The 57,671-nt window shown below is 48.0% G+C and carries 49 protein-coding genes, 1 rRNA gene, 1 other RNA gene and 1 pseudogene; 23 read left to right on the top strand and 29 right to left on the bottom strand.

The window, feature by feature from the left end; genetic code table 11:
• A 16S ribosomal RNA gene (locus tag B5F83_RS00005) occupies nucleotides 1-569 on the bottom strand; the annotation flags it as partial.
• 649 nt (nucleotides 570-1,218) lie between these two features.
• On the opposite strand from B5F83_RS00005, the pseudogene B5F83_RS00015 reads away from it, so the two are divergent.
• A pseudogene (locus B5F83_RS00015) lies at nucleotides 1,219-2,448 on the top strand (malic enzyme-like NAD(P)-binding protein); the annotation flags it as partial.
• Nucleotides 2,449-2,562: 114 nt separating this feature from the next.
• Here the strand turns inward: B5F83_RS00015 and B5F83_RS00020 are convergent.
• Together B5F83_RS00020 and B5F83_RS00025 are read right to left on the bottom strand one after the other, a co-directional pair.
• A complete protein-coding gene (locus B5F83_RS00020) occupies nucleotides 2,563-4,572 on the bottom strand; it encodes a family 20 glycosylhydrolase (RefSeq protein ID WP_087275567.1) in 2,010 nt (669 codons plus the stop codon).
• Nucleotides 4,573-4,599: 27 nt separating this feature from the next.
• Nucleotides 4,600-7,065, bottom strand: coding sequence for a bifunctional UDP-N-acetylmuramoyl-tripeptide:D-alanyl-D-alanine ligase/alanine racemase (locus B5F83_RS00025; protein ID WP_087275570.1), 2,466 nt, complete (start codon nucleotides 7,063-7,065; stop codon nucleotides 4,600-4,602).
• Between the two features lie 99 nt (nucleotides 7,066-7,164).
• On the opposite strand from B5F83_RS00025, the gene B5F83_RS00030 reads away from it, so the two are divergent.
• Nucleotides 7,165-8,598, top strand: a complete 1,434-nt coding sequence (locus B5F83_RS00030; protein ID WP_087275573.1) for a hypothetical protein — start codon at nucleotides 7,165-7,167, stop codon at nucleotides 8,596-8,598.
• Between the two features lie 464 nt (nucleotides 8,599-9,062).
• On the opposite strand, the gene B5F83_RS00035 is transcribed toward B5F83_RS00030, so the two are convergent.
• Entirely contained in the window at nucleotides 9,063-10,298 is a 1,236-nt protein-coding gene (locus tag B5F83_RS00035; RefSeq protein ID WP_158094115.1) for an RNA 2'-phosphotransferase, read from the bottom strand.
• Nucleotides 10,299-10,916: 618 nt separating this feature from the next.
• Between B5F83_RS00035 and B5F83_RS00040 the strand changes: the two genes are divergently transcribed.
• The 7 genes from B5F83_RS00040 (at nucleotide 10,917) to B5F83_RS00070 (ending at nucleotide 19,315) form a co-directional block, all read left to right on the top strand.
• Nucleotides 10,917-11,279 (top strand): helix-turn-helix domain-containing protein, encoded by a 363-nt coding sequence (locus B5F83_RS00040; RefSeq protein ID WP_239383774.1) that lies wholly within the window; start codon nucleotides 10,917-10,919, stop codon nucleotides 11,277-11,279.
• Between the two features lie 242 nt (nucleotides 11,280-11,521).
• The gene (locus B5F83_RS10680) at nucleotides 11,522-11,965 is read left to right on the top strand and encodes a hypothetical protein (protein ID WP_239383775.1); all 444 of its coding nucleotides are present in this window, start codon (nucleotides 11,522-11,524) and stop codon (nucleotides 11,963-11,965) included.
• A 7-nt stretch (nucleotides 11,966-11,972) separates the two neighbouring features.
• Entirely contained in the window at nucleotides 11,973-13,181 is a 1,209-nt protein-coding gene (locus B5F83_RS00050) for a site-specific integrase (protein WP_087275582.1), read from the top strand.
• Nucleotides 13,182-13,580: 399 nt separating this feature from the next.
• On the top strand, nucleotides 13,581-14,699 hold the full coding sequence (locus tag B5F83_RS00055; protein WP_239383776.1) for a DUF3575 domain-containing protein: 1,119 nt from the start codon (nucleotides 13,581-13,583) through the stop codon (nucleotides 14,697-14,699).
• Nucleotides 14,696-15,757 (top strand): DUF6562 domain-containing protein, encoded by a 1,062-nt coding sequence (locus tag B5F83_RS00060; RefSeq protein WP_087275588.1) that lies wholly within the window; start codon nucleotides 14,696-14,698, stop codon nucleotides 15,755-15,757. The genes B5F83_RS00055 and B5F83_RS00060 overlap by 4 nt, the downstream gene beginning before the upstream one ends.
• Nucleotides 15,758-15,769: 12 nt before the next feature.
• A complete protein-coding gene (locus tag B5F83_RS00065; protein ID WP_087275591.1) occupies nucleotides 15,770-16,636 on the top strand; it encodes a DUF6562 domain-containing protein in 867 nt (288 codons plus the stop codon).
• A 249-nt stretch (nucleotides 16,637-16,885) separates the two neighbouring features.
• Entirely contained in the window at nucleotides 16,886-19,315 is a 2,430-nt protein-coding gene (locus B5F83_RS00070; RefSeq protein WP_087275594.1) for a right-handed parallel beta-helix repeat-containing protein, read from the top strand.
• A gap of 244 nt (nucleotides 19,316-19,559) precedes the next feature.
• Here the strand turns inward: B5F83_RS00070 and B5F83_RS00075 are convergent, their stop codons facing one another.
• From B5F83_RS00075 to B5F83_RS00100, 6 genes are all read right to left on the bottom strand, one after another.
• Nucleotides 19,560-19,835 (bottom strand): hypothetical protein, encoded by a 276-nt coding sequence (locus B5F83_RS00075; RefSeq protein WP_164484245.1) that lies wholly within the window; start codon nucleotides 19,833-19,835, stop codon nucleotides 19,560-19,562.
• A 2-nt stretch (nucleotides 19,836-19,837) separates the two neighbouring features.
• The gene (locus tag B5F83_RS00080; RefSeq protein WP_087276184.1) at nucleotides 19,838-20,983 is read right to left on the bottom strand and encodes a site-specific integrase; all 1,146 of its coding nucleotides are present in this window, start codon (nucleotides 20,981-20,983) and stop codon (nucleotides 19,838-19,840) included.
• A gap of 427 nt (nucleotides 20,984-21,410) precedes the next feature.
• Complete coding sequence (locus B5F83_RS00085; RefSeq protein WP_239383778.1) at nucleotides 21,411-22,313, bottom strand: arginase family protein; 903 nt, start codon at nucleotides 22,311-22,313, stop codon at nucleotides 21,411-21,413.
• 25 nt (nucleotides 22,314-22,338) lie between these two features.
• The gene (locus tag B5F83_RS00090; protein ID WP_087275597.1) at nucleotides 22,339-22,833 is read right to left on the bottom strand and encodes a NifB/NifX family molybdenum-iron cluster-binding protein; all 495 of its coding nucleotides are present in this window, start codon (nucleotides 22,831-22,833) and stop codon (nucleotides 22,339-22,341) included.
• A gap of 8 nt (nucleotides 22,834-22,841) precedes the next feature.
• Nucleotides 22,842-24,446, bottom strand: coding sequence for a Zn-dependent hydrolase (locus B5F83_RS00095; RefSeq protein WP_239383779.1), 1,605 nt, complete (start codon nucleotides 24,444-24,446; stop codon nucleotides 22,842-22,844).
• A 108-nt stretch (nucleotides 24,447-24,554) separates the two neighbouring features.
• The gene (locus B5F83_RS00100) at nucleotides 24,555-25,133 is read right to left on the bottom strand and encodes a hypothetical protein (RefSeq protein WP_143822421.1); all 579 of its coding nucleotides are present in this window, start codon (nucleotides 25,131-25,133) and stop codon (nucleotides 24,555-24,557) included.
• Between the two features lie 196 nt (nucleotides 25,134-25,329).
• Here B5F83_RS00100 and B5F83_RS00105 point away from each other — a divergent pair, with 196 nt between their 5' ends.
• From B5F83_RS00105 to bioD, 6 genes are read left to right on the top strand one after another with little or no spacing between them, the layout of a single operon-like run.
• Nucleotides 25,330-27,819 carry an ATP-dependent Clp protease ATP-binding subunit gene (locus B5F83_RS00105; RefSeq protein ID WP_087275606.1) on the top strand — a complete coding sequence of 830 codons (2,490 nt, stop codon included), beginning with the start codon at nucleotides 25,330-25,332 and terminating at the stop codon, nucleotides 27,817-27,819.
• Nucleotides 27,820-27,827: 8 nt separating this feature from the next.
• Nucleotides 27,828-30,053 (top strand): adenosylmethionine--8-amino-7-oxononanoate transaminase, encoded by a 2,226-nt coding sequence (bioA, locus tag B5F83_RS00110; protein ID WP_087275609.1) that lies wholly within the window; start codon nucleotides 27,828-27,830, stop codon nucleotides 30,051-30,053.
• Nucleotides 30,050-31,201, top strand: a complete 1,152-nt coding sequence (locus B5F83_RS00115) for an 8-amino-7-oxononanoate synthase (protein ID WP_087275612.1) — start codon at nucleotides 30,050-30,052, stop codon at nucleotides 31,199-31,201. The genes bioA and B5F83_RS00115 overlap by 4 nt, the downstream gene beginning before the upstream one ends.
• Nucleotides 31,202-31,203: 2 nt before the next feature.
• Nucleotides 31,204-31,920, top strand: coding sequence for a pimeloyl-ACP methyl esterase BioG family protein (locus tag B5F83_RS00120; RefSeq protein WP_087275615.1), 717 nt, complete (start codon nucleotides 31,204-31,206; stop codon nucleotides 31,918-31,920).
• Nucleotides 31,911-32,690 (top strand): malonyl-ACP O-methyltransferase BioC, encoded by a 780-nt coding sequence (bioC, locus tag B5F83_RS00125; RefSeq protein WP_087275618.1) that lies wholly within the window; start codon nucleotides 31,911-31,913, stop codon nucleotides 32,688-32,690. The genes B5F83_RS00120 and bioC overlap by 10 nt, the downstream gene beginning before the upstream one ends.
• Before the next feature lie 25 nt (nucleotides 32,691-32,715).
• Nucleotides 32,716-33,363, top strand: a complete 648-nt coding sequence (bioD, locus tag B5F83_RS00130) for a dethiobiotin synthase (protein WP_087276190.1) — start codon at nucleotides 32,716-32,718, stop codon at nucleotides 33,361-33,363.
• A 40-nt stretch (nucleotides 33,364-33,403) separates the two neighbouring features.
• Here bioD and B5F83_RS00135 read toward each other — a convergent pair whose 3' ends face one another.
• Complete coding sequence (locus B5F83_RS00135) at nucleotides 33,404-33,871, bottom strand: nucleoside deaminase (protein ID WP_087275621.1); 468 nt, start codon at nucleotides 33,869-33,871, stop codon at nucleotides 33,404-33,406.
• 140 nt (nucleotides 33,872-34,011) lie between these two features.
• Between B5F83_RS00135 and B5F83_RS00140 the strand changes: the two genes are divergently transcribed.
• Nucleotides 34,012-35,031, top strand: coding sequence for an NAD(P)H-dependent glycerol-3-phosphate dehydrogenase (locus tag B5F83_RS00140; protein WP_087275624.1), 1,020 nt, complete (start codon nucleotides 34,012-34,014; stop codon nucleotides 35,029-35,031).
• A 30-nt stretch (nucleotides 35,032-35,061) separates the two neighbouring features.
• Here the strand turns inward: B5F83_RS00140 and prfA are convergent, their stop codons facing one another.
• Genes prfA through mazG form a run of 4 tightly spaced genes read right to left on the bottom strand, consistent with a single transcriptional unit; the run spans nucleotide 35,062 to nucleotide 38,829 of the window.
• Entirely contained in the window at nucleotides 35,062-36,147 is a 1,086-nt protein-coding gene (prfA, locus tag B5F83_RS00145) for a peptide chain release factor 1 (protein ID WP_087275627.1), read from the bottom strand.
• A gap of 8 nt (nucleotides 36,148-36,155) precedes the next feature.
• Entirely contained in the window at nucleotides 36,156-37,283 is a 1,128-nt protein-coding gene (locus B5F83_RS00150) for a hypothetical protein (protein WP_087275630.1), read from the bottom strand.
• Between the two features lie 26 nt (nucleotides 37,284-37,309).
• Complete coding sequence (locus tag B5F83_RS00155; protein ID WP_087275633.1) at nucleotides 37,310-38,032, bottom strand: tRNA threonylcarbamoyladenosine dehydratase; 723 nt, start codon at nucleotides 38,030-38,032, stop codon at nucleotides 37,310-37,312.
• A 2-nt stretch (nucleotides 38,033-38,034) separates the two neighbouring features.
• Complete coding sequence (mazG, locus tag B5F83_RS00160) at nucleotides 38,035-38,829, bottom strand: nucleoside triphosphate pyrophosphohydrolase (protein WP_087275638.1); 795 nt, start codon at nucleotides 38,827-38,829, stop codon at nucleotides 38,035-38,037.
• 124 nt (nucleotides 38,830-38,953) lie between these two features.
• Here mazG and B5F83_RS00165 point away from each other — a divergent pair, with 124 nt between their 5' ends.
• Genes B5F83_RS00165 through B5F83_RS00175 form a run of 3 tightly spaced genes read left to right on the top strand, consistent with a single transcriptional unit; the run spans nucleotide 38,954 to nucleotide 42,272 of the window.
• Entirely contained in the window at nucleotides 38,954-40,258 is a 1,305-nt protein-coding gene (locus B5F83_RS00165) for an acetyl-CoA hydrolase/transferase C-terminal domain-containing protein (protein WP_087275639.1), read from the top strand.
• A gap of 29 nt (nucleotides 40,259-40,287) precedes the next feature.
• A complete protein-coding gene (gene coaD, locus B5F83_RS00170) occupies nucleotides 40,288-40,782 on the top strand; it encodes a pantetheine-phosphate adenylyltransferase (protein ID WP_204207289.1) in 495 nt (164 codons plus the stop codon).
• Nucleotides 40,779-42,272, top strand: a complete 1,494-nt coding sequence (locus B5F83_RS00175; RefSeq protein ID WP_087275645.1) for a redoxin domain-containing protein — start codon at nucleotides 40,779-40,781, stop codon at nucleotides 42,270-42,272. Before coaD ends, B5F83_RS00175 begins: the two co-directional genes overlap by 4 nt.
• Here the strand turns inward: B5F83_RS00175 and ung are convergent.
• Nucleotides 42,253-42,921 carry a uracil-DNA glycosylase gene (ung, locus tag B5F83_RS00180; RefSeq protein WP_087275648.1) on the bottom strand — a complete coding sequence of 223 codons (669 nt, stop codon included), beginning with the start codon at nucleotides 42,919-42,921 and terminating at the stop codon, nucleotides 42,253-42,255. The two genes, B5F83_RS00175 and ung, sit on opposite strands and share 20 nt — an antisense overlap.
• A gap of 11 nt (nucleotides 42,922-42,932) precedes the next feature.
• The gene (lon, locus tag B5F83_RS00185) at nucleotides 42,933-45,350 is read right to left on the bottom strand and encodes an endopeptidase La (protein ID WP_239383780.1); all 2,418 of its coding nucleotides are present in this window, start codon (nucleotides 45,348-45,350) and stop codon (nucleotides 42,933-42,935) included.
• 180 nt (nucleotides 45,351-45,530) lie between these two features.
• Between lon and B5F83_RS00190 the strand changes: the two genes are divergently transcribed.
• A complete protein-coding gene (locus tag B5F83_RS00190) occupies nucleotides 45,531-45,809 on the top strand; it encodes an HU family DNA-binding protein (RefSeq protein ID WP_087275651.1) in 279 nt (92 codons plus the stop codon).
• Between the two features lie 188 nt (nucleotides 45,810-45,997).
• Nucleotides 45,998-47,563, top strand: a complete 1,566-nt coding sequence (locus tag B5F83_RS00195; protein WP_087276196.1) for an Rne/Rng family ribonuclease — start codon at nucleotides 45,998-46,000, stop codon at nucleotides 47,561-47,563.
• Nucleotides 47,564-47,713: 150 nt separating this feature from the next.
• On the opposite strand, the gene B5F83_RS00200 is transcribed toward B5F83_RS00195, so the two are convergent.
• Entirely contained in the window at nucleotides 47,714-48,346 is a 633-nt protein-coding gene (locus B5F83_RS00200) for a LysE family transporter (RefSeq protein WP_087275654.1), read from the bottom strand.
• A 221-nt stretch (nucleotides 48,347-48,567) separates the two neighbouring features.
• Here B5F83_RS00200 and lnt point away from each other — a divergent pair, with 221 nt between their 5' ends.
• Nucleotides 48,568-50,172 (top strand): apolipoprotein N-acyltransferase, encoded by a 1,605-nt coding sequence (lnt, locus tag B5F83_RS00205; RefSeq protein WP_087275657.1) that lies wholly within the window; start codon nucleotides 48,568-48,570, stop codon nucleotides 50,170-50,172.
• Between the two features lie 137 nt (nucleotides 50,173-50,309).
• Nucleotides 50,310-50,708: a transfer-messenger RNA gene (gene ssrA, locus B5F83_RS00210) on the top strand.
• Nucleotides 50,709-50,778: 70 nt separating this feature from the next.
• Here ssrA and B5F83_RS00215 read toward each other — a convergent pair.
• From B5F83_RS00215 to B5F83_RS00265, 11 genes are all read right to left on the bottom strand, one after another.
• A complete protein-coding gene (locus B5F83_RS00215) occupies nucleotides 50,779-51,153 on the bottom strand; it encodes a RidA family protein (RefSeq protein WP_087275660.1) in 375 nt (124 codons plus the stop codon).
• A 341-nt stretch (nucleotides 51,154-51,494) separates the two neighbouring features.
• Nucleotides 51,495-52,130, bottom strand: coding sequence for a DUF6549 family protein (locus B5F83_RS00220; RefSeq protein ID WP_087207111.1), 636 nt, complete (start codon nucleotides 52,128-52,130; stop codon nucleotides 51,495-51,497).
• Nucleotides 52,123-52,719: an N-acetylmuramoyl-L-alanine amidase gene (locus B5F83_RS00225; protein ID WP_087325110.1), complete on the bottom strand. Its 597-nt coding sequence runs from the start codon at nucleotides 52,717-52,719 to the stop codon at nucleotides 52,123-52,125. Before B5F83_RS00225 ends, B5F83_RS00220 begins: the two co-directional genes overlap by 8 nt.
• Entirely contained in the window at nucleotides 52,703-52,999 is a 297-nt protein-coding gene (locus B5F83_RS10505; protein WP_021927118.1) for a hypothetical protein, read from the bottom strand. Before B5F83_RS10505 ends, B5F83_RS00225 begins: the two co-directional genes overlap by 17 nt.
• On the bottom strand, nucleotides 52,950-53,459 hold the full coding sequence (locus tag B5F83_RS00235) for a hypothetical protein (protein WP_021927119.1): 510 nt from the start codon (nucleotides 53,457-53,459) through the stop codon (nucleotides 52,950-52,952). Before B5F83_RS00235 ends, B5F83_RS10505 begins: the two co-directional genes overlap by 50 nt.
• A complete protein-coding gene (locus B5F83_RS00240; protein WP_021927120.1) occupies nucleotides 53,459-53,845 on the bottom strand; it encodes a hypothetical protein in 387 nt (128 codons plus the stop codon). The genes B5F83_RS00235 and B5F83_RS00240 overlap by 1 nt, the downstream gene beginning before the upstream one ends.
• A gap of 1 nt (nucleotide 53,846) precedes the next feature.
• Entirely contained in the window at nucleotides 53,847-54,278 is a 432-nt protein-coding gene (locus B5F83_RS00245; protein WP_087325114.1) for a hypothetical protein, read from the bottom strand.
• A complete protein-coding gene (locus B5F83_RS00250; RefSeq protein ID WP_087325116.1) occupies nucleotides 54,241-55,428 on the bottom strand; it encodes a reverse transcriptase/maturase family protein in 1,188 nt (395 codons plus the stop codon). Before B5F83_RS00250 ends, B5F83_RS00245 begins: the two co-directional genes overlap by 38 nt.
• 26 nt (nucleotides 55,429-55,454) lie before the next feature.
• The gene (locus B5F83_RS00255; protein ID WP_087325118.1) at nucleotides 55,455-55,715 is read right to left on the bottom strand and encodes a hypothetical protein; all 261 of its coding nucleotides are present in this window, start codon (nucleotides 55,713-55,715) and stop codon (nucleotides 55,455-55,457) included.
• Between the two features lie 50 nt (nucleotides 55,716-55,765).
• Nucleotides 55,766-57,127, bottom strand: coding sequence for a hypothetical protein (locus tag B5F83_RS00260; protein WP_087325120.1), 1,362 nt, complete (start codon nucleotides 57,125-57,127; stop codon nucleotides 55,766-55,768).
• 1 nt (nucleotide 57,128) lies between these two features.
• Nucleotides 57,129-57,428: a hypothetical protein gene (locus tag B5F83_RS00265; protein WP_239383781.1), complete on the bottom strand. Its 300-nt coding sequence runs from the start codon at nucleotides 57,426-57,428 to the stop codon at nucleotides 57,129-57,131.
• Nucleotides 57,429-57,671: the final 243 nt, after the last annotated feature.

Here is a 57,671-nt window from a genome sequence, read left to right on the forward strand (position 1 = left end):
AACCCAATGATTCCGGATAACGCTCGCATCCCCCGTATTACCGCGGCTGCTGGCACGGAGTTAGCCGATGCTTATTCGGCGGGTACTCTCAAAGCGCCACGCATGGCGCCTATTGCCCCCCGCCAAAAGCGGTTCAACGCCCGTAGGGCGCACGCCCGCACGCGGCATGGCTGGATCAGAATTCCTTCCATTGTCCAATATCCCTCACTGCTGCCTCCCGTAGGAGTCTGGGCCGTGTCTCAGTCCCAGTGTGGGGGGCCTCCCTCTCGGGACCCCTAGGCATCATCGCCACGGTGGGCCGTTACCCCGCCGTCCAGCTAATGCCACGCGAGCCAATCCCGCACCGCCGAAGCTTTGGCGGGAGGGGGATGCCCCCCTCCCGCTACATGGGGTATTAGTCTCCGTTTCCAGAGGTTGTCCCCCGGTGCGGGGCATGTCGCTCACGCGTTACGCACCCTTCCGCCGGTCGCCGGCACCGGTCATCGCTGACCGGCCCGCTGCCCCTCGACTTGCATGTGTTAGGCCTGCCGCTAGCGTTCATCCTGAGCCAGGATCAAACTCTTCATTGTATAATACGACTTTCGTCTTCTTTCCTTGCACCGGCCGGAGTTTCCCCCCGGCCGGAGGGGGCCGGCTCTGCCGGCCCCGCTCGGGCTTCCTTCTTCCGATTCAATGAACTTCCCCCGGCCGGAGGAGGCACCGAGGCCCCCCTTCCCGAACGGGACTGCAAAGGTAGCGCTCTTTGCCGGATTTCCAAACTTTTTAAGGACTTTTTTTCGACTTTTTTCGGTTTTTTTTCGATTTTCCCCCGCCTGCCATATGCTTTTCCCAGCTTTTTCCAGCCTGCCGCCGCCTTCCCTCCGCCTCCCCGGGGCACGGAACGCATCCGCACAGGGCAGACGACGGGCAAACACGGCATCGCCCCGCGACACATCCCCTGGGCACGCAACGGACACAAGCCGGGCAGGCAACGGTTCGTACACCTTTATTATATATAATGCAGCATTATTATGCCATGGCATGCACGGGTCCGGAAGCGGCTGCAAATATTTTTTTCGCGCATCATTTTTCCTACCGGAAATTTTCAAGATGAATTTTCAAGCGGTTTTTATCAGAAGCTGTCTAAATTTTTTAAGAAGAGGGCACATATTTCACCACATTTTTCTTATTTTCACAACAATTTTAGAAAACCGAATAAATTTTAGAAAACTGCATAAAATGGAACATACGAAAAAGACTGAAGACATTTATAAATTATCCCTTGAATACCACAGGGCATATCCGAAAGGAAAGCTGGCCACCATACCGACAAAACCGCATAACACACAACAGGATCTGTCTTTGGCCTATTCTCCGGGAGTAGCCGCCCCGTCGCTCGAAATAGCTGAAAATCCTGAAAATGTATACCAATACACGGGAAAAGGGAATCTTGTCGGGGTCATTACAAACGGGACGGCCGTCCTCGGGTTGGGAAATATCGGTGCGGAAGCATCCAAGCCGGTAATGGAAGGGAAAGCATTCCTGTTCAAGATACTTGCGGGAATCGATGCCTACGACATTGAAATAAATACCGAAGACATCGAAAAATTCATCGATACAGTAAAAATGATAGCTCCGACCTTCGGTGGAATCAATCTTGAAGATATAAAATCTCCGGAATGTTTCGAAATAGAAAGAAGACTAAGAAAAGAACTCGATATACCGGTAATGCACGACGACCAGCACGGAACGGCAATAATATCTTCGGCAGCGCTTCTCAATGCAATGGAAATAGCGGGCAAGAGAATGGAGGACGTACGCATCGTAATAAACGGGGCGGGAGCAGCCGCAATAGCATCGGCAGACATGTACCTTAAACTCGGAGTACGCAAGGAAAATATCATAATGTGCGACAGCAAGGGGGTGATAAACAAAACGAGGGACAAACTCACCGAAGAAAAACTCCGTTTTGTCAATGAAACCTCCGCCAGGACTCTCGATGAGGCGATAACCGGAGCGGACGCATTCATAGGTTTTTCAAAAGCCGGTGTCCTTAAACCGGAGATGGTGATGAGAATGGCCCCGAGCCCACTGATACTCGCCCTTGCCAACCCTGAACCGGAAATAAATTATGACGAAGCAAAAGCAGTGAGAAAAGACCTGATAATGGGGACAGGCAGGAGCGATTATCCTAATCAGGTAAACAATGTCCTCGGCTTTCCTTATATATTCAGAGGTGCGCTCGATGTCAGGGCCCGTGAAATAAACGACAAAATGAAACTCGCCGCGGCCAAAGCCATTGCAGGACTGGCAAAAGAAGAAGTGCCCGAAGAAATACTCCGGGCATATAACAAGAAAAGCATGTCTTTCGGACCGGATTATCTGATACCGGTGCCGCTTGACAAGAGGCTGCTCTACCGTGTAGCATCTGCCGTAGCAGAAGCCGCCGTGGATTCGGGAGTGGCGAGAATCGGATACGATGCCGTAAAATACAGGAAATACGTAGAACGCATCTGCCGTGAAAGATGTTATGTTTCAGATAAAATAAGATAATGTGATTGCATCACCGTGTAATCGGCTGCATCACCTTATGATTATTTCGTCCGTAAACAGGCAACCGTTGTCGATTCCGTTCGACAATGCAGTGTATCTTACGTAGCGCGCATCTGTGTCCCCAGACCATGAATAGGTACGGAAAATAAGTTCCGTGGCATCCTTTGGCACATCGGTAAACTGGCGGGAGAGTTCCGTAAATGACTCTCCGTCATCGGATACGGATATTATCACTTCCTCCGGTTGCCACAGCCAAGGGCCGGTAAGCTGCATGAATTCGGCCCCGATATACCTTATCCGGGTAGGTTCGCCGAGGTCGATGACAACATCTACGTCACGGTTTATGAAACCCTGCCAACGGCCGTCGGCATAAGTCCAGCCTCCCCTCACCCCGTCTACAAGGGCAGTATCCCCGCCGGCAGGATAATAACGCGAGAACGGCTGGATATATTCTATTTTCTTTCCGACTGCAAGATGTTTTTCAGGGCGGGCCGCTTCCGGTCTCTCACCTTTCTCCTTCCGTATGTCAAAAGGATGGTAGCCGCGTGAAAGAAGAAAATCAGTCTCGGAAATGACATTCTTCCTGAATGATTCCCAGTCCTTACGGGAAGGAAGGCTCCACGCGGTCTCCGCGATGGACAATACGCGCGGATAAAGCATATATTCCGTATACCAGTCAGGCTGGATATATTCGCACCAAAGATTTGACTGCACACCTATGTAATGAGATTGCAATTCCGGAGAAAGCGTATCGGGAACAGGCTCGAAAGAATAGGTTTTCGCCAATGTCAGATAACCTCCCTTGGCTACAGGCTGAGTGAATGGGGCATCCTGATAGGCATCGATATAACAGAATTCTCCCGGAGACATAATCACATCATTGCCTGCCTCGGCCGCCTCTACCCCATAATCGAGCCCACGCCATACCATTATCGCTGATGAGGCATTCACGCTGTCGCGGAGAATCTCATCCCAACCTATCAGTTTCCGTCCGTGGTCGTTAAGGAATTTTTCTATCCTGCGCACAAGGTATCCCTGCAAACCGGCTTCATCGCCCAGCCTCTCTTCCTTTATCCTCCGCTGGCAGTCCGGACAGTTTTTCCACCCTTCATGGGCCGCTTCGTCCCCTCCGATATGGATGTATTCCGATGGGAAAAGTTCCATTACTTCGGTCAGGACATTTTCCAGAAACACGAAAGTTCCCTCCTTACCTACACATAACTCCGAATTGACATACGGCTTCCCGGAACAGGAAAGCTCCGGATAGACTGCCAGGACTTCCTCCGAATGGCCGGGCATCTCTATTTCGGGAATCACGGTTATATGTTTTTTTGCGGCATATTCCACAATTTCCCTTATGTCTTCCTTAGTATAAAAACCGCCGTCCGCATCAGGATGGTCCGCCGTGCAATATTTGCGGCCGCCATTCCACCATGCTTCCCAGTCAGGATAAGGCCTCCACGCGGCTATTTCCGTCAGTTCCGGATAACGGTCAATCTCTATCCTCCAGCCTGCACCATCGGTAAGATGCCAGTGAAAACGGTTCAGTTTATAACGGGCCATAGCATCCAACTGCTTCATTACGAATTCCTTAGTCTTGAAATGGCGGGAAACGTCCAAATGCATTCCACGGTAAGGAAAACGCGGATAATCGGTTATTTCGACATAAGGCAGCCTGCCGTCATCGCATAAAAAAGAAAGGGTCTGCAAGGCATAGAAGACACCGGCATCGGAAAGGGCCTCTATGGAAACCCCTCCACCGTCCACGGACATACGGTAACTTTCGCAAGAAGCCACACCGGCTACCGTATCCTTTATTGCAATATATACATTATAAGGTGCAAGGGTATCCTTTATCATGTCCGCAGGAAGGACAGAAATGGTTTCAATGTCCTCCGCAGTAAGCGGAATCTCAAAATGCCCCCGGTGCATTTCGACGTGTTGGGGCTGTGGGATTACAGGCAGCAGGGCATCGGAGCCGCCGCATGCCGATAACAGGAACGGGAAAAACATAAAAAGGATGAATTTGGCTGGCTTCATGGTATTTTTATTTTAAAACATTAAATATCAATCATTAAGATATATTCTCTGCACTCTTTGCGATGGGGAAGTCAGTATTTCATACGGGATAGTGCCGATTGCCTCCGACAGCCTCGATACCGGAAGGTCGTCACCGAAAATCACTACGGTATCGCCCTCTTCGGCATTAATGCCGGTAACATCGATCATGCATGCATCCATGCATATATTCCCGACTATCTGGGCAAGGCGACCGTTGACGGAAACCCGGGCGGCTCTGTTTCCGAGATGCCGGTCGAGTCCGTCCGCGTACCCTATAGGTATCACGGCTATCCTCGAATCGCGGTCCACGAAAGTTTTCCTTCCATAACCTATGGAATCTCCGGCACGGACGTCCCTAATTTGGAGAATCGTTGTTTTCAAGGTACTTACGTTCCTCAATCCAGTATCCCCGCACATGCTGATTCCATACAGACCTATTCCCAAACGCACCATATCCATCTGGTATTCAGGGAAGCGTTCTATTCCGGCAGAGTTAAGGATATGCTTGAGGACCCTGCATCCGGCAGATCTTTCTATGGTTTCGGCGGCTTCCTTGAAGCGTGAAATCTGAAGCATTGTAAAATCATCGAGCGAAGGGGTATCGCTCCCCGCCAAATGGGAAAATACCGATTTTACTTTCACCGTTTCCTGGCCTTTGAGCAATGCGCACAGTGCAGGGACGTCTTCCGGAGCAAAACCAAGCCGGTGCATCCCCGTATCAATTTTTATATGAATAGGGAACGATACGGCTCCGCGGGATTTGCCTTCACGGATGAAAGCGTCCAGAAGTCTGAAACTGTATATTTCCGGCTCCAGAGCATGGTCATACAGAAGATTAAGGCAGTTCATCTCGGGATTCATAACCATTATCGGAATCGATATCCCTTCATTGCGGAGCTCGACACCTTCATCAGCGACTGCTACGGCGAGCGCATCGCATCTATGCTCCTGCAATGTTCTGGAAACTTCCACCGCACCGGCCCCGTAAGCGGAAGCCTTTACCATACATATCATCTTCGTATCGGGCCTGAGCCTGGATTTGTATCTATTGAAATTGTGGACAATGGCACCGAGACTGACCTCCATAACCGTCTCGTGAGCCTTCTGCTCCAGCCTTTCCGTAATCCTTTCGAAGTGGAAACTCCGTGAACCTTTTATAAGCACGAGCCTCCCCGAAAAATCTGAAGCCCTGAAGTCCGCCAACAGCTCTTCGGTAGAACGGTAGAAAGCCTTGCCGATACCGAAAAAATCCGAATGCGACGAAAGTTCAGGCCCGACTCCGATGATATTATCCACGGACTTGGCCTCCACGATTCCGGCCACCTGCCGGTACAGGATATCCGAAGGGCAGCCCGATTGCAGGATATCCGAAAGAATCAGGGTAGTCTTGCATCCGCTTCCGCCCTTTCTTCCGGACAGGAAATCCAGGGCAATGGCGAGTGAATTTATATCCGAATTGTACGTATCGTTTATAATCAGTGTCCCGTTCCGTCCCTGCTTGACTTCGAGCCTCATGGCTACGGGTTCAAGCGTGGAGAAAGGAAGCATGCCGTCCAAAAGCGACGGGTCAAGACAATATGCCGTGCAAATGCAATGGAGTACATCCGCAAGCGAGGCATCGTCCGTAAAAGGTATCTCGCACCGGCCTTCCCGACCGTCATACTTTATTATAAAAGATGTGGAAAATTCTTTTTTCGTTATCCCGCTCACGAATACGGTGGCATCATGATTTTCCATGCTCCATGTCACCTTGCGAGCCGTCAGAGCGACACTGCGCACAGCTTCATCCGCTACCTTGTCATCAGCACAATATACTATAAAAGACGAATCCCTGAACAACTTCAGTTTTTCAAGAGCCTTTTCTTTCATTGAAGGAAAATTTTCCTGATGGGCCGCACCTATGTTCGTCAGAACTCCGATATCGGGTCTGACAATCCTTTCGAGCCTTTCCATTTCACCCGGCATGGATATTCCGGCTTCGAAAACGGCCAGATTGTACGAAGCATCCATATTCCAGACGGACAGAGGCACCCCGATTTGCGAATTATAACTTTTCGGAGACCTTATTATATTGTATTTTCCGCAAAGAAGATGATACAGGAATTCCTTTACCACGCTTTTCCCATTACTGCCGGTTATCCCGACTACCGGAAACCGGAAGCGGTCCCTGTGATATGCCGCAAGCCGCTGCAAAGCCGAAAGCGTATCGGGCACCCGGAGAAAAACCGCATCCGATAGTCTTTCCATTCCGGGAATATCATGCGAAACCACGAAACACCGCACTCCCATCCGGTATGCATCATTGACATATTTGTGGCCGTCATTCGTACCGGTCTCGATTGCGAAAAACAATGTAGAGTCTGGGAAAGACAGCCTCCTGCTGTCCACGGACAGTTCCGAAAAAGCATAATCCCCTGCACCGACGGCATTTGCGCCTAAAATACGTGCCGCTGCGGATATAGTGTATTCCATATCAAACCTGTTTTCAATATTCAAAAATAGCAAATATCGTCATCTGATGAAATTTATTTGCATACATTTGGAAAATTTTTAAAAAATTGACATAAAAATATGCGTAAGATTATTTATTTGACATTGATTGCATCTGTTTGGGCCGGCATGGTACTGGCCGGTTGCAAGGAAACCACCCAGGAGGATCCGGAGATTCCGGATGGCGGAGGAAATGACAGTACGGAAGTAATCGTTCCGGAAATTACGGACGAAATGATAACGGATTATTTCGGGGGGACCCTGGAAGGGAGCGACAGCCTGTTCAACGGGACACTCGCAATCGGAACAGATGCCATAGATGAAAACAGGGAGCGTATCTGGAATTTGTGGGTACAGGCGAACAACCAATACAGTGAAGACCCGCTGCCTGCACCTGACGATTTGCTGAATTCGCACCAGGCAAGCCACTGGACCCTGCCGCAAGAGCTCGAACCCAATGCAATTATGCCGTTCTACTATGGTTTCAAGGGGAGCGCTCCGACTGAAGGGTACCCGCTTTTCGTTTACCTGCACGGTTCCGGCTCGAAATATGCCGAATGGTCTACAGGGCTGGCTCTCTGCCAGGAATTTGACGACAGCCCTTCACTTTATTTCATTCCTCAGATTCCCAACATAGGGGATTACTACCGCTGGTGGCAGAAAGCGAAACAATTCGCATGGGAAAAACTGTTGCGCCTTGCTTTCATCTCGGGCGACATAAATCCTGACAGGATATATTTCTTCGGCATATCCGAAGGAGGATACGGCAGCCAGAGGCTTGCATCGTTCTATGCCGACTACCTGGCAGGTGCAGGCCCTATGGCCGGAGGAGAACCGCTGAGGAACGCCCCGCCGGAGAACTGCGCGAACATCGCATTTTCATTAAGGACAGGCGGAGAGGACACCGGCTTCTACAGAAACACGCTGTCGATAGCGGCTAAAAATTATTTCAACGAACTGGAAGCGGCCCATCCGGGATACTATGTACATAACGTTGAAATCATTCCGGGATACGGACATTCGATAGATTACTACCCTACAACCCCATGGCTGAAAGAATATGAAAGGAATCCTTATCCAACCTACGTCGCATGGGAAAATTTCGAGATGGACGGAATATACAGGGACGGCTTTTATAACATCGCCGTAATAGAAAGGTCGAATGACGATTATTCCACAAGGACTTTCTATGAGATGACAATCGACGGCAACGACATCACGATGAATGTGAACGAAACCACGACTACGGCAACCGAAACCGACCCGCTGTACGGAATAGAACTGGAAATCGAGAAGAGTTACGCCCCTTCCCAGAAAGGACGGTTCCTTGTCTACCTTTGCCCGGAACTTGTGAATCTGGACGAGGAAATCAGCCTTACGGTAAACGGCACAGAGGTCTTCAGAGGGATAGTGGAACCTGATATCAGGCATTTGGTCAACAGTTGCGCCACATTCTTCGACCCTCAAAGGCTTTACCCTGCCGCCATCGAGGTGGATTTGGGAAAGCTGGAGTAATCCGATTGGGCCGGGCCGGGCTTGGATTGGTGGCTGGTTGGATGGCCGATTGGGCCGGTTGGATGGTTGAGTGGATGATTGCGGGCACACCCGAAAATGGCTATCAATCACATAATCCATTAAGCATCAACATATTACGAACAACTACACCAAATACTGATGTGGATTCCGAGGGGTACGAAACCTCTTGAAATCCACATCGGTTTTCTTTATACATCCTCATAAACACTTGATAAACAGCAAGTTACTCACAATTATCCAATTTTATAGCGTGCGCCTAAGATTGCAGTTCAAGACCCGGGGATAAGGTTCACGCACTGGAGATGCAATTCATGCGCTTGGGATTGCAGTCAAGTTCTTAGAACTGGATACTGTTTCAAACAGTGTGTCTGAGATATAGGATAATATCAAACTGTTACAGGAAGTTTATACCTATATCCTATGCCTTTCTGCATCATAACAATTTAATGCAAGAGAATAGATATATGAATATTCCTGTCGCCTGACATGTTGACTGAAGTACAAAGACAACATTGTATTCCCGGTATCATGCCTCTTATTGTATCTTCCAAAAGCATAATATGCCTCATATCGACTTGATGTCCACCAGGTAATGATACATGTATCATGCAAGATTTAAAACTTTCATGTCTGTCCTTTAACTCCGTTTTCAGGTTCCCGCATAATCCGGTTGTATCGAAATCAGTGTCAAGAGCAGCCTGTACAACCTTTAACTCTCCATTGGTTGCAAATAAAAAAGTAGTGATATCTTTCAAGCCTAACCGCATCGGTTGGTTGTACCCAAGCAATAGACACAAAGAGAATAATATGGAATGAATTTCATTTGTAGTGGTCGCCTGAATGGATGTAACCTCTCCAATGATTTCGGGAGCGATTAGGATAATATCATCAGTGTATTCTTTCAACTTTACAATTTGACGTACATGATTATCATCGCAATTACGCTCGCCTGCCATCGCTATGATATAGATTTGAGTACTGAAATATTCCTCTAATGTATGTATGGACAAGGATGTGTCTTTCAGATGTACAATATCGCACAACGGTGAGACAGTATTGTCTCTCTTCAATTCCGATATAACATCATCTGAGTCGCATACAACTTTTATCAACTTGTGATTAAGACTTTTTTCTCCCAATGAATCAGATGGATAGTAGTATGAATCGATAAACTTTCGGGGAACTTCCTTAACCAACCAAATGCCTTTTGCCGGGTTGTAAAACTCATACCCCGCATTGAACATCTCAAGGGCCTTGATACGTAATGTTACGGGAGCTCCATGACGGGCTCCTGTCTCCAACGCGGCATCATTGTCGTTTGTTAAATGAACATAATTCCGCGAACGGGGGATAATCCCATTATCCAATATGGACACATCTGCATTCATCGATGTCCCGTGATATAAGATTTCAGGCGGGGTACAGCACGAATAGTCCATATCTACCTGCACAGAATGCCCATATATGGCCCGAATCTTTGTTTTGTCGTCATTAAACTCAAACCGGCCTTTGGAGTCGTTGTCTACAAAATCGCAAAGTTGTTCAAAAGTAAATCCTTGTTCGTGTACAAGGTTCTCGACGGAACGCCACCCGCCGGTCTCCAGTTTACAGGTCCTGTCGTGCCGGAGCAGGTACGACAAATCGTGCGAATTCTTCGTTTTGTTACTGCTGTTTTTCATTGTTGTATTCATCTTATAATCCGCTAAGAATAAAAAGTTTATGCGGAAAGTTCAAGAACGAGGTAATGAGTTGGCAACTGTTCTGATTTCTACATACTTGCGTGATTTGCATTGATGTACAACTCATCTTGGAACAAAGGTACAACTTTTTTATGAACGAGCAAAAAAGCGGTGTATTTTTCATTATTGCAGGGTAATATTTGATTTGGTCTATCATCAATCTGCGATATATGAGTATCCCGATTCCGTCATTAGCCCCTTTCCTTTGCTCGTCTGCGAAGGTAGTACAATAGCCCTTGAAAGTTGAAAGGTCGGGCGGCAAGCTGTTTCGGTCGGAATCTTCCTCCTACGGAGAGTATTCAGCCCGAAAACCTTTCCCCTTTCAATGTCTGTACTTAGAAATGCAGACGGCAACGGAAATGAACGACTGACGAAAATGTAGATAAAGATAAACAGACAGCATACAAACGGGTTCATACATTGATAACCCATTTGTATGCTGTTCTTGTTTCTATCCATAGGGGCACTATTATTTTGCATCAGATGAATTGTAAAGTATCAATAGATACGCTACAATTTTTCTTTTCGTAGACAAATCTTAATCTGTATCTTCGTGGCATGAAAGAAGATATACGAAAAATACGGATGCGCCAAAAATGGCTTGGGATATACACCGAAACGGGTTCTGTGACAAAAACAGCCCTTCGGTGCGGGATTGCCCGTTCCACGTTATACCGTTGGATAAATCGCGAGAAAGAACAAGGTAAGTCAAAATTGTCCGATAAGTCTAAACGCCCATCAAGACTCGCAAATATGAAGGTAACGCCTGGAATTGAAACCATTATTCTTAATCTGCGTGAAACGAGAAAATGGGGAGCGCAACGGATTGCCAACTATCTGCTTAGGAAGAGAATAAAGCTCTCAGCCATGACCGTATGGCGTGTGTTGAAAAGGCATCAGGTTAAAGCTGTTGTTCAATAAGCTGTGGAGAATTACAAATATATCACTGGCTGTTAACACTTTTAAGCTCATCGGTCGGGGAACGGCCAGCGCCAAGGGGCGGGACCACCCGTCCCGACGAGCGTAAAAATGCGGCAAGCTAATGTAGCGAATCTGTTGTTATAGCACATGTAAAGGGTGTTTCCGGTAAGAATAAGCCCGATTTTGTAGCCATACAAAACGAGTTTGAGAACCTTAAAAAGTTGACGACATCACTTATACCGATGATTGAGGAATCCAAAGTTCTTCATAGAGAAAATGACTATAATTTCAATTTGAACTTCAATTCCAAACTTGATTGGTTTATGCTTACACTCAATACCATTGTCATCGCATTCTTTGCTTCTGCATATTACTTTGAGTCGCAGCGAAACAAAGATGAAGAGGATGATTCTCTCAAATACCGCTACATCAAGATGAAAGGCGATGCCTCGGCAGAGCAGATAGCCACATTGGAGGACATCTTTGAACTCAACCGCAACAACGAAGCAATTGAGCAGATGCGTGAAGATGTGGAGACCTACGAAGAGGCTGTTCGCAAACAAGCCGCCCTTGCCGAGCAAGCAAGGCTCAAAGAGCAAGCTGCAAAGGAACAGGAGAGCAAAGCCAAGTCCATTAAGAACAAGCAGGATAATAGTAAAGTTAATCATAATAAATCAAAACCCTGATTGTGACATGGCAACAGTAAAGATTAAGTTCCGACCATCAACGGTTGATGGCGGACAAGGCTCAATTTTCTATCAAGTAATCCATAATCGTGTAACCCGTCAGCAAAAGACGGGCTACCGTCTCTACGGCTATGAGTGGAACAGCCACTTGTCGGAGGTGGTATTACCCAAATTCAATGAGAATAGGAAACTGTATCTATCGGAGATTGGCGACAAAATCCGAATGGATGTCAAACATTTCCAAAAGGCCATAGCAGATTTTGAACATAGCGGATGCATTTATACTGCCGATGATGTGATAGCGGAATTTACATCGGACAGCCCCGAAAATTTTCTCTTTCCATTTATGGAGGGCGTTATTGCCAATCTGAAGACATTGGGTAAAGTCCGCACATCGGAAACATATGCTGCGACCCTTTGCAGTTTCAGACGTTTCCGAGAGGACAAGGATGTGCCATTGGATGATATGGATTCCGATATGATGATGGTATACGAAGCCTATTTGAAGCATAACGGAGTGAGCCCAAATTCCTCCTCATTCTATATGCGTAATCTTCGGGCTGTATATAACCGTGCTGTGGAGAAGGAATTTACTACCCAACGCTTTCCGTTCAGGCACGTCTATACAGGAGTGGATAAGACCGTCAAACGAGCCGTACCTCTTAAAGTCATCAAGCGAATCAAGGAGATGGATTTCTCTATGAATCCGACCTTTGATTTTGCCCGTGATATGTTCCTCATAAGTTTCTATACTCGTGGTATGTCATTCGTGGATATGGCATACCTACGAAAAAAGGATTTGCAGAATGGTGTGCTGTCCTACCGCAGACGCAAGACGGGGCAACAACTCTTAATCAAATGGGAGAAATGTATGCAGGAGATTGTGGATAAGTACGATACATCACAGTCTAACTACTTGTTGCCAATCATCAAGCCATTCAGCGAAATAGACGAACGCAAACAATACATTTATGCGGCACACAACATCAACCGTTGCCTGAAAATCATCGGAAAAGAACTCGGATTATCCGTTTCGCTTACTCTGTATGTTGCCCGTCACGCTTGGGCGAGCATTGCCAAGAGCAAGAATGTACCGCTGTCGGTTATCAGTGAGGGAATGGGGCACGATTCAGAGGCTACCACTCGTATCTATCTTGCATCATTGGACACTGTAGCCATCGACGAGGCAAACAGCATGATACTGAAATCTCTATGAGTGAAGGATTGTTGAGCAAATGGGAAAATCTCTTTGGAAGAGAAGAGATTACTGATGCAAAAGTACACATTTTTCGGCAAATAGCAACAAATTACACTAAAAATTTATGTCCGATTTTGATTTTGTTTAGTGGTGATGTGGATTGTTGAGCAAACTATATTGGGTCTATTCAAATAACCGGCTCGTAATCAATGAGGATATGTCGCATAAATCACTCTTCCAAAGAGACGTAACCTGTTATTTCGATTTATGCGCATTAAGAAATATTGTATAACACTGATTCTCTTGCTGTTTGGTGTAGGTGTTGCGCATTCGCAAGAGAGACACACGGAAATCTGTGTTGATTTCCGTGTGAACAGTACGGTCATAGATTCCGCATACTCGGACAATGCCGTCCGTATGCAGGAGATAATAGATTTCCTACGAACAATCCGTCAGGACAGTACAATCAACATCATTGAAGTATCCTTCTGTGGAGCAGCCTCTCCCGAAGGCAGTTATCAACTCAATCGCAAGTTGGCACGTGGTCGTCTCGAAGCACTTGAGAAACTCGTCCGCAAAGAGGTGGATATTCCCGACAGCCTCATTACCCGTAATGACAGCTATATACCTTGGGACTATCTCAAATCTCAGATTGAGGATTCTGGACTTGTCCGCAAGGATGAAGTAATTGCCATCTTGGAGGAAGAAGCTCGATTGGTGGACTATCATCATCCGAATATGCATATCGACAACCGTATCGTAAAGTTGCAAGCATTGGACGGAGGCAAGGTATGGCAGCAGATGAACAAACTCTTCTTCGAGCAAATGCGAAATGCCTCTGCGGTATTCGTAACTTACAAGAAAGAGTTACCACCCGTGCAAGAGCCTGTAATCGTGCCTAATACCGTTGTAGTTGAACCTCCCGTTGAAGTTGTAGAGATTGTTCACGATACAACTGCAATTATAGAAACGCTTATCCCTGAGGTAGAGGGATGGAGCCGCAAACTACATTTGAAAACAAATGCCATAGGTTTAGGGATGGCTATTGCCAATGTAGCCGCAGAAATAGACTTGGCGAAGCATTGGTCATTTACTCTTCCTGTCTATTATTCGGCTTGGGACTATTTCAAATCGACTATCAAGTTCCGCACCTTTGCCGTTCAGCCTGAGTTTCGCTATTGGTTATCGGAAGAGAATGACGGATTCTTCGGTGGGGTACATTTCGGCTTGGCATATTACAATTTTGCTTTTGATGGCGATTACCGCTACCAAGACCATAACCGTGAGACACCTGCCATCGGTGGAGGTGTGAGCATCGGTTATCGTCTGCCCATCAGCAAGAACAACCGTTGGAGAGTGGAGTTCTCTCTCGGAGCAGGTGTATATTCCCGTCACTACGACAAGTTCCACAATACTCCACGTACGAAAGTCGGTCTGATGATAGAGAGCATCAAGAAGACCTATTGGGGCATTGACCAAGCAGCGGTATCATTCTCCTATTCGTTTGACTTAAAAAAGAAAGGAGGCAAGCGATGAGAAAGATTCTATACCTTATTATATGCCTGCCGATTCTGCTTTTTTCGGCTTGTGATGTTCACGAGTGGCCAGAAACGCCAGAATTTGTAAAACTGCATCTTCGTTTGAACTATGAAACGGATATGACCGAATGGGAACACCTCTACGATGGTGCAGAGGTCATTGAGCAGGGATATGGCGAGACATACGACAATCATCGTGATTATGGCAAGATACGCTACATCGTCCGTGCCTATCCTATATCGGAGAAGCAACGCACGATGCAGGACTATACACAGGAGTTCGTTTTTACAAAGGATATAGCTGAGGGTTACGACCACGAAGTGACACTTGATGTTCTCCCCGGCAACTACAATTTTATGGTATGGTCGGATTTGGTGCAGACAAGTGGCGACAGCCATTTCTACAATGCCGATAACTTCGCAGAAATCACCTTGCAAGGCGACCATAAGGGAAACAATGATTACCGTGATGCTTTCAGAGGTACGAACAACATAACTCTTGTAGCGGACAATATGGAACGCTTGCCCGATACGCTTGATGTGGTGATGCAACGTCCTCTTGCCAAGTTTGAGTTCGTCACCAACGATGTGGTGGAGTTCATAGACAAGGAATCTACCCGTATTGCATCAAAAGCCAACGGAAACAAGGCTGCATCAACCGATGATACCCCGACAAGAGCCGTAAACATCGAGGATTACAAGGTGGTGTTCTACTATGTGGGATTTATGCCCCACGCTTATAGTATGCATACCGACAGGCCTGTGGATTCCTCTACGGGAGTGATGTTTGAATCTACTTTGAAGAAGCTCTCCGAATCGGAGGCCTCAATGGGCTTTGACTATGTATTTGTGAACGGCAAGAAGTCGGCTGTAACGGTGCAGATAGGTGTCTACGACAATGAGGGTACACAACTTTCATTGACCGAGCCGATAGAAGTTCCATTAAAGCGTAGCCACCATACCATACTTACGGGTATGTTCCTGATGTCTGAAGCATCGGGAGGTGTAACCATCAATCCCGACTTCGACGGAGACCATAACCTCATTTTCCCCTAACAGATAGACATAATGAAGAATCTACTACATAACATACAGATATTGGCGATGCTTGCCTTGACTATGGTAGGCATACAATCCTGTTCCGATGATTTGCACGATGTGGGCGATGTTCAAGTGAATTTCACCGCTACACTCCCAACTGATACCCGTACCCGTGCATTCGGTAAGGCAGAACAAGTGAATACTCTCATCGTGGGGATATTCAAAAAGGGGGTTGCCGATGTACACACCAACAACGGTGGCAGTTGGAGTTATTACGAAATAGACCGCCAATCATTCCCTATCAATGGCACTTCGGTAGATGTGCAGCTCACATTGGCGCAGGAACAGACATACAGTTTTGTCTTTTGGGCGTATGATGGCAATCAGAACATCTACGACATAGATGATCTGACCGCCATCGTAATGAATCCTCTGCCCAGTCCGATTACATTCTCTGAGGCAGAAGCAATGGACGCATTCTTTGCCACAATGGAGGATATTACCATTACAGGAGATTGCAGTTATCCCGTTGAACTTGTCCGTCCATTGGCTCAAATCAATGTGGGAACAACGGGAACACCGATGCAAGCTACATTCAAGGCAAAAGCAGTTCCCGATACTTTCTATCCGTTCACCAATACCGTAAGCGGAACAGCCGATTACACTTGGAATTTCAGCGAAACCACAGCCGAGACATTCTCGGCTGACGGCACAGAATATAACTATCTCGCTATGGGCTATGTGTTAGCCCCGACCACAGCCACGAAAATTTCTGCCGAACTTACTCTGAAAGATGGTAATGCAAGAAAGACTGTGAAATTCCCGCAGGTGGAGATTGGGGCGAACCAAAGAAGCAACATAGCAGGGGACTTTACGCTGCTACAAGAGAATTGACATAGAAGTATAACCTGATAACGAGTTAAAGCCATCAGAAAAAGAATCGAGTAAAATCCGCAAAGGTGAGGAACAGTTCAGAGACCTTTACCCTGCATCAGCAGGAAACGACAGATTGATGATAATACTCGGTTCTGCATAGACATAATAGCCCTCGACAATGGGTGCGACATTCACAAGGAATGTGGCAAACATTAAGAAACAAGAAAATCAAAATAACTATTTGTTTAACAATTAAATTTTTCAAAGATGAACAAGAAATTATTCTTAGGTATGTTCGCAGCAGCCGGTATGCTGCTGGCAACATCGTGTTCGAATGACGAACTGGATGTAGTTCAGTCAGGAAACGAGGCTCAGGTGACGTTCTCGCTTGCAGCCGATGGTGGTATCGCTACCCGTGCTATCAGTGATGGTACAGGTGCAAAGAAGTTGGTATATGCAGTTTATAATGCTGATGGTGAACTCATTAAAACAACTGCAAATGCAGATGTAAATGGGCAGATTGTTGATAATAGTGCTTTTGACAATGGCCTTACTGAAAATGTAACCATTACTTTGGCTAAAGGTCAGCAATATACAGTGGCTTTTTGGGCTCAGAATCCAAATTGTACTGCTTATACAACAACTGATTTGAAGAATGTTACGGTTGATTATACAGGTCTTAACAATGATGAGACTCGTGATGCATTCTTTAAGGCTGAGACATTTACCGTAACAGGTAATGCAGATATTGATGTTGTGTTGAAGCGTCCTTTTGCTCAAATCAATGTGGGTGTAACTGAGGATGATTGGAACGCAGCTGTTGCTTCAGGAATTGAAATAGAAAAATCAAAGGTGACTATTGAAAAAGCGGCAACATCTATCAATTTGCTTACTGGTGAAGTTGATGGAGAAGAAACTGTCGAGTATGGTTTTGATATTATCCCTGCAAAGTTCACAACTCCTGAAACATTGGATGTTGATTTAGATAATGACGGCACAAAGGAGAATTATGTTTACCTTTCAATGAGTTACATATTGGCTAATGATGCTACAACAGGTTATGCAAAGACTACATTAGACGGTTTGGATTTCACTTTTGCTCCTATAAGTGGTAATAATATCAACTTTAGCGAAGGTCTTAACGCTGTTCCAGTTCAGCGTAACTGGAGAACAAACATTCTCGGTCAGCTTTTGACAGGTGATGTTACATTCAATATCTCAATCGACCCGATTTATGATGGTGAATACAATAATGGTGTTGCGTATGGTGTAAAAGCAAATAATACATATTACAAAACGATAGAAGATGCTATTAATGCGGGCGCAACAGAAATCGAATTGGCTGCAGGTTTGTGGGAGATGCCTTCTGTAAGAGATAAGATTTTGAAAATTTCTGGTGCAAACAAAGATGCGAAGATTGACTTGTCAGATGGCGTAGCTCTTCATAATACATCTGTTGATTTCACAAATGTTACCATCGTGAAAGAGAGTGAAGACTACGTTGGATTCTATCACACAAATGTCTTAAAATACACCGATTGCGTTTTTGAAAACGAATATTGGGCTTATGGCATTGAAGAAACATTCACCAATTGCGTCTTCAATCAAACATCGAACGCTCGCTATAACGTATGGACATACGGAGCCAAAACAGCCACATTTACAAACTGCATGTTCAATTCAGCAGGTAAATCCGCTTTGGTATACGGAGAAACTCTTTCAGAATGGCATACGGCAAACTTTAAAAATTGTGTATTCAACGCAACAGAACCCGTAGATGGTAAGGCTGCCATTGAAATTGATTCCCATAAGACTCCTTACAACGTGAACATTGAAAACTGTACAGCAAGCGGCTTTGATGCAGGCAGTGTAAGCGGTAATATTCTATACAACCTAAAAGATGGTGAACTTGGTACAAATTGCAATATCACTATCAAGGGTATCAATACTTACGCAGAAGGACTTGTCAAAGATGCCAATGGCAATTATATTGCTTCAAGCAACGAAGGTATTACAAATGCAATTTCTGCAGGAGCGACTACAATAAATTTGACACAAGGTAACTATGTAATACCATCATCAGCACAAAGAAAGACTCTGACATTTATAGGTACGGGTACTCCTGAAGATGTAGAGGTAGCTGTTACTAAAGTTGGCACAGGTTACGAAAACTGTGACTATGGTCTTGATGGTTCTACGGTAACTTTTGAAGGCATTACTATTACTACAAATAGTTCAACTTATATTGGCTATGCTCGTTGCAAAGGTACTTACAAGAATTGTGTAATCAATGGCACATACACACTTTATGGTGACAGCAAGTTTGAGAGATGTACTTTTAATGTGTCTGGCGATGTTTACAATATTTGGACTTGGGGTGCTCCTAATGCTACATTTGATGGATGTACATTCAATTCAGATGGTAAAGCTATGCTTCTCTATGGTCAAGAGAATACAAATTTGACCATTGAAAATAGCGTCTTTAACGATAATGGTGGTTTGGATGTTAAGAAAGCTGCTATTGAAATCGGTAATGATTACGGAAGCTCGTACGTACTGATTGTAAACAATACAGTTGTCAATGGTTTTGCAATCAATGACGAGGGTTACAATACTAACACTACTCTTTGGGCTAATAAAAACTCAATGGGAACAGATAAACTCTCTGTTACTGTTGACGGTGTAAAAGTTTATTAAAAATAAATCATTGATTACTACACCCTTCATTCGGGTTTAGCTTTATAAATGAAACTCTATCATTCCCTTGATAGATATTTACATATAAGAGTTAGTTGAGACCTGCCGTTCGTGAGAATAGCAGGTCTCATTCTTTATTAGCATAGCCCTCTTGGTGAAATCTGATGCCCGATACTCCCCAACGATAGGAGTATGCTAATTCTATTCTCTTTTCGCTGGCAAATACCATCTAACACCTTTTGCCTTATCCTGTCTGCTTATAGGTATTCAACCTAAATGCAAGAGCAATAACCACTTCAAGATTGTAGAATGTAGCCCAACTTTTAGGCGTAGCTAAATCGCATCGTTGAGTAGTTGTAGGGCAAAGTGCTCCACTCTTGTATATCGCTTTTATAGCGGCTCGGAGTGTCGGGGCTATCACCATGAACAACTCCACCAATTCCATTTCAAACATCCATACATTGATGCTTGAGATGTTCACTTTACCGCTTTCGCTGATTGTTATTATTGCTCGTTCCATAGTTACATTGCTATTGAGATTTCACTAAACGATTGATTAAGTCGGTTGCCAAACATCGTCAAATCCTTGTCTATTTTCTCGGTGGTAATCTTGGCATACTTCTGTGTCGTGGTAATGTTTGTATGCCCCAATACTCGGCTTACACTCTCAATGGGAACACCCTTGCTGAGAGCCAATGTCGCGAATCCATGACGTGTGCAATGAAAGAAAATATCCTTTGAAATTCCGCACTCTTTTATCATCTTTTTCAATGGTTTACAGATGTTCCAATAGTTGAGATTAGGGAATACCAACTTGTCCTCTTGAAACCTCTCGTAACGCTTGATTATTTGCAATGGAATATCCAACAATTTCACTTGGAAATTGACCTTTGTCTTGTGTCGCTTCGACAATATCCACTTCTCACCGTTTATCTCTACAATGTCATCGGTAGTCAGTTCCTTAATATCCACGAATGACAAGGCTGTAAAACTTGCAAATACGAACAAGTCACGGATATAAGCCAACTTCTTATCTGCAAACTCGTGTGTCATTACAGCCTTGATTTCATCTTCGGTAAGATATTGTCGTTCTTTGATATTCTGATTTACCCGATACTGAGCAAACGGATTACTCGGTGTCAGACCGTTGTAATGTGCTTTAGCCACGATTGTTTTCAGCCACATACAATGCGACCACACACTTCCATTGTGTAGCCCTGCATCAGTAGAAAGATAGATTTCATACTCCTTGATGAAGTCGGGAGTAAGTTCAAGCATAGAAATATCACTCCGCTTGTAACACTTCTTGAAACTCTCATTATCCTTATCAAAAGCACCCAGCAATGTTTCATACTCCGTTCCGATACCCTGATAGGCATTGCGAACCATTTCGGCAGTTACATAGGCTTCTCTATCCGAAATGCGTTGGTAGTGCTTGATGATTTGAGCCTTGATGTTATCCAAAGCCAAATTGATGTCTCGCGATTCTTTGCTCTTGCCTTTTGCACTGTTGCCTTTGGCATCCCACATTGTTTTTGCAATGGTCAGTTTGCAACTGAATTGAGCCACCGAGCCATTGATTGTAACTCGCCCCATAATCGGGACAATACCGTTTTTCTCTTTGCTTCCGTTCACGTAGAACAGCACCTTAAATGTACTTCGCACAATCCAATTCTTTTTTGTTACAAAATTAGTTATCAGCGAGTTGTACATTGTTATGCAGAATATGGCAGAGAGTAGAAATAAACTCCAACGACCTATAAACTTACCTCTCTATCGGGTAATGATTTGAAAACCGTCCGCCCTCATTACCTTTCATTTCCTTGCACTTTTGCATCGGCGAGGCTTTCATCAAAAGTCCTCATAAGTCATTGAACACCAGTACCGCCATCATTATTTTCTCTCATTCGTTAGATTTTTCCAGAGATATAGACTATTATTGTATGTTTGCTGATAATTTGTTAAATTTTTAAGACAAAATCTGAATATCGCACTCTTTGATCCACAACAAGGATGGTTGTATTCTATGGGGCACACCCATAAATGTTTTTTGCTTACATAACTTTTATAGCGTGCGCCATGGATAGCAAGGGACCTACCGCCCCAATCCCTGCCACAGGGCCAGAAGCCTTTCATTAGCGGCGGAGTTAAGCATACATGCTTCGTCAGAAAAAAGGACGTCCGATGAATCCGGTTCGCCGCATACGTCCATGCCTATGACATTAAAACAGTCAAGCAACATGGCGATTGCACCTGAAAGAAGTTCGAGGGTAAGACTGCCCTGGTCCCAGTTCGTAGATGCAAAGTCTTTGGAAAGCACGTCCTTATCAACCGAAATATATATTGGGATATCCGAGGATTGTCTGTCTTCCGAATCGCAAGTCCCATATTCTGAAAGGGATTGCACACCGACAGATTGCCCGCTACAAAACAATGCCTGCACCGGCTCAAAAGCTCGTAGTCCGAAAGCCATCCATTCTTCGGATATCGTCAGAACCCGCTCCGAGCGCACCTTGACGGCCTCGCTTTCCGGCACCCCGGCAATCAAGACTTTTTGCAGGAAAGGATTGGTGTCAAGCATTTTCTTCACCCAGCCACCGCAGGAAAGCAGGTCTTCGAACATCGGAGGCTGCATATCTGTATGATGGTCGAAAAGCACAAGTGAAAAAGGCTCACGAATCCTGTCCGTCCAGAGTTTTGTCAGATAATGGTAATTTCCCGAATCAAGAAAATGCAGGCCATAAGGAGAAAAGGCGGCAATGAGTTTCCCCAAAGCCGCCCCGCCTTCTTCATCGCAATAACAATCCGTCCCCTGAATTCCTCTACAGTCCAACCAGTTGAAGTTTCCGTCCCGGGCAAAAGGCTGCTCCCCGTAGGTTCCGGTAAAATCCATTATGACAGGAGCGGAAGATGCCGGAATTCGATGCTTCACATCGACAGAGCGCTGCATCGGGCCGGACATTTCCACGACAGACGAACCGGAGGAATAGCTGAACATGGTACGACACTACTGCATAAATTAATTAAACCACATGCCATCCGCCACTGCCTCCATGGCATGAATGCCCGTCATGTCCCTCATGCCCGCCTTCTCCATGACATGAATGCTCGGCTTCCCCATGGCAGGAATGACCTTCTTCTTCATGGCAGGAGTGCCCGTCACCGTCATAATGCTCATGGTTTCGGCAACTCTCGCCGGAATCGCTCAGACGTCCAGCAAGGTAATCGTTCACTACATCCATCACAGGGCCGCTGCAACCGCGAATCACAGTAAGACCATTCTCATTCAGCTTGTTGAGCGCTCCGGCGCCCATGTTTCCCGCAAGCATGACGGTTATGCCCTTCTCTTTGAAAACAGCGGCCACGCCCGACTTGCAACCGCAGCCCTGCGGGGAAGGCATGTCCTCGATGCCGATAATTTTACCGGAATCGTCCACACTTACGATTGAATAATGCTCGCAATGGCCGAAGTGGTCATCGATGCGCCCGTCACGGACAGGCAAAACTATTTTTTTCATTATGATAATTATTTTTCACCGAAAAGCACCTCGGGACCCTGGACGAACCTTATGTCGCGAGGAATCCCGGCTGCATTGATGCGGTCGAGATCGGCCTGCAATTCAGGGGTTATGCTTCCGTTTTCCTTCCTGTATTTTGCGGCAAATTCCACGTTGCCGTCGCCTTGAGTGGTGATAATCAAATCAGCCCAGCCGTTTATGGCCTCCTTGGCCTTTGCAAAATCTATCGTATAGATTCCGTCCGCATTCCTCGTAAACGCACCGGCCTTATTCATATAATTGAAACACATCATATTGGCATTGCCGTGCGAAGAAGCAGCGCCGAAACGCACCGAGCGGAAAATCCCGGCAATGTAGGTAGTGATGGCATCCTCAACGGTGATATTGGTGATTTCACCTTTCTCGATAAGCCTGCAAACCATGAAAAGCCCGAGAATGTCGGCCTTGGCCTCTTCCCAGGAAGTCTTTTCGGTACCCATGACCGCATCAACGCTGCCCTTGCCGTTTATGGTTTCCTTGATTCCCAGACCATGGGCCACCTCATGGAAGGTGACATTCCAGAAAAACGCATCGAATTTAAGGTGCTCCGTCAAAGAAGGCTCCATGAGAAGTTCCCCGATAGGCATCATGATTTTATCGAATTTGGCCTGCATGGCATTCCGCAGCTGAAGCCTGCGCGTACCCTTCATCTGATGAACCCTTTCATCATTAGGGAGATTGATGGCAATGGTCTTGCTCCCGGCGTTGCAGTCACCGGCATAATTCACCACATCATAAACGTTAAGGTCGGAAGACGTTCCTGGTACGAAAGTCTTGTATTCCGGAGCGCACGGAAGTTCTTTCTGGAGTTCCGGCAACATGGCTATGAACTTTGTCAGTTCCTTGCTCCGCTGCTCGTCCTTGAGAAGAATGAACGACTCGTATGAAGTCTTTGTCTCACGGAACTTGTCATCATAACTCTCGATAGGACCCACAACGAAATCTATCCTGCTGTCCTTCATATCCATCCATGCGAGGTCGCTCTCAAGATAATCATCAGTACGGAAGGCCTCGGCACGTTTGAGAAGATAGTTTTTCAAACCCTCATCCTCGGCAAGGGCTGCCGCCTGCTCCAGCAAAGCGCACATTTCCGCCACCTGGGCCGCATATTCCTCATGATACCAGACGGTCTTCAACGAACCGTCATCATTGCGGCGCAGCACGGTATACCACGAATCCTTGTCAGGGTCGTCGAAAGAATCGAATTCTTCCTCGGTAATGTCCTCGGGATAATAATTGCATACCGCCGGTTTTTCGCCATAGCCTTCTATGAACGGCCTGTTGTCATCGAGCCTGTCCCACGGCCCGTACTGAATCATCGCAAACTCCCTTGCCACAGGATCCTCGACCGCTTCCATCAAAGCCTTGTCGCCGAAAGTCTGCATCCAGAACAGGTTGTCGGTAATGTCCGCAATCCTGAAAAATATTTCGACAATCTGCTTCTCGTTTTCCGTAAGCGAAGCCGCCAGCGGGGAAGTCAGTTCAAACGGAGCATACTCGTCCACCTTGGACTGGAGCGGGGATTCACCCCCTGAAGTGCCATTGCACGAAACGGCCAAAACAACTGCTGCCATAGCCGGTAAAAAGGTTCTTGAAAACTTCATATCACTTAAAGATTAACATAAATTTTCACAACAGGCCACGGGACCCGTAATCCCGCGGCCTCACAAAGATAGTAAAAATTATACGTAATCTTCCCAGCCGAGTTCTTCAAACGCGACATTCCCGGTATAAACCGCACGCGCCGTGCGACCGTCTTCCAAAGTGGCTACCAGTTCGAATCTCTGGGTGTTTCCTTCAGTCACAACCGTAAGTGTCACGTCGGTAAAGCACAAATCCTCAATATATTCCACCTCGATATCGCTTATAACCTCCCCTGTTCTTGTATAATAGCACATTTCAGGCACAAGGTTTCCGGATGCGGAAGGATTGCCGGCATCATACTTATAGACCCCGTCCTCTATTTTCAAAGGGAAAACGGCATTTTCCGCATCATAGAAAAATCCGGCAACGAAATAAGTCGAGTTTGGCAAATCGGAGTCATCGGCGGCCAAACCGTTGTCGGACATATTGATGGCGAACAAATGGTACTCGGCCTCGATATCCAGCACCATCCCGACCAGTTCTGGAGGAACGGCCATCGCCTCCATTTCATTTGCGACAAAGTCGATATCATACTCGACCGAAGGCTCGCCTTCTATCGGCTTGCAGGCAAACAGCATCAGGGCCGGAACGGCCATAAACAAAAGAATTTTTTTCATGTCGTTAAAAATTATTATAAAATTAAACATCATTCCATACCGGGCAGCAGCAGATGCTCGGGCAATATCGTAAACGTCCACTGGGTCCATAGATGCAAACATAGAGGAAAACGCTGCAAAAACAGGCAAACGGGACGGCAAAGTTTGTACGTAAACGAAAGTTAAAGTATATTTACGGCTTATTTTCATTCTTTGTATGAAGGACAACATGTATATAATGAGGGAAGTCAACAGGATAATGCTGCTGGCCCGGGAGGAAGCGGAGAGGTTGGGCAACGAAAACATCAGGCCGGACCATCTGTTCCTTGCCATACTCCGGGACGGGAACAACAGGGCATACAGGACACTGAAATCCCTCGATGCGGACACGAAGGAAATCAAGCTCGAACTCGACAATATATACCGGGTCGTGCCGGCACCGCCATACGATGAAGAAATTCCCCTGCCGGCTTCCGTTGAAGCGCAGAACGTATTGGGAAAAATGATATCCGAAGCAAAAAAGGAAAATACGGAAAAAGTGGATTCGCTGCATCTTCTTTGCGCCATACTGGGCAGTAAGGAAAGCCGCGCGAAAGACATACTCGAAAAGCAGGGAATAAGCCTGGAGGACATTGTAAGGAATGCCGGACTGCCGGAAAACCGCCCGGCCGGAAACCGGGCAAAACCCGATGAAGGGCAACAGCTCCATGAAGGACAACGGCCCAATGAAAGGCGGCAGGCTCCGGCCAGACCCGTGTCAATGCTTCAGGAATTCGGTACTGACCTCACCTCGGAAGCGGAAAGCGGCAGGCTGGACCCGGTCATAGGGAGGGAAGAAGAAATCGAACGGCTCATCAGGATTCTCGGAAGAAGGAAGAAGAACAACCCGCTCCTTATCGGAGATTCCGGCGTTGGAAAATCCGCCATAGTCGAAGGCCTTGCGGCCAAGATTGCCGGGCACAGGGTACCCAAGAACTTCATCGGCAAGAGAATCATATCGCTCGACATGCCGTCAGTCGTAGCGGGAACGAAATTCAGGGGAGAATTCGAAGAAAGGCTAAAGTCCATAATAAACGAACTGTCCCAGAGGCAGGACATAATCCTTTTCATAGACGAAATACACACCATCATCGGGGCGGGAAGCGCATCAGGCTCGATAGATGCCGCAAATATGCTCAAACCGGCGCTGGCGAGGGGGGAAATCCAGTGCATCGGGGCCACCACGAGGGAGGAATTCACCAAAACGGTCGAAAAGGACGCCGCCCTTGAAAGGCGTTTCCAGAAAATCCCTGTCGAGCCGACGGATTTTGACGGGACACTCGCCATACTGAAAGGCATAAAAGGCAAATATGAAGACTACCACGGGGTCGTCTACACGGAAGAGGCCCTGCGCGAATGCATTAGACTGACGGAAAGGTATATAAACGGAAGAGCCCTTCCCGACAAAGCCATCGATGCGATGGACGAGGCCGGCTCCATGCTGCACCTGTCGGCCACAGGAACCGACTCCAAGGCCCTGAGGCTGTACAATAAGCTTGCATCCATAAAAAGCGAGAAACAGCAGGCGGCAAAATCCGGGGATTTCATCAAGGCGGCGGCCCTTTTCAGGAAAGAGCGGAGCATGAACGAACAGCTTTCCGGGAACGACGAACCGGAAAAGAGCGGGAAAATGACCGTGACCGCAGACCACATAGCAGCCGTAGTATCGGAAATGTCCGGAATACCGGTGGAGAAAATAGCCGAAAGCGAAGCCGAGAAACTGTCCTCGCTTTCAGACTGGATAAAACGGAGAATCATCGGGCAGGACGAAGCCGTGGACAGCGTGGCAAATGCCATCAAAAGGAGCCGTTCAGGACTGAAAGACCCGGGAAAACCCATCGGCACATTCATTTTCTTCGGACCTACGGGAGTCGGGAAAACCGAACTTGCCAAAGCCGTGGCCGAAGGGATTTTCGGCTCGCAGGACAGCCTTATCCGCGTTGACATGGGCGAATTTTCCGAAAAATTCACATCCTCAAGGTTAATCGGGGCCCCTCCGGGCTACGTCGGATACGACAACGGCGGAGAACTGAGCGAAAAGGTCAGGAAACACCCGTATTCGGTAGTGCTTTTGGATGAAATCGAAAAGGCGCATCCGGACATTTTCAACATGCTCCTGCAAATCATGGACGAGGGGAAACTCACCGACAGCAACGGAAGGAACATTGATTTCAGAAACTGCATAATCATAATGACTTCCAATGCCGGCAGCCGCGAAATGCAGGATTTCGGAGACGGACTCGGGTTCCTTTCCGGCGAGGAACAGAAAAACGCAGGAAGGAAAAGCGCGGCCGAAAAGGCCATCAGGAATATTTTCCCTCCCGAATTCCTGAACAGAATCGACGTGCAGGTACATTTCAACCCGCTCACGAAGGACGACATGCTGAAAATAGCCGACATAGAACTTTCAAAACTGAAAAGGAGGATGAAGGAAAACGGATACGTACTCGAAATATCCGAAGGAGTGAAAAGGCTCATAGCCGAAAAGGGATACGACCCGAAATTCGGGGCCAGACCTCTGAAACGCGCCATACAGAACCTCATAGAAAACCCGGCAGCCGATGAAATCATCCGCATCAAGACAGGACAGGCCGGCTCCTCGGAACGCAGGAAAATCGTTTTCAGGCTTTCAAGGGGCACTTCGGAGAAAAAAATAGAAATCGTTTGAATACAACAATGACAATAGAATATCTTAAAAATGCCGTTCTCTCCGGACAGGGAATCGACATGGAGCAGGCGCTATGGCTTGCAAACAACGAAAACAGGGAAGGCGTATACGAAGCAGCACATGAAATCACCGTGGCAATGGCGGAAAACGAATTCGACATGTGCTCGATTATCAACGCAAAATCCGGGAAATGCCCGGAAGACTGCAAATGGTGCGCCCAGTCCGCCCATTATGACACCAAGACCGGGGTCTACGGCCTGGCTGACAGGGAAGAAATACTCAGGCACGCCAGATACAACGAGAACCAGGGGGTGGCACGCTTCTCTTTGGTCACCAGCGGCAAAAGGCCTTCTAAGGCGGAAATGGAAAAAATATGCGACCGTGTAAGGTATCTGAGAAGGCACTCCTCGATTCCGCTTTGCGCTTCCTTGGGACTGATAGACGAAGAAAGCCTCCGCAAACTGCATGAAGCGGGGGTTACGAGATACCATTGCAACCTCGAAACGGCGCCGTCCCATTTCGGGAAGCTCTGCACCACCCATTCGCAGGAAGAAAAGATAGCCACAATCGAGGCTGCCAGGAAAGCCGGAATGGAAATTTGCAGCGGAGGGATAATAGGAATGGGCGAAAGCATGGAGCAGAGAATCGAACTCGCATTCACGGTAAACCGGCTCGGAGTATCTTCCATCCCAATCAACATCCTCTCCCCTATTCCGGGGACTCCGCTGGAGCATACGCCACCTATCTCCGAAGAAGACATAATAATGACCGTGGCCGTTTTCAGGTTCATTAACCCGAAAGCATACCTCCGTTTTGCCGGAGGGAGGGGAAGGCTTTCCGAAAACTGCATAAGGAAATCAATGTTCTGCGGAATAAATTCGGCAATAGTCGGAGACCTGCTGACCACAATAGGCTCAAAAGTCGAAGATGACAAAAAGATGGCGATCGGCTGCGGATATTCGCTGCCTCAATCCATGTTCGACAGGAACCACCTGTGGCATCCATATACATCCACCACCAACCCCCTGCCCGTGTATTTTGCGGACCATGCGGAAGGCGCCGTGCTTACGCTGAAAGACGGAAGGGAACTCATCGAAGGGATGTCTTCATGGTGGTGTGAAGTCCACGGATACAACAACCCGGTGCTGAACAGGGCCGTCGAAGAACAACTGAAAAAAATGTCCCATGTGATGTTCGGAGGGCTTACGCATGAACCGGCAGTAGAGCTCGGCAGGCTGCTGCTCGGGATAGCCCCTCCCTCCATGCAGAAAATATTTTATGCGGACTCCGGCTCGGTAGCCGTGGAAGTCGCCCTCAAAATGGCCGTACAATACTGGTTCGCTGCCGGAAAACCGGAAAAGAACAATTTTGTCACCATAAGGAGCGGATATCACGGAGACACATGGAACGCCATGTCCGTGTGCGACCCCGTAACCGGGATGCATTCCCTGTTCGGAACTGCCCTTCCGATAAGGCATTTCGTTCCCGCACCCGAATCCACATTTTCCGGAGAATGGAATCCCCGCGACATAGAGCCCCTTAAAGAGACGATAGAACGCAAATCGGGAGAACTTGCAGCCCTCATACTTGAGCCGATAGTCCAGGGGGCCGGAGGAATGAGGTTCTATCACCCGCAATACCTGATAGAAGCCGACAGGCTCTGCAAGGAACATGGCCTGCTCCTGATTTTCGATGAAATAGCCACCGGTTTCGGCCGGACAGGGAAAATGTTCGCCTGGGAACACGCCGGTGTGGAACCGGACATAATGTGCGTAGGGAAAGCACTTACCGGAGGCTACATGACCTTGTCGGCAGTCCTGGCTTCCAACAAGGTGGCCGACATGATTTCGAATCATTATCCGCATTCATTCATGCACGGGCCTACATTCATGGGCAACCCTTTGGCTTGTGCGGTAGCCTGCGCCTCGATCCGGCTGCTGCTCGACAATGACTGGCAGGGCAGGGTAAAGGAAATAGAGGACCAGCTGAGGCGGGAACTCGAGCCGGCAAGAAAACACAGGGCCGTTGCCGATGTAAGGGTTCTTGGAGCAATCGGGGTCATAGAGACGAAAGAGCCTGTAAACATGGCATATATGCAGAGAAGATTCGTTGAAGAAGGAATATGGGTAAGACCTTTCGGAAAACTCGTATACATCATGCCTCCTTTCGTAATAACCGTGGACCAGCTCTCAAAACTCACCGGGGCACTTGTAAAAATCACAGGAGAACTATGAACATAAAAGAGACATTTTCCGAAGAACTGGAAAAATTGAAGGTGTCGGGAAATTTCAGAAGCCTTCCGGAAATCGCCCACGAAGGAAGATACATCTTCTCGCGCGGCAGAAAAATGCTCGATTTTTCCTCAAACGACTACCTCGGAATCGCCGCGGAAGGAAAATTATGGAAAGAATTTTCCGACAGCACGGACATCCGCCGAGAACTCCCGTCTTCTTCCTCCTCCCGCCTGCTTACCGGCAATTTTCCCGAATTCAGGGCACTTGAGGCAAGGCTGGCAGGACTCTTCGGAAAAGAAGCCGCCCTCGTATTCAACAGCGGCTATCACGCAAACACCGGCATCCTTCCGGCACTGTGCGACGGTAACTCGCTCATCCTTGCCGACAAGCTCGTTCATGCTAGCATCATCGACGGAATAAGGCTCTCGGGAGCGAAATACGTACGTTACAGGCACAATGACTACGTGCAGCTCCAACGTCTCGTGGAAGACAACGCAGCAGGCTTCAGGAAAATATTCATAGTAACGGAATCGATATTCAGCATGGACGGAGACGAGGCCGACCTTGCAAGGCTCGTGGACCTCAAACACCGCTACGGCAATATAATGCTGTATGTGGATGAAGCCCATGCTTTCGGGACAAGGGGCGACAACGGATGCGGCTGCGCCGAAGAACTGGGAGTGACGGACGAGATAGACCTGCTGGTGGGGACATTCGGAAAAGCGGCAGCCTCGGCAGGGGCATACGTCGTATGCGACGGTCTGATCCGCGAATACCTGATAAACAGAATGAGAACACTGATTTTCTCCACAGCCCTCCCTCCGCTCAACATAAAATGGACGGATTTCGTAATCAGCCGGCTTCCCGGAATGAAAAACGAGAGGGAGCGCCTGCGGGAAATATCCGGATATTTCCGTGAAAGGCTGGCCGCGAAAGGGTTCTGCTCCCCTTCGACATCACATATCATACCCATAATAACAGGGGACAGCCAGGCCGCCGTACTAAAGGCGGGCGCCCTCCAGGAGGCAGGTTTCTACGTGCTTCCGGTACGGCCGCCGACGGTACCTGCCGGTTCATCGAGGCTGAGGCTCTCGCTTACCGCAAACATGAGTAAAACGGAAATAGACACACTGTCGGAATTGCTATAGCCATGATACAGCATTTCATAACAAGAAAAGGCCGCAGCACATTGTCGCTTTTCTTTGCCGGATGGGGAATGGACTTCCATCCTTTCTCAGATTATGCTTCCGGGGATGCCGACCTGATGATATGCTACGACTATACGGACCTTGGTTTCGGATACGGGATTCTCGAAGAATACGGAAAAATCAAAATAACTGCCTGGTCCATGGGGGTCTGGGCCGCGGAACATGTACTGAACGGTCATGAAAACATACTGGGAAACATATCGGAGGCCATAGCAATCAACGGCACTCCGCTTCCGGCCGATGACTTATACGGCATTCCTGAAAACATTTTCCTCGGCACCTTGGAAAATCTTTCGGAAGCATCCGGAAAGGCTGCGGACACAGTGGACAGATTCCGCCGGAGGATGTGCGGGGATGCCGGGACATTCAGGACTTTCATGGAAAAGGCTCCGGAAAGAGACATCGGCAGCCTCAGGGACGAACTTGCCTCAATCTGGACGAGATACCGTGACGAAAAGGAGCGGAAAGACAATGAAAAGCCCGACGGAAGCAGGATAAGCAGGATATGGACGGGAGCCGTCGTATGTAGCAAAGACAGAATCTTCCCCGCCGCGAACCAGCAGAGATTCTGGGATGAGGCCGCTACCGCATATACGCTTGCCGACGGGGCGCATTATTGCGAAGACATCATGAGAACCGAAATATTAGCATGCAGATGACAGGGGACAGGATAGACAAGGCCCTGATAAGGGAACGTTTTGCAAAAGCCATCGGCACATACGACAGGGAAGCCTCGGTGCAAAGGCACATCGCCGTGCAAATGTGCGAAATGCTGGGACAAGCCGCGACGTCCGGGACATTTTCCAGAGTCCTGGAAATCGGCTGCGGCACCGGAATATATACAGGCCTGATTTGCAGCATCTTCAACCCGGAGCACCTGTACATCAACGACATCTGCCCGGAAATGGAGGACATTGCAGGACAGGCTTCCGGAGGGAAGGCCGTCTTCATCCACGGAGACGCCGAGGCCATCCGTTTTCCCGAAGGGCTGACACTTATAACTTCCTGCTCAGCGATACAATGGTTTTACGACCTGAGGGCTTTCTTCCTGAAATGCCGTTCCAGCCTCAACGACGGAGGGATGCTGGCATTTTCCACCTTCGGAGAAAACAACCTCAAGGAAATCAGGCAGATAACAAATGCAGGACTGAATTATCCGGGAATGCAGGAAATCAAGACGTTGCTTGGCGAAACAGGCTTCGGCATACTCGCAAGTACGGAAGAAAACACCGAAATATGGTTCTCTTCGCCTACAGAAGCCGTAAGACACCTTAAAAGCACCGGAGTCACAGCCACATCGGCAAAGAAAAGCTGGACGAAAAAGACACTGGAATCATTCGCGGAAAAATATTCCGCGGCCTTCGGGAGGGAAGACGGGAAAGTACCCCTCACATACCACCCGATACATATAATAGCAAATAAAAACTGAGACAATGATGAAAAATACTGACGGACTGAAAAAAGGGATTTACTTCATAAGCGGCATAGACACCGATGCAGGAAAAAGCTATGCCACAGGGTATCTTGCCAGATGCCTGAACGAAAACGGAGTGAAAACGATAACGCAGAAATTCATCCAGACAGGCAATACCGGACGTTCGGAAGATATCGAGCTCCACAGGAAAATAATGGGTACCGGACTGACCGAAGAAGACCGCGAAGGCCTGACCATGCCTGAAATATTCTCCTATCCCGCCTCGCCGTTGCTGGCATCGGCGATAGACCGGAGGGAAATCGATTTCGGAAAAATCGGAAGATGTACGGATATATTGGCCGAGAGATACGACATAGTGCTCGTGGAAGGGGCCGGCGGGCTGATGGTACCCCTCACGGAAACCATGCTCACGATAGATTATATAAAGGAAAGCGGGTATCCGCTGATTTTCGTCACTTCGGGAAAATTGGGAAGCGTAAACCATACCCTCCTGAGCTTCGAGGCGATACGCAACAGGAACATCGAAGTTGCGGCCGTAATGTACAACCTTTTCCCCGACATAAAGGACACGACCATAAGGGACGACACCAGAAACTACATAAAGAAGTATCTGGACAGGCATTTTCCTCAGGCACTGTTCATCGAAGTACCGGTATTGCACCCGTAAGCCCGGCACGTGTCCGGGACGGGAATCCAGAAACAGCTTTTCAGTACCTCGTCTTGTCCTCCTTCCCTTCCCAGTCAGAAAAGGCCTTTGCAGCCTCTTCGGGAAGCAGCCTGAGTGACACGAGCCTCCGCTGCAACGGGGAAAGTGAGATTTCCTTGTATATGAATGCGTCATCGAAGCCTATCCTTGCCGCATCGTTTTTGTCGTTTCCATAATACATCCTGTCCAGATGCGCCCAATATATGGCTCCGAGACACATCGGGCATGGCTCGCAGGAGGTATAAATCTCACATCCCGAAAGTTCGAAACGCCCCAATGCCTTGCAGGCCGCCCTTATGGCATTGACCTCGGCGTGGGCCGTGGAATCGCAGTCCGCGGTAACCCTGTTCACCCCGGTGGCCACTATTTCCCCGTTGCGAGCTATCACCGCACCGAATGGGCCGCCTCCGTTTTTCACATTTTCAACCGAAAGCCTTATGGCTTCCCTCATAAGTTCTTCCTTCGTCATAATAAACAAAGATACGGTTTTCTTGCAAAAGGATGACGTTTTCTTCCAAAAAGAGGGGCCGAATCTTGGACTATTCAAAAAAAAATGTCAAATTTGGATTATTGTTGAAAATATGGGTTTTTCCCGAAACAGAAGATACAATGAGGATTAACAATCAGATAGTGCTTGACCGGGACACCGAATGCGCCGTCATAGGTTACGGAAGCTGGGCTACCGCCATCGTCAAAGTCCTGTGCGAAAACGAGAACACAGTCCATTGGAACATACGCAATCCGGACATTATCGAGTCCGTGACCAAATACGGATACAACTGCAAATACGTCAGGGACGCGGAACTGGACAGAAGCAGGCTGCATGTATCCCCGGATATAAACGAAGTAATCGAGAAGGCCGGCATAGTTTTCCTCGCCATGCCTTCCGCCTTCATCAAAATCTTCCTGGAGGACCTTCAGGTGTCCCTTGATGACAAATTCATCGTATCGGCCATAAAGGGAATAGTACAGGGCGACTACAAGACTCCGACCGAATACATGCACGACAAATACATCATACCTTTCAAAAGGATGGGCGTAATCACCGGGCCGACACATGCGGAAGAGGTTTCCGCAAGAAAACTGTCCTATCTGACAATAGTCTGTTCAGATGACAGGAATGGGGAAATAATCGGGAAAAAACTGTCCACGCCGTACATGCACCTGACTTTTTCGGATGACATCTACGGGGCCGAATACGCCTCGATTCTGAAAAACATCTACGCAATAGCGGTAGGCATATCGGTAGGATTGGGCTACGGCGACAATTTCAGAGCCGTGCTGATATCCAACTGCTCCAGAGAAATGAGGGAATTCCTGAACGTGAGCTACCCGTATACAAGGGACACTAACATATCGGCCTATCTCGGAGACCTTCTCGTCACCTGCTACTCGACACTCAGCCGGAACAGAAGGCTGGGCCTGCTCATAGGCAAAGGATGCAGCGTAAAGTCCGCCCTCAACGAGATGACAATGATTGCCGAAGGCTATTTCGCCTCTGACTGCATAAGGCATATAAACCTGAGACATAAGGCGTTCATGCCGATAGCAGACACGGTACACGACATCCTTTACAACGGGAAATCCGCCAGAAAAGCCATGGCTTCCTTGGAAAAATATCTGGAATAAACATATCTGGAATAAACGGAAACTGCCGGATTATTCTCCGGCAGCTTTCAGTCTTTCCGCATTTTCCGCTATCGTCAGCTGGTCTATCACTTCCTGGATGTTCCCGTCCATGAATGACGGAAGATTGTACATCGTATAATTGATTCTGTGGTCGGTCACCCTCGACTGCGGATAATTGTATGTCCTGATTTTTGCGGAACGGTCTCCTGTAGACACCATGGTCTTGCGCTTGGCCGAAATATCGTCCAGATATTTCTGGTATTCGAGATTGTACAGCCTCGTGCGGAGCTCGTTCAGGGCCTTGTCGAAATTCTTCAGCTGGGATTTCTCATCCTGGCACTGCACTACGAGACCGGTAGGGATATGGGTGAGCCTGATGGCGGAATAGGTCGTATTGACCGACTGGCCTCCCGGACCGGACGAGCAGAACGTATCCTTACGGATATCATTCATGTTAAGCTCGATATCGAATTCTTCGGCTTCCGGAAGCACCGCCACGGAAGCGGCCGACGTATGGACACGCCCCTGTGTTTCAGTCTGCGGGACACGCTGCACACGGTGTACTCCGGACTCGTATTTGAGGACACCGTAGACTCCCTCGCCCATTACCTTGAATATGATTTCCTTGAAACCTCCGGCAGCACCTTCCGACTGCGAAGTCACTTCCATGCGCCAGCCTTTCCTTTCAATGTATTTCGAATACATCCTGAACAGGTCGCCGGCAAAAATGGCACTCTCGTCCCCGCCTGTACCGCCGCGGATTTCGACTATGGCGTTCTTCGAATCCTGAGGGTCTTTCGGTATGAGAAGCAATTTTATCTCCTCCTCCATTTTCGGCAACTGCGGCTCTACTTCGGCCAGGGATTCGCGCGCGAGTTCTTTCAGGTCCTCATCCTTCTCGTTGGATATTATATCCTTGGCCATTTCGTACTCGCCGACGAGTTTCCTGTATTTTTCACCGGCCGAAATCACCGGCTCAAGTTCCTTGTACTCCCGGTTCAACTGCACGTAACGCTTCATGTCGGAAATGATGTCCGGAGAAGCCAGTTCTTTCTGGAGGGATTGGAATTTTTCCTTCAATCCGTCGATTTTCTCTATTATCGAATAATCTGCCATTTATTTTCCTATATATTTTTAATATAACATCTTCTTCTCATATACGGCTCGTGCTCATACCGTTCCCACACATTCACCGCATTGTTCGTCTCCACTTGCGGATTGGTTATCGCATAGTCTATGTCAAGACGTTTGAAATTGTCTGCCAGAATCTTATGCACTATTACGGAAATCCCCGTATTCTGGTATTTCGGGGCATTTCCCGTCAGCATCAGGTCGAGCACTTCGATATGCCTGGGAGCGAAAGCCTGCAAAAGATGGAACCACCCGAACGGGAAGAGACGGCCCCGGGCCTTTTTCAGGGCTTCGGATATGCTCGGGAAGCAAATCCCGAATGCCGCTATCTGGTCGTTCTCATCCAGCAGGATGCAGTTGGTATCGGGGCTGAGCATCCGGATGACCTGACGTGCCTCCTCCTCTATTTCGGCATCGTCGTATGGGATGAAATTCGGAACGCTCGCAAAACTTTCGTTGTATTTTTTGAAAAAATCGAGTACCAGGGCCTTGTCCTTTTTCAGTTTGCCTATATCGGCAACACGGAGCCTGTACCTGGACATCAGGCGCTCGGCCATCTGTTCCATCCTTTCCGGAAGCCCCTGGTTGGCCTTGGCCTTGTACTGTATCCAGTCGAGTTCCTTGACAAAACCGTATTTTTCGACAAAGGCCGGATAATAAGGATAATTGTACAGGCAATTGAAAGGAGGGGTGTTTTCGAAGCCTTCCACCAGCATGCCCTGCTTTCCCATGGTATTGTAATACAACGGGCCGTGGATTTCATCCATGCCCCTGGCCTTTGCCCATTCGCAGGCAGCATCCAGCAGCATGCGCGCCGGTTCATAGTCATCGATTACGTCGAACCACCCGAAACGGGCCCGTTTTTTTCCGTACAGGGAATTGTAACGCGGGTTGATCATCCCGGCTATACGCCCGACTACCTTGCCCGAAGCATCTTCGGCAAGCCACAGCCTGCTCTCGCAATAACGCAAGGGCGCCGCAGCCGTAAGCGAATGCATCTGATCCCCGTTGAGCGCCGGCACATACTGGGGGCAATCCCTGTAAAGTTCCAAAGGGAATCCGATAAACCTTTTCAGATCCCTTTTGCCCTTGACCTCTCTTATAATATATGACACTGCCATAGGATAACGACAAATAATTTGCAAAATTAATCAAAATCGCGGAAAAATTCAATCGCCGCCTGGGCGCAGGCACATCCGAATACGGCAGGGATATAGCTTACGGTGCCAACCATGGATTTTTTGTTCCTTCCTTCGCATTCCACAACCGCCCCCCTGTCGGGAAGTTCCTCGGAATAGACGACCTTGAAACCGCGGTATATGCCCATCTTCCTCAGCTTCTTCCTTATGACGTATGCGAGCGGGCAGTTATGCGACTTGGATATGTCCGAAATCCTTACCGCCGTGGCATCGGTCTTGGCCCCGGAGCCCATTGAGCTCACGAAGGGAAGGGAAGTGTCGACACAATATTTTATAAGGGCGAGTTTCGGGGAAAGGGTATCTATGGCATCCACGAGGAAATCGGCCCCGAGACCGCCTATGATACCGGCCACGTCATCGGCATCCATATATTTTTCCACGGTTACTATCTCCGCCTCGGGATTGATGTCCTTCAACCTGCCGGCAAGGACGGAGCACTTGCTGCGGCCTACGGTCGAATGCAAGGCGGTTATCTGCCTGTTTATGTCCGTTTCGGCCACCGCATCCGCATCGACAAGCACGAGCCGGCCCACACCTGCCCTGCACAGCATCTCGGCAGCATAGCCTCCCACACCGCCCACGCCCGCTACGACGACGGTAGAGCGGGACAGCAGCGAGAGAGTCTTCCCGCCGAGCAACATTTCCGTTCTGCTCTGCCAGGTCCTGTCCATAATCAAAGGCCCTTGGATTTGGCTTCGTCCCAGATTTCGTCCATCTCAGGCAAGGACATCTCTTTCAGACTGCGGCCCTGCCTGATGGTATGTTCCTCAAGATAGGTGAAGCGGCGGCGGAATTTCTCGCAGGTACGGTCGAGGGCCGTATCAGGCTCAAGGCCGTAGAGCCTTGCCGCGTTGACGATTGAGAAAAGCACGTCCCCGAGTTCGCTTTCCGCCCTGTCTTTGGATATTTTTTCTTCCTTGATTTCAGCCTCGAATTCGCCGAGTTCTTCGCGCACCTTGTCCCACACCTGGGATTTTTCATCCCAGTCGAAGCCTACGGCACGGGCCTTTTCCTGCATCCTGTAGGCCTTTATGAGGGCCGGCAATGCGCCCGGGACACCGGAAAGTATGCGTTTGTTTCCGTCCTTCTCCTTGATTTTCAGCTCCTCCCAGTTACGTACCACCTCGGCGGAACCCGAGACTTCCGTTGCCGAAAATACATGTGGATGACGGTATATAAGCTTGTCGCACAGAAAATTAATGACACTTTCGATGTCGTAATCGCCGTTTTCTTCAAGAATCTTGGAATAAAACACGACATGCAGCAGGACATCGCCGAGTTCCTTGGCCACATTCTTCATCTCTCCCGAATTGATGGCGTCGCTCAACTCGTAAACTTCCTCTATCGTATTGGGACGCAACGAAGCCATGGTCTGCTCCCTGTCCCAGGGACATTCGGCCCGGAGCCTGTCCATTATGTCAAGAAGCCGGCCGAAAGCCTCTTTCTGCCTTTCTCTGTTTATTTCCATATATCACAAATTATTAAATCGCTTTTAAACAGGCGCAAAATTATAAAAAAATTCCTACTTTTGCAGGATGCATCCGGATCCGGAACCGGAATTGACAATATAACAATATAAAGATATAAAAGCAATGAATTTCAACATCAAGTATGTAAGCGCCGACGAGGCCGTAAAGGTTGTGAAATCCGGCGACCATATCCATCTTTCTTCCGTGGCCAGCGCCCCGGGAATCCTGATTGACGCCCTTTGCCGCAGAGGCGATGCCGGTGAATTGAAACATGTGTTCATCCACCACCTGCACACCGAAGGCCCGGCCCCTTACACCGAAGGAAAATACGAAGGCACTTTCTTCCACCAGGCCTTTTTCGTAGGCGGGAACGTAAGGAAAAGCGTACAGGCAGGTTACGCCGACTATATTCCGGTATTCCTCAGCGAGACCCAGAAGCTGTACCGCAGCGGGGCACTTCCTATCGATGTGGCCATGATACAGGTATCGGAGCCTGACAAACACGGCTACGTTTCCCTCGGAACCTCCGTGGACGCCACCCTTGCGGCAATCGAGTGCGCACGTACCGTAATAGCCGTCGTGAACCCGCACGTACCGCGCGCATGGGGCGATGCCATCATCCCGCTTTCGATGATAGACATTTTCGTAGAAGGGCACGACCCGTTGCAGCCGGCCCATTTCAGCGAGCCTAACGAAATCGAGAAGAAAATCGGAATGCATTGCGCCAACCTCATCGAAGACGGGGCTACCCTCCAGATGGGAATCGGAGCCATACCGAATGCGGTGCTCGCACAGCTCGGGAACCACAAGAACCTCGGAATCCACACCGAAATGTTCGCCGACGGAGTGCTTCCATTGGTAGAAAAAGGTGTCATAAACGGGGCCAACAAGAAGATAGACAAAGGCAAGATGGTATCCACCTTCCTGATGGGCAGCCAGGAATGCTACGACTTCATTGACGACAACCCTATGGTAGCTATGATGGATGTCGGCTACACCAACGACCCGTACACCATTGCAAGAAACCCTAAGGTGACAGCCATCAACTCCGCCCTCCAGATAGACATTACCGGGCAGGTATGCGCCGACTCCCTCGGCACGAAATTCTACAGCGGCGTAGGCGGACAGATAGACTTCACATACGGAGCATCGCTGTCAGAAGGCGGAAAGGCAATAATAGCGATGCCGTCCATCACCAATAAGGGAATATCGAAAATAGCCCCTGTGCTCACTACAGGAGCGGGTGTAGTCACTACGAGAAACCATATCCACTGGCTGGTTACCGAAAACGGAGCCGTCGACCTTTACGGAAAATCGCTCCAGGAACGCGCGAAACTGATTATTTCGATTGCCGATCCGTCAGTCCAGGAAGAACTCGACAGGGCCGCATTCGAAAGATTCGGACCGCACTACCATTTCGTAGGATAAGCGTTGCCATCCAATACAATAAAATGGATATGAACACAGCCTGTCGTACAGCCATTTTCCCGGGGTCTTTCGACCCTTTCACAGCAGGGCATCTCGAAATCGTTGAAAGAAGCCTCGGCTTTTTCGACAAAATTGTCATTGCCATAGGCATAAACAGCGAAAAAAGAGGACATTACAACTGCGAGCAAAGGAAAGACCTCATAAGGCAGGCGATGGATTCGGCAGGAATACCCGAAGAGCGGTACGAGATATTGACATACGACTCCCTCACGGCCACGCTGTGTGAAAAGACTGGTATCTACCATATCATCAGGGGGATACGTTCAACCATCGATTTCGAGTACGAACGCTCCATCGCGGATGCCAACAAGCATCTGAACAGCAAGATAGACACGATATTCATTGCCTCGTCGCAAAAATATTCGCACATATCTTCCACGGCCGTAAGGGACCTCATCAAATACGGAGGAAACCTGGGGGACTTTATGCCGAAAGGCGTAATCCTTCCTGAAAACAGAAAATGAAACTCTGCGGCCATTTATTGAAAGCGGCTGGATGCCTCGCCACGGTTGCCGGAATACTTTTTTCCGGAAAGGAAGCCCTGGCGCAGGATTCCGCCGCTTTCGGTAAAATAGACAGCACGCTAAATCTCTACCTTGCCGCGCTTGACGGCGAACCGCCGGAAATACAGAAAGAGAACATCGATTTCATCATAGACGAGTGCGAAGGGGATACCGCGACCGCAAGGCATGTCGCCCTGAAGATTTACGACCACTTCAAGTCGTCCCCGGTGATGGGTGCGGAAGCAATGGCCATATATCTGACGGACACAAGATTTTCCACTGGGGAAATAAAAATGCGCTCAGACACGGAACTTGCCGGAGCTGAACTTTTCGCCGCATTCAACAGGAATTCCCTGATCGGCATGAAAGCGCCGCAGGCCGCATTCACGACCGCCGGCAACGGCACGGTCCTCATTCCGGAAGACTGCAAGGGGACGCTGTCCATCCTCTATTTTTATGACACTGGATGCCCCATATGCCTGATGGAGAGCTTCCACATGAAATCGGAAGCCGAAAACGGAATGTTGGGAGGTGTAAGGGCAAGGCTGATTGCAGTTTATACCGGACAGGACGAGCTGGCATGGGAATCGTACATTTCCGAATATCTGCCGGAAAGCACCGACTCGCTTGAAGTGACAAACGTATGGGATCCCGGGTACTCGAGCGATTTTCCCCGGCTTTACGGGGTTCTGTCCACACCAAAGATGTTCCTTATCGGGAAAGACGGGACAATTCTTGGCAGGAACCTCGATACGGAGGCCCTTAAAACGCTGATATCAAGGATAACATCCCCTCCGCAAATAACCCCCGGCGAAATGAGGCTCCTCGTGGATGTGGCCTTGGGGACATACGGAAAGAAGGACTGCAAGAATGTAATGGCCCTTGTGGACACGTTCCGGGAACAGCTCGGGGACGCATCCGGCATGGAAAGAACGGCTTTTCTCGAAGCCCTCTACTATGATTTGAGATACAGGGACACATACCCCTACAAATGCGGTGCGGCCTACCTTGCAAATGAAGAGATTCTGTCCGGAACGGGCCAGTGGAACTCCTCGACGATAAACGATGCGAAAGTATTCACACGGCTCTATGAGATGACCCCTCTCGGGGAAATCGTCCCCGACATACCGCTCCCGGACATGAAAGGGACACTCTACAGTATCGATTCCCCTCTGACAGTGATATACGCATACTCCGAAAGCTGCCGAAGGTGCGAGGAAGAGATGCCGGTTGCCAGAAGACTCGAAAAGGAATACGGGGGCAGGGTGAGATTCGTCTACATCGATTGCGACAAATACGATGTGGAACAGTTCATGCTGGAATACTATGACCTGTCGCTGCTACCCGCGATATATCTGCTCGGCGAAGACAAGACACTGTATGCCAAATACCTGGACACGGAAGACCTCGAAAACCTGCTCGGGCAGATACTCAGAGAACCCAGTCTATAGGTTCCTTGCCCTCCGACAGGAGTATCCCGTTTGTCTTTGAAAAATGACGGCAGCCGAAAAAGGCGCCTCTCGCCAAAGGCGAAGGATGGGCGGCTTCGAGGACATGATGCCGCGACGTATCTATCAGAGCCTTTTTCCCGCGTGCATAACTTCCCCACAAAAGGAAAACTATGCCTTCCTTATTGTCGGAAAGGTATTTTATCACTGCATCGGTAAAATACTCCCATCCGATATGGCTGTGCGACGAAGGCTGGCCAGCCCTGACCGTAAGCGAAGCGTTCAGAAGCAGCACGCCCTGACGGCACCATTTTTCCAGATTCCCCTTTCCGCTCATTTTCACTCCGAGATCCGTCTCGATTTCCTTGAAAATGTTTTTCAGGCTTGGAGGCGGAGTCACTCCGTCCGGCACGGAAAAGGAAAGGCCGTGGGCCTGGCCCGCCCCGTGATAAGGGTCCTGGCCTATAATCACGACCTTTACAGAGTCCACCGGAGTGTATTTGAAGGCATTGAATATGTCCCCGCCTTTGGGATAAATGACAACGCCCTTCTGTTTTTCGGCATGGAGGAAAGAGGCAAGCTCCCGAAAATACGGTTTTTCGAACTCATCCTTCAGGGCCTCGCCCCAACTCGGTTCTATCCTGACATTCATCTCGCGGGGAATCAATTTTCAAATATATACTTTATTACATCGTCTATTTTGTCAACATAGACGAACGAAAGCCCGTCGGTATATATGGATTTTATATCTTCTATGTCACGACGGTTTTCCTTGGAAAGGACTATGGTATCCACCCCTGCCCTTTTCGCGGCAAGAATCTTTTCCTTTATGCCGCCGACAGGAAGAACCCTGCCCCTGAGGGTCATTTCGCCGGTCATTGCGATATGGCTTCTTACCTTCTCGCCTCTCAGCGCGGACACCATCGCGCTCACCATGGTTATTCCGGCGGAAGGCCCGTCCTTCGGAGTGGCCCCTTCCGGTACATGTATATGGATATCCTTCTTGGCAAATTCTTCGGCGGTCATCCTGGCAAGCTGCGGATGTGCCTTCACATACTGGTAGGCTATGGTGGCGGACTCCTTCATCACATCGCCGAGGTTACCTGTCATGGAAAGCACTCCGTGCGCCCCGCCGGTGGCTTCGCTTACCGAGCACTCGACGAAAAGTATCTCCCCGCCTACCTCGGTCCAGGCAAGCCCTGTCACGACTCCCGGAGCCTCATTGCCTTCCTGCTTGTCGTGGAAAGCGACCGGAAGCCCGAGATATTCTTTCAGGTGCGACTTCTCTATCCTCGCCGGCCTCTCCTGCCCCAAAGCGATTTTCTTTGCGGTCACACGGGCTATTTTCGCTATCTGTTTTTCAAGATTACGAACCCCCGACTCCCTTGTATAATCGTTGATAATTGAAACAAGGGCACCTTTCGAAATCTTCAGGTCCTTGGAGGTGAGCCCGTGGGCCTTCAGCTCTTTCGGAATCAGGTAGCCGGTGGCTATGGCTATCTTCTCTTCCGCAAGGTAGCCCGACACATTTATCATCTCCATCCTGTCCCTCAAGGCCGGATGTATGGTGGAAATCGTATTCGCCGTAGTTATGAAAAGTACTTTCGACAAGTCGTAGTCCACATCGAGATAATTGTCATGGAAAGTCGTATTCTGCTCAGGGTCGAGCACTTCCAGCAATGCGGAAGACGGGTCGCCCTTGAAGTCCGAGCTTATCTTGTCCACCTCGTCGAGCACCATTACCGGATTGGAACTCCCGCAACGCGCAATTCCGTTGATAATACGTCCCGGAAGGGCTCCTATGTATGTCTTCCTGTGTCCGCGGATTTCGGCCTCGTCATGAAGGCCTCCGAGGGAAATCCTGACATACTTTCTGCCGAGGGCACGTGCCACTGACTTGCCGAGCGAGGTCTTTCCGACTCCCGGAGGGCCGTAAAGGCAGAGTATCGGAGACTTCATGTCCTGTCTCAGCTTCATCACGGCAAGGTATTCGACTATCCTGTCCTTTACCTGCTCCAGCCCGTAATGGTCCTTGTCAAGGACTTTCTGTGCATGCTTTATGTCGAGATTGTCCTTCGTGACATCGTTCCACGGAAGGTCGAGCATGAACGTAAGATAATTCAGCTGGATGTTGTAATCCGGAGAATTCGGGTTGGAACGTTCGAGCTTCTGCATTTCCTTTTCGAAAATATCGGCAGTCTCCTTGCTCCAGTTCTTCTTCGAAGCGCGCTGGCGGAGGCTGCGGAATTCCTCGGCCTCGTCCATACCGAGCTCCTCCTGTATGGTACGCAACTGGTTATTAAGGTAATACTCCCTCTGCTGCTGGTCGATTTCGGATTTTACCTTCTGGTTGATGTCCTCCTTTATTTTAAGGAGTTCGAGCTGCTTGTTCAAAAGTTCGAGCAGTTTCAGCGACCTTGCCTTCAAATCCCCGAGAGAGAGCAGCTGCAACTTGTCCGCATATTCTTCTACATCGATTGTCGCCGAGACAAAATTGATGAGGAACTCGAAATTGTCTATGCCGCTTATCGCCATGATGGCTTCTTTCGGAAGATTGACTGACATTTTCAGAATCTTCGCCGCCACATCCTTTATATTGTCCGAAATAGCCTTTATGTCCGGATCGGACTTGTCGGCCGGAATCTCCTTCAGGTATTGCACCCTGCCGAGCAGATAAGGGGCGTACTCGACTATGGCCTCGACCCTGAAACGGTTGTAGCCTTGCAGGATGGCCGTAATGGAGCCGTCCGGCATCTCTATGGTCTTCACTATCTTGGCCACCGTACCGTATTCATAAAGGTCCTCCTTTACCGGGTCCTCTATGAACGCATCCTTCTGGGGAACGGTACCTATGAGTTTTCCGTCCTTCTCCGCCTCCTTTATCAGCTTCATGGATTTTTCCCTGCCTACCGTGACCGGGATGACCGTCCCCGGAAAGAGCACGGTATTCCTCAGGGCAAGTATCGGCAAAGCGTCGGGAAGTTCCGAATCGCCGAGCATTGTCACCATATCTCCCTGCATCACAGGGATTATACTCACTTCCGCCCTCGCCGGGCCAAACATATCTTTTAGAATTTTCATATATATTATGCCAATTTGTCAGTTACATTCAAAAATTTTTAGCGGATAATGATTTGTCAAGTGTTGTGCCAAAAATATAATGGCACTGATTTTAAGTATATTTGGAAAATTTGTTTTGCAGTTTCAAAAATAAAGTCTACTTTTGCAGTCCTAATCGGATTAATATAAAAGGATATAATTATGACTAAAGCAGAAATCGTATCAAAAGTTGCTAAGGCAACAGGTGTCGAGAAAGCAACCGTGAACGCCGTGGTTCAATCTTTCATGGAAAACGTAAAAGACTCTCTTGCAAAGGAAAAACCGGTTTATCTTCGCGGATTCGGCAGCTTCATCATCAAACACAGGGCAAAAAAGACGGCAAGGAACATCCTCAAGGAAACTACAATGGTTATTCCGGAACACAACATCCCGGCATTCAAACCATCGAAGACTTTCGTTGAAATGATCAAAAACAAATAACATATCTTATAACATTTTTTAGTATGCCAAGCGGTAAAAAAAGAAAAAGACATAAAATGGCTACGCACAAACGTAAAAAACGTTTGCGCAAGAACCGCCATAAGAAGAGAAAATAATCTTCTGATGTCAGATTAACAATGTATCAGGAGGGTGTCGGAAAGAGGCACCCTCTCTTGATTAAAAAAGTAATGGAGAAAGAAAAAGCAAGCGAAAAGGATTTGGTCATAGACGTAGACCAAAACGAGGTCACGATTGCTCTATTGGAAAACCACAGGTTGGTAGAACTGAACAAAGAAAGCCATGACGGACGAAGATACGCAGTTGGAGACGTTTACCTCGGTAGGGTAAAGAAACTGCTGCCGGCCCTCAACGCCGCATTCGTGGACATAGGCGACGAAAAAGAGGCTTTCATACACTATCTTGATCTCGGGCTCAACTTCCGCGCATTTGACAGATTCGTAAAGGGATTGAATCCCAACAGCGATGCCAAACAGCTTTTCTCCAGCATGAACATCAAGGAACCGTTGGAAAAGAACGGTAAGATTGAAAATGTATTGACCCAAGGGCAGATGATTCCGGTCCAGATAGTCAAGGAACCCATTTCCACGAAAGGTTCGAGGCTGACGGCCGAAATTTCGATAGCGGGACGCAATCTGGTGCTGCTTCCATTTGCCGACAAGGTAAGCGTATCGCAGAAGATAGCCTCGCACGAGGAAAAGCGCAGGCTTGAAAACCTGATGAAGAGCATACTGCCGAAAAAATACGGTGTTATCATCCGCACGGCGGCAGAAGGCAAGAATGCGGCCGTACTCGACAACGAGCTGGCCTCGCTCATCAGGAAATGGGAAGACTGCTGGCCCAACATAGCAAAATCAAAGAGCATCCAACTGCTCATGACGGAGTACAGCAAGACCACCACGATACTGAGGGATCTTCTGAATGACACATTCTCCAGCGTAGACGTGAACGACGAGGAAGTCTACAATGAAATACGTTCGTACATTTCCACTATTGCCCCTGAAAAGGAAAAAATAGTAAGGCTGTACAGAGGAACGCAACCGATCTTTGACCATTTTGACATCACCCGCCAGATTAAAAGTTCGTTCGGGAAAGTCGTCCCGATACGACAGGGCGCATATCTCGTGATAGAACACACGGAAGCCATGCACGTAATCGACGTGAACAGCGGGACACGTTCCAAAAACAAGCAACAGGAACAGAACGCATTTGATGTCAACACATTCGCGGCTGACGAAATAGCCCGCCAACTGCGTTTGCGGGACATGGGAGGCATAGTCATCGTCGATTTCATCGACATGGACAACAATGAACACAAGAACCTCCTTTACAAGCACATGGTCGATTTGCTGTCAAAGGACAGGGCCAAACACAATGTGCTGCCGCTGACAAAGTTCGGATTGATGCAGATTACCCGGCAACGTGTCAGGCCGGCCATCGAGATAAACACGCTCGAGCAGTGCCCGGCATGCAAGGGAACAGGAAAAATCTCATCTACCATAGTGCTTGATGAGACTATTGAAAGACAGCTCGCCTACTACGTCCAGGAGAAAAACATAAGAAAACTCACCTTGAAGGTCAATCCGATATTCGAGGCCTATCTGACAAAGGGGCTTTTCAATATCAGGCGCAAATGGATGAGAAAATACAAATGCGACCTTACAATCGTACCCGTTTCGACGTTTTTCATAACCCAGGCGGAATGGTTCGATGCCAAAGGAGAAAAATTAGAATGACAGTTTAAAGGACGGCCGGGAGCGATTTCCCGGCCGTTTTTTTTGGGGGAGGGGGGGGGGAAAAAAAAGAGAATACGATTGCAGCGAAGAAGAACACGATTGCAGCGACTACGAAAAAGAGCAAAGAAAACGGCTCAGAACAGCAACTCGTCAGAACAGCAACTCGTAAAGGCCGTATCCGAAAAGGCAGACCCCGATGCCGGCTATCGCGAATCCAGCAATCCTGTTTATAAGCAAAAGGGTGCTCATCTTGAAGCGCTTCCGGAAAAGGCTCAGGGAATAACTCACGCCAAACCAGTACAATATGCCTCCGAGGCTAAGGGAAAAAATCACTATGACTGTCTCGGTCAGCCCGTAACCCGACAAATCGAGGCCGAAAGAAGCGAAGAGACCGAAAATAATCAATATCGCCCCGGGATTGGACAAAGCCATCAGCAGGCCCTGAAAATAGTCTTTGGACGACACCTTGTCCACCTTGTCTATCTGGTCCGCTTTCCTGAAAGGATTCGATACGGCAAGCAGGACACCTATGACCGCTATTACCACACCACCGCCAATCAATATCTCCGCCGAGTATTTTTCCATAAGATTTTGCGCTATGGCAAGGAAGAACAAAGCCACCACGGCAAAGACTGTGTCCGCGGTAGATGCTCCCAAACCGGTCATGAAACCGGACTTGACCCCCTTGCTCAGGGATTTCTGCACGACCATTATGGCTATCGGTCCCAATGGAATGGAAGCACAGAGTCCCACGCAAAACGCCTTGATAATGTTCAACAGCATATTTTCAGCCAAAAAGTCTACAAATATACGCAGAAGCCGAGAGCAATGCAAACTTGTTTGCAATTGCCGAGGCGCAACAGTATTTCTGGCGCGATAGCGGCAAATATACGCCTCGGCAGAGCAAATGAATTTATTCAAATTGCTATGGGGCAGAGTCAACGGGCAAGTGCAAACTGATTTATAGGAAAAGATATGCTATATTTGCAGGATAATCATATTATATGAAAAGCAAGACATTAAAATCGGTCAAGACCGGCAAGGGAAAACTGCTGTGGCTGCTTACGGTATTATTTGCCGTCATGGCTTCCGTCCCGTTTCTCGTTCCGCGGTGCGGCTTTGTTTCGTTGTTCGCATTCGTTCCGCTTCTGTGCATGGAAAGGATAGCCACCCTTTCCGGAACGAAAAGGATATGGATATATTATTCGGCGGCTTTCATCCTGTGGAACGCCTTCACGACGTTCTGGGTATGCAACGCAACCGTAGGCGGAGGTATTTTCGCCATTATCGGAAACGCCTTCCAGATGACGGTGATTTTCGCTCTTTTCCGGTGGATAAAGAAAAAAACTTCCGGCCTCCTGCCGTATATTTTTCTCGCCGCCGCATGGATAGCCTGGGAACATTTTTATTTCGATGCCGAGATATCCTGGCCATGGCTTGTCCTGGGAAACTCATTCGCCCGCTCGGTAAAGAGCATACAGTGGTATGAATATACCGGAACGCTCGGAGGCAGCCTGTGGATATGGACAATGAATATTTTCCTGTTTTCGCTTATGGTATCGCTCTCGGAAGGGAAAACAGCCCTCTGGAACATCAAGGCGAAGATTGCGGCATTCGGAGGCTACACCGTACTGCTGGCCGCGCCTTTTGTCATATCTCACATAATGTTCCGCACTTATGAGGAAAGGCACGCCCCAGTCACCGTAGTGGCCCTACAGCCGAATATCGACCCTTATGACAAATTCGGGGGGATGACACAAAAGGAACAGACGGAAAAACTCCTAAGGCTCGCAGACACTGTGATGGACAGCACCGTCACCCTCCTTGTCGCCCCTGAAACATTTACGCCGGACATATACACAAATGCCCCTCTTCAAAGCCCGACCATGCGCAGCTTCATCGGATATCTCGAAAAATATCCTCAGTGCGACATGATTTTCGGCGCATCGACATATACCGTCTACGATGGTGAAAGGCCGTCGTACTGGGCAAGGCCTTACGGGAAAGGATGGTACGAGTCCCACAACTCCGCACTGATTGTGAACCGGCTCGGGGAATACGGCATCTACCATAAAATAAAACTCGTCCCGGGAGTGGAATACATGCCTTACCCCAGGATATTCGACCCGCTCGATGAAAAACTGGGAGGTGTCATGGGCCGTTGTGTCGGACAGGAACACGCCGAAGCCCTTCGCTGCCGCCCGGAAAGACCGGGGATAGGCTGTGCGGTATGCTACGAATCGGTGTACGGAGATTTCTACCGGAATTACGTCCTCGATGGAGCTGAACTGATGACGATAATCACAAACGATGCCTGGTGGGGAGACACTCCTGGATACAGGCAGCACCTGAGTTATGCCTCGCTGCGCGCCATCGAAACACGGCGTAGCATCGTCCGCAGCGCGAATACGGGAATATCGGCACTGATAGACCAAAGAGGAATCCCGGTAATGGAAAGCCACTGGTGGAAAGAGGAAGCCCTGAAAGGGACCGTAAACCTCAACGACGAAATCACGTTCTTCGTGGCCTACGGAGACATTACGGGCAGGGTCGCCACCTTCGTGTTCTGCCTGCTGCTCCTGCTGGGGATTGTCAGAGGGATAATGTGACGGGCCCCAAAAGCCGGGAGAGGCCGGGAAACTGCCTGTGAGTCAAAGGCATGACCGCTGACAAAGGAAAATTTATTGAAAATCAGAACGGATTTTTCCAGGGCTGTTCAAAAAATTACTAATTTTGCAGTCTTATCGGGGATGTTTTGGTTTTGACAGCATCTGACATCGGAAGGTAAGCACGTCCGGCGTTGAAGGTTTGCCGGCAAATCTCAATCTTCAAAACTATAGTTGGCAACAACTCTTATGCACTCGCTGCGTAGTCTTGGCCTAAGGCAGACTCCTTAATCATCCGGACCAGGTCCGTGATGACGAGTATCCCTCCTGGCTTTTAGCCGGTTATGCCAGGAATACGGGGTATCATCCAAACCGGATGCGGGGACGGACTCCTTTAAAATCCCTCAAGTCCTAAAGGATAAGGTCCGGTTCGCCTGTCCTCCGGCAGGCCGGGCCCGACAACCAAAGAAGGAATAAGCGTGTAGAAAGCCTTTGGGTGCGGTGTTTGGACGGCGGTTCGAGTCCGCCCATCTCCACAGCAAGAACGGCCGGCGGGCATTTGCCTACCGGCCGTCAGAATGTAAATGTAAACCTGCTTGCCTGTACCGCCTATTTGCCGGCAATCATGTCGATTTCGACCTTCGCTCCCATAGGCAGGGCCGCTACCTGATAGCAGACTCTTGCAGGATAGGCTCCGGAAAAATGCTCCGCATATACCGCATTCATGGCGGCAAAATCCTTGATATCCGTCAGAAGGACCGTTGTCTTTACCACATCGGCAAAACTGTAGCCGGCCTCTTCGAGTATGGCCGCAGCATTGGCGAGGGACTGCCTCGTCTGCTCTTCGATGGTTTCAGGGGCTTTCCCGGTAGCAGGATTCGTAGGAAGCTGGCCGGAAACGAACAGCATCCCGTTAATCTCTATTGCCTGTGAATAAGGGCCCACGGCAGCCGGGGCCTTAGGTGAAGAAATGACTTTTTTCATTGTACAAGATTTTGTTTATAAAATTCAAGCGGCCCTGTCAAAGAACCGCTTTCATCATTTGTAGCCCCGAGCAGAATCGAACTGCTATCTAAAGTTTAGGAAACTTATGTCCTATTCTTGTAAATCAACCACTTGCAAGGCTTTTTTGATTTTCTGTAGAACTATTGTAGAACTTCTGCAATTTCTATGGAAAATCCCCTGTCACCCGAAAGCGGCAGAGGATTTCTAATGCAACACCGATTTCGGATCGGATGGTGCAAAGATAGGCATTCCATTCCAAATAAACAAGCCGTGAGGACTTCACAGTTGGCACGGCTCAAAAAGTTCTTATGTTCCACAAATTATTTCTTCTTCTTTCGTTTCAACTCTATGTATTCAGAGTAAACTATCTTGGTGTACGGGCTGGAGCTTCTTATCTCCTGCCTTATGGCTTTTGTCCCCCATTTGAAGAACCACCATTGATGCGGCACTCTATGTACTACCTGAATGAGCGTATCTACTGTTTGAATCCTGCCAGTAAACATACCTTTGTCAATAGTACCGTCAAGCTCAACCCACGGATCTTTGAATGTGATCCTTTTCAATGTGTCTATCAAGGTAGGGCGAACTGGAAGCAACTTCAAACTATCCGGCACACGGTAAACTATGCTATCCCGTACTTCCGTCTTTATCGGCACTTCCGTTTTCGTTGCAGTCGTTGAAACAGACTGGATGCGCTTTATCTTCACATTGAGATCCTCAACCGTCTTAACAAGCTCATCGCAATGTTTCTGTAGCTCCGACTTAGACAACTCCAATGATTGAACGGATGCGGCATACTTGCCGGATTCTGTCTTGTAGTAGGCTACATCCTCCAGCAGTGCTGTCTGGTTGTTCTGTAGTCTGTCACGCTCCGTTTGGAGCGATCGGACACGGTGTGATAGGAAAGCGATTGCCGCCAAAAGAACGGCAAACGCTATGATTACATACTTACGCATACTTCTCAATGTATTTGGTTATTGAATCCACATGAAGTTTCACAACAGCCGCCTTGCCCTCCGGGGAAAGAAGAAACTTGCAATCCCTTTCGTTATCCATGAAGAAGTTCTCTGTAAGTACAGCCGGGCAAGTGGTTTTTCGGAGAATGTAGAAATTGCTTTCCCAATCACCGTCCCCATCGCTCCAGTCACCACGGATCTTCCAGTCATTACCGAACATTTCTTTTGCGGTGTCCCAGAAGATCTGCGCAAGATTATCGGCTTTTGTTTTTCCGGGATAGGTGTGTATCTCCCAGCCTGTACCCTTTCCATTGGAAGCGTTTACATGGATAGATACAAGGATAGTCTTGCTCTTACCATGTTTTGCAGCCGCTTCATTGGCTCTTCTGGCTCTCTCTGCCAGCGGTACATCTACACTTTCCTTAACCAGTAACTCGCAATCCACACCTTTTGCGATAAGCTGGTTATATACAGCGTTTGCTACTTCTCTGGCATACTGCCATTCAAACAACTGTGAGCCATCAGCCCATTTTGGAGATCTTTTGCCCGGTGTATTTTCACCGTGCCCGTTATCAATCAGTACCAACATTGTTTTGTTCCTTTCCTTTTTTGCTTCGTTCACTAATTGCTTTATTTATTCCACCGCCAGCCATGAAACCACCGATACAGAGCATGAATACTCCAAGAGCATCAAGATCTGTTTTCAGATAGCCGTTGGTGCATACATCCCATATAAGGCAAAATCCGACACACAGCCCGATAAACGCACCTACCAGAATTGATAGTACAAGCGCAAAGGATTTGCTACTATCAAGCGTATTAGCCCTTATCAGACTTTTTAGATACTCCGCTATCCTTATTCTCTGCATTGCTCTTCTTGTTTTCAGTTATATCATCATCTTCATAGAAAGCATCATAATCTCCAGAGGCAAGTTTTTTCAATCGGCAATAAGTCCTTTTAGGTAGCCTACCCTTAAAGCACTCATCATCAGGTCTGACACATTCATTGTGTCGTGCCTCTCTTAGCGCAAGTTCCAACTCCGCATTTCTCTTGATCAGATCCAGCCTCTCATTTTCAAGTGAGCGTACTTGCCTGTATAGCTCATCCACTTTCTCGTTCAGAGATGAAATTTCCCTTTTTGCATCATCTACCTCTTTCCTTACCCTATGGTAATCCTCAATGATAGACTTATATTCCGCCTTAAAAGCATCTGCCGCTGTAACACGGTTTATATTTTTCCTGTTAAGGAGATACTTTAAGAACTCCAATCCGCCAAGTGCTGTTACTACGGAGGCAAAGGCAAGTAAAATTTCTTTCCAGTCATTCATTACCTTTTTCTTCTATACTTGTTACGTTTGTAATACTCGAAGTTATCCTTATCCTCTTGCGTGATCTTTGACTTCGGAGAAAAGAACTTGAATCCAGTGTTATTCCCAAAGCGCACTACCTTAATGATAGCACGGAATGGGAATGTTCGGTTTGGATTGCAAACCACATCTTTCAGCCTCTTGCTATCGGTGAAAAATGCGGATCTTCCTGCACCCTCACCAAAAGCAACAAGCGTTCTCGTTCCGTTCTCTGTCTGCACATCAGACTTTACGCCAGTGAATACGATCACTTCATTAATTAGGGCATCCACGCTGGAGTATTCGCAATCAAACAGATCACTATCTCCAGCGTTGGAATCCAGCTCATCTTCAAAATCTTCAATCATATTACAAGTCGGTTGGAATGTCGTATGTTTCAGCATCGGCATCAATCATGGAACGGATAGCCAGACGATCTTTCAAGAAATCCTCATAAGGCTTCTTGTAGTCCTCATCAAGCAAACCAAGCACTGCGGATTGATACTCATTTATCAGCTTGCTTTCCGTCTTTGCCGGATATTTTGCAGTGAGCAAAGTGCTGAAAATGTTATCCGCTGTTTTGGGGTATTCCACCCTCACGCTGTCATACTGGAACATCTTTCCAGTGGCATTTTCGTCATCGTCCGTGGTGATAGTAATACCACCCTCTTGTTCCTTGATTACCGATACTTCCTTGATATTATGGTTATACAGGAATGTACCTTGCCCGTTGTACAGGTCATAGATAACTTCCGGCTTTTCGTCAGCCAGCAAACCGATAGCTAATGTTGTTGTTTCCATTGTTCAAACATTTATTAAATATGAATTTACTGTGTTCCTCCGAGCATCTGATTACCCAGCCGTATTCAGACGGAAAGAGGTGTTTTACATCGTTAATGTCTTTGATCTCGTATCTCTTCTTCACCTTGTTAAGTTTCTTATAGAACCTCATAAGTATGCCCTTTCGGAGCAAGATACCGTAGTGATTCTGTTTGAAACCCACATAGTCAATACAACGATCATCGACCGGGAAGATCTGCCAGTTCGGTTTTATCTCCAGTTTCAGTTCCGTTGCCAAGTAAAGCCCCATCATGTCAAGTATGAAATGCAGTGCTTCCTTGTTGGAGCAAAGAACTACTATATCATCCATATATCGGTAATAGTATATCTTCACTCCATATTTTGCCTTAACCATTTTTGCCAAATCCTCTTTCACCCAGTGATCGAAGTAAGCGAGGTATAGGTTGGCAAGGTACTGACTTGTATAATTGCCTATTGGCAAACCGATTGTTTTACCGTTGCTATCTATAATGCTATCCAACAGCCAAAGCATCTGATCATCCGCAATGGTATAGCGGATTATTCTTTTCATTGATGCGTGATCCACATTGTCGAAATACTTTCTTACATCTATCTTCAAGCAATACTTAGTGCCTTTCTTATCCATCATCATATCACGGTGAAGATCTTCCATGCACTTATGTACCCCTCTGCCTTTAATGCAAGCATAGGTATTTGATGTGAATATGTGCGTCCAATGTTGCCCAAGAACATTGATAACGCAATGGTGGACTATCCTGTCCGGGAAGAAAGGAGCGATCATTATCACCCTCTCTTTTGGCTCATATATAGTCTTTGTCTTGTATTCGCCCGGCTTATATGTCATGTGCCTTAATTGCTCATACAAGAGCGTAAGACGCTCTATAATGTTGTCATTGAATTTGCGTATCTCTGTACGATCGCCCTTTCCTTTCTGTGCATTATATTGCGCCCTAACGAGGTTTTCAGATTCGTATATAAGGTGATAGATATTCTTTAGCTTCTTACTTTGTGAAGCATATAGCTTTCCAGTATCGCCAATATAATATCCGCAATCCTCCATATCACGATAATCATTAAACATCGTATCGCTACTATAGCATAAGCCGTATTCAGTTTTTATCAAGCCCATTGTGCCGTTGGTCTAAATCGGAGCGTTCAATTACTTACTAACACCGTTTTAATTCGTACTTTTTTACCAGCTACCAGCAGTGCCGATAGCCCCTGTGTGGTAAGGTCATGGTGATCACAGTTATATCTTATAAAGTTGAAACCACGGTAAAAGCGGAAACCAATGTTCGCATTCGAGTTCGAGGAACGATTATTCGCATTCAGATAACCGAAGCCCGCATTCGCCCCATTATTCGCATTACCACCGAACAGAGCACCACCTATCACCATCAACCTTTCTATTTTCATGTCAATTCACGTTCACAAAAAAGCCCCGTGTACCGCCGCTTTGCAGTCCGTCAAAAACGGCACAAGCGGAAACCAACGCGCGCAGCCGAGGCCGAGGAACGACTATTCGCATCCAGATAACCGAAGCCCGCATCCGCCCCAGCATGCGCAATACCACCGAACAGAGCACCATACCAGCCCGGAGAAGCCCAATTAGCATCATCTACACAAGTGTAGAAGTAATCACAGCCTCCGGCATTTGAAGCACCACCGACTGTTTCCGGGAAAGCATATCCTTTGCTTGAATGTGCGAATTGAAGAATGTAGCCATCCGTGCGTGGAAGCTCTGTGATAGCCTCATATCCATCTGGAACGGTAGCGGCACTATCAGAGTGCGAAGTGAACTTAGTAGGATCTTCACATACATACGCAATGGAAACATCCGATTTGTGCCAGATAAGCACATCATCTGCCAAATGCCACAAGTATTCAAACGGGCACTCCAATCCACGGTAAGAAGTGACCTGTACAATCTTGTCGCCACCAGTCCATCCCTTGATCACATAAGCGACCCTGCCAGTGTTGTTGCCAAGAGTTGCAGTAACACCGCACGGAATAAAAGGCTTATAACCTCCCCACGTGTTCCACTCTGTACCATTCACAGCCGTACCGTTGCTAAGTCCGCCTTGATGATAACCTTCCGATGTTAAGGCTTCATTGTAGGCATCCTGACAATGCAAAGAAGCATACTCCAGTCTTTGCAACCATGCAATTTCATTGTACACACGGTAAACGCCCAAATGAGTACCGTTCTTGCAAGCGGCACGGGCTGTAGCCTTTGAAATGGAAGTGCGAGCCATTCCAAGCTGCGAGTTGTATGTACCATCTTTGGCAGCATCGCCAGCACCAGAACCACCCCTGTAGTTGGCAGCGTTGGCAGTTAGCTTCACAAATCCGCTTGTATCACGGGCGATATTGTCACCATCCCAAGTGAGGAAACAGCCGGAAACAGCTTCATTCGTATCAATCTTGATAGTGGCAAACCACGGAGAAACCGTTTTACGCTCCATTTTGATAAAGCCCGGCAATGGATATTCAGAATATGCACGAATCCACTTTGTACCCTCTATCTCAAATCTGAAATAATACTCCGGCTTTTCGAGCATCACATTACCGTCCGTACTGTCAATGATAGCGGCAGCACCACTATCTTTCTTCCGGCTGTCATTCGGATGCAAGTAGTATTTCACAGAGCCGTCCGGGTTTTCAACAAACCTTTTCAGCTTCGCTTGTATTGGAAGTGTCTTGTGCAAGTCCAGATTACCTACCCTTGTGAGTTTGTAATCCCGGCTTGTAAAATCTCCCTGTATTCCGTACCACATATCATACGGATATTGCGGTTTTGTATTTCCGCTACCTAACAAAAGTCCCATGTCAGTTTTTTCTAATTATTTCACCTGCGCCCCAATAAATCTCATACTTCTGCAAGTCTATAGCGTTTGGAGCAATCGCCACTATAGCCGCTGGTGTCCAGTCGCCAACTGGTACTGGAATGTTGCCAAATGAGTTGTCACAGATCAGCTTGCAATTCAGGAGCGTATCACTGACAATTTCCGTTGCGCTTTTGCTTCGCACATAGACGGAAAACGGCTTTCCTCCCAGATTGAATCCTTTGCTAAGATCCGATACTTCCCCTTTCGATAACACTCTAAGGCTGTACATATCATTATCCATAATTCACCAAGTTAATTTCTAACTGCAAATATAATCATTTGTGTGTTTGTTAAACACACTTATAAGCGAAAAAATAAGCCTCTAACGCATTATACACCTCCTTTCCATATAAGATAGATTACTAAGGCTTGCAAGATTTGACCTACCAATCCGCCTAACAGCGTGGCAATGAGATCCAGCCAGTCCCATTTGCCACCATAGGCACGATCCTTAAACTCCATACCAGCCGCCAATCCTGCCACA

It is taken from the genome of Muribaculum sp. An289 (assembly GCF_002159555.1).
Taxonomy (GTDB): Bacteria; Bacteroidota; Bacteroidia; order Bacteroidales; family UBA932; genus Merdivivens; species Merdivivens faecigallinarum.

Excerpts from the sequence above, each read along its gene's own strand:
- B5F83_RS00020 (WP_087275567.1), bottom strand. The coding sequence starts at position 4,572 with ATGAAGCCAGCCAAATTCATCCTTTTTATGTTTTTCCCGTTCCTGTTA.
- B5F83_RS00025 (WP_087275570.1), bottom strand. The coding sequence starts at position 7,065 with ATGGAATACACTATATCCGCAGCGGCACGTATTTTAGGCGCAAATGCC.
- B5F83_RS00030 (WP_087275573.1), top strand. The coding sequence starts at position 7,165 with ATGCGTAAGATTATTTATTTGACATTGATTGCATCTGTTTGGGCCGGC.
- B5F83_RS00035 (WP_158094115.1), bottom strand. The coding sequence starts at position 10,298 with ATGAAAAACAGCAGTAACAAAACGAAGAATTCGCACGATTTGTCGTAC.
- B5F83_RS00040 (WP_239383774.1), top strand. The coding sequence starts at position 10,917 with ATGAAAGAAGATATACGAAAAATACGGATGCGCCAAAAATGGCTTGGG.
- B5F83_RS10680 (WP_239383775.1), top strand. The coding sequence starts at position 11,522 with ATGATTGAGGAATCCAAAGTTCTTCATAGAGAAAATGACTATAATTTC.
- B5F83_RS00050 (WP_087275582.1), top strand. The coding sequence starts at position 11,973 with ATGGCAACAGTAAAGATTAAGTTCCGACCATCAACGGTTGATGGCGGA.
- B5F83_RS00055 (WP_239383776.1), top strand. The coding sequence starts at position 13,581 with ATGCAGGAGATAATAGATTTCCTACGAACAATCCGTCAGGACAGTACA.
- B5F83_RS00060 (WP_087275588.1), top strand. The coding sequence starts at position 14,696 with ATGAGAAAGATTCTATACCTTATTATATGCCTGCCGATTCTGCTTTTT.
- B5F83_RS00065 (WP_087275591.1), top strand. The coding sequence starts at position 15,770 with ATGAAGAATCTACTACATAACATACAGATATTGGCGATGCTTGCCTTG.
- B5F83_RS00070 (WP_087275594.1), top strand. The coding sequence starts at position 16,886 with ATGAACAAGAAATTATTCTTAGGTATGTTCGCAGCAGCCGGTATGCTG.
- B5F83_RS00075 (WP_164484245.1), bottom strand. The coding sequence starts at position 19,835 with ATGGAACGAGCAATAATAACAATCAGCGAAAGCGGTAAAGTGAACATC.
- B5F83_RS00085 (WP_239383778.1), bottom strand. The coding sequence starts at position 22,313 with ATGTTCAGCTATTCCTCCGGTTCGTCTGTCGTGGAAATGTCCGGCCCG.
- B5F83_RS00090 (WP_087275597.1), bottom strand. The coding sequence starts at position 22,833 with ATGAAAAAAATAGTTTTGCCTGTCCGTGACGGGCGCATCGATGACCAC.
- B5F83_RS00095 (WP_239383779.1), bottom strand. The coding sequence starts at position 24,446 with ATGGCAGCAGTTGTTTTGGCCGTTTCGTGCAATGGCACTTCAGGGGGT.
- B5F83_RS00100 (WP_143822421.1), bottom strand. The coding sequence starts at position 25,133 with ATGAAAAAAATTCTTTTGTTTATGGCCGTTCCGGCCCTGATGCTGTTT.
- B5F83_RS00105 (WP_087275606.1), top strand. The coding sequence starts at position 25,330 with ATGAAGGACAACATGTATATAATGAGGGAAGTCAACAGGATAATGCTG.
- bioA (WP_087275609.1), top strand. The coding sequence starts at position 27,828 with ATGACAATAGAATATCTTAAAAATGCCGTTCTCTCCGGACAGGGAATC.
- B5F83_RS00115 (WP_087275612.1), top strand. The coding sequence starts at position 30,050 with ATGAACATAAAAGAGACATTTTCCGAAGAACTGGAAAAATTGAAGGTG.
- B5F83_RS00120 (WP_087275615.1), top strand. The coding sequence starts at position 31,204 with ATGATACAGCATTTCATAACAAGAAAAGGCCGCAGCACATTGTCGCTT.
- bioC (WP_087275618.1), top strand. The coding sequence starts at position 31,911 with ATGCAGATGACAGGGGACAGGATAGACAAGGCCCTGATAAGGGAACGT.
- B5F83_RS00135 (WP_087275621.1), bottom strand. The coding sequence starts at position 33,871 with ATGACGAAGGAAGAACTTATGAGGGAAGCCATAAGGCTTTCGGTTGAA.
- B5F83_RS00140 (WP_087275624.1), top strand. The coding sequence starts at position 34,012 with ATGAGGATTAACAATCAGATAGTGCTTGACCGGGACACCGAATGCGCC.
- prfA (WP_087275627.1), bottom strand. The coding sequence starts at position 36,147 with ATGGCAGATTATTCGATAATAGAGAAAATCGACGGATTGAAGGAAAAA.
- B5F83_RS00150 (WP_087275630.1), bottom strand. The coding sequence starts at position 37,283 with ATGGCAGTGTCATATATTATAAGAGAGGTCAAGGGCAAAAGGGATCTG.
- B5F83_RS00155 (WP_087275633.1), bottom strand. The coding sequence starts at position 38,032 with ATGGACAGGACCTGGCAGAGCAGAACGGAAATGTTGCTCGGCGGGAAG.
- mazG (WP_087275638.1), bottom strand. The coding sequence starts at position 38,829 with ATGGAAATAAACAGAGAAAGGCAGAAAGAGGCTTTCGGCCGGCTTCTT.
- B5F83_RS00165 (WP_087275639.1), top strand. The coding sequence starts at position 38,954 with ATGAATTTCAACATCAAGTATGTAAGCGCCGACGAGGCCGTAAAGGTT.
- coaD (WP_204207289.1), top strand. The coding sequence starts at position 40,288 with ATGAACACAGCCTGTCGTACAGCCATTTTCCCGGGGTCTTTCGACCCT.
- B5F83_RS00175 (WP_087275645.1), top strand. The coding sequence starts at position 40,779 with ATGAAACTCTGCGGCCATTTATTGAAAGCGGCTGGATGCCTCGCCACG.
- ung (WP_087275648.1), bottom strand. The coding sequence starts at position 42,921 with ATGAATGTCAGGATAGAACCGAGTTGGGGCGAGGCCCTGAAGGATGAG.
- lon (WP_239383780.1), bottom strand. The coding sequence starts at position 45,350 with ATGAAAATTCTAAAAGATATGTTTGGCCCGGCGAGGGCGGAAGTGAGT.
- B5F83_RS00190 (WP_087275651.1), top strand. The coding sequence starts at position 45,531 with ATGACTAAAGCAGAAATCGTATCAAAAGTTGCTAAGGCAACAGGTGTC.
- B5F83_RS00195 (WP_087276196.1), top strand. The coding sequence starts at position 45,998 with ATGGAGAAAGAAAAAGCAAGCGAAAAGGATTTGGTCATAGACGTAGAC.
- B5F83_RS00200 (WP_087275654.1), bottom strand. The coding sequence starts at position 48,346 with ATGCTGTTGAACATTATCAAGGCGTTTTGCGTGGGACTCTGTGCTTCC.
- lnt (WP_087275657.1), top strand. The coding sequence starts at position 48,568 with ATGAAAAGCAAGACATTAAAATCGGTCAAGACCGGCAAGGGAAAACTG.
- B5F83_RS00215 (WP_087275660.1), bottom strand. The coding sequence starts at position 51,153 with ATGAAAAAAGTCATTTCTTCACCTAAGGCCCCGGCTGCCGTGGGCCCT.
- B5F83_RS00220 (WP_087207111.1), bottom strand. The coding sequence starts at position 52,130 with ATGCGTAAGTATGTAATCATAGCGTTTGCCGTTCTTTTGGCGGCAATC.
- B5F83_RS00225 (WP_087325110.1), bottom strand. The coding sequence starts at position 52,719 with ATGTTGGTACTGATTGATAACGGGCACGGTGAAAATACACCGGGCAAA.
- B5F83_RS10505 (WP_021927118.1), bottom strand. The coding sequence starts at position 52,999 with ATGCAGAGAATAAGGATAGCGGAGTATCTAAAAAGTCTGATAAGGGCT.
- B5F83_RS00235 (WP_021927119.1), bottom strand. The coding sequence starts at position 53,459 with ATGAATGACTGGAAAGAAATTTTACTTGCCTTTGCCTCCGTAGTAACA.
- B5F83_RS00240 (WP_021927120.1), bottom strand. The coding sequence starts at position 53,845 with ATGATTGAAGATTTTGAAGATGAGCTGGATTCCAACGCTGGAGATAGT.
- B5F83_RS00245 (WP_087325114.1), bottom strand. The coding sequence starts at position 54,278 with ATGGAAACAACAACATTAGCTATCGGTTTGCTGGCTGACGAAAAGCCG.
- B5F83_RS00250 (WP_087325116.1), bottom strand. The coding sequence starts at position 55,428 with ATGGGCTTGATAAAAACTGAATACGGCTTATGCTATAGTAGCGATACG.
- B5F83_RS00255 (WP_087325118.1), bottom strand. The coding sequence starts at position 55,715 with ATGAAAATAGAAAGGTTGATGGTGATAGGTGGTGCTCTGTTCGGTGGT.
- B5F83_RS00260 (WP_087325120.1), bottom strand. The coding sequence starts at position 57,127 with ATGGGACTTTTGTTAGGTAGCGGAAATACAAAACCGCAATATCCGTAT.
- B5F83_RS00265 (WP_239383781.1), bottom strand. The coding sequence starts at position 57,428 with ATGGATAATGATATGTACAGCCTTAGAGTGTTATCGAAAGGGGAAGTA.